Raw genomic sequence first — 53,846 nt, 5'->3', positions numbered from 1 at the left:
ACTTGTAGGTTGTCTTCTCTGGTCGGTACTTGATCGCCATTGTGCCAATTATAACCAGCTTTATTACTGGCTTACTGTAATGGTTCGCTATTATGCAGCCTTTACTATGCTAACTTATGGTTTTGTAAAGGTGTTTAAGCTGCAATTCCCTTCCCCTTCACTCAATAGGTTGATACAGCCTTATGGCGATTCATCACCCATGGGCCTGGCCTGGACCTTTATGGGTTATTCCAAGGGATACAATTACTTCACCGGATTTGCTGAGGTATTGGGCGGGGTATTGCTCCTTTTCCGACGTACTGCTATTGCCGGGGCCATTGTTACCATTCTGGTTATGGGCAATGTGATGGCCATGAATTACAGTTTTGATATTCCCGTGAAACTGCTGTCTACAGCGGTGGTGGTCATGTGTATTTTCCTGCTTGGAAAAGACATGAGCAGGCTCATCAATTTCTTTATCCTCAATAAGCCTACCGAAGCGAGCATTACAGCCACGCCACCCATCCGCAAGAAATGGTTGCGCATTTCCCTGCTTTCATTCAAAACTTTATTGGTAGGTTATACCCTGGTCATGACCATTTATGGCAGCTACAGTGCTTTGAGTCAATATGGCGATGCAGCACCCAAGCCGCCCCTCTATGGTATTTATGATGTAAAGACTTTTATCAGGAATACTGATACCGTCCCTCCTCTAAAAACCGATGCTACCCGATGGAATAAACTGGTGACCAACTACCAGGGCAATGCTGCTATCAAAATGATCAATGATAGTACCGAGCGACTGGCTTTTGAACCGGACACGGTGGCGAAAAAGATCATGATGTACAATTATGGCGATACCACCCACAAATCGGCTTTCACCTACTCCTGGCCCGAAAAAGACTTCCTGGAAATGAAAGGCCGTTGGAATGGTGATTCGCTGATCATCCGGATGAAGAAATTTGACCTTAATAATTTTAGGTTGGTAAGCCGGGGCTTCAATTGGATCAATGAGTTTCCGTTCAACAGGTAATAAAAGAAGTATTAACTATTGGAGGGGTTACTGCTGATCTACCATTTCAATAAAGCGGAGGCCCAGGTAAAGCCGCTGCCAAAAGCAGCCAGGCACACCAGGTCGCCTTCTTTGATCTTCCCATCCTGCCAGGCTTCACACAAGGCCAGGGAACGGAGGCCGCGGTAGTATTGCCGTACTTTTGGATATTGTTATAAACCTGGTCATCTGATAACCCTAATTTTTGTTGTACAAACTGCGCTATTCGCAGGTTGGCCTGGTGAGGGATCAGCATCTTCAGATCGGCAGGTTGGTAACCATTGGCGGAGAGCGCCTCCATGATCACTTCTGGAAATTTGACCACTGCTTTTTTGAAAACCGAAGGCCCATCCATAAAAGGGAAGTTCTGCGCTTTATCGATCATGGCATGACTCATGAACATATCGGCTATTTCGGCTTCATTGAAATCGGCCAATGGTTGATCCAGCCAATGATTGGCATGTGTACCCGGATTGTACATGGCCAGTATCTCGGCACTTTCGCCATCACTGTGTAAGTGCGTGCTTAAAATTCCCTGGTGGTCATTTTGTGTGGGTTGTAGTACAATCGCCCCTGCTCCATCGCCAAAGATCACACTTACATTGCGCCCCCTGGTGCTGAAGTCGAGTCCGAAAGAATGTTTCTCACTGCCTATCACCAGCACATTTTTATACATACCTCCCTGATAAACTGATCAGCTACGCTGAGCGCATAAATGAACCCACTGCACTGGTTCCTGACGTCCAGGGCGCCGATCTCTTTCATTTTCATGGCTCTTTGTACCAGTACCCCGCAACCCGGGAAGTAATAATCCGGACTAAGGGTGGCAAATACAATAAAGTCGATATCCTGCGGGGTGATACCCGCCCGCTCAATGGCTATTTTGGCGGCTTCCACGCCCATGGTAGTGGTGGTTTCGCCGGTGCGGTGTGCATATCGCCGTTCCTTGATACCGGTTCTTTCCTGTATCCACTCATCATTCGTTTCCATGTATTTGGTAAGGTCCTGGTTGGTCACAATCTTTTCCGGCACATACATACCAATACCGGTGATCCTGGAACGTATCATATTGTAAGGCATTTTAGATGAACAAGTTAAGGAAAAGAAGATTGCACCGGAAATGAAACTATTGCAAACCGAACGAATGCCCTGATTGAAATGATAAGCGTATTCAGTGGCGCAGGGGGTAAAAAGTAGTTTTTTTGCTAGCGAACAACAAACAAGTTTGACAAGGATCTGGGATAGCAAAAGAGGTAAAACTACACTGTATTAGCTTGTCATTGTACCCAGGTATACACTATCCGACTGACTGGTTCTGTCGGCAGCTGTAAAAGCCAGGTACAAATGGTAGGTTCTTCCCGGGGTCTTATGGATCTTCAATGTATCGGACCCGGTGTTCCTAAACTGGCCTGTAATGTTGGAATAGGCAACCTCATGTTTGGGGTCATAAGCCAGCATCATTACCTGGTCATAAGGGCTGCCTCCTTCTACTGGCTCCGTATCCCAGCTAAATAACAACTCATCTGTCCCATTTTTCTCCGCAGTAATATTGCCGGATAAGGGCAGTTCACCATGGCTCACCTTTACCAATGCAGGATTAATGCTAAGGGTGGCGCCTGTTCCTTCAAAAGCATTTTTCAACAGCCATGACTTGGCAGCCACAAATCCCTCTACGGTTGGGCTATAACCTTTGAATCCCTGTCGCACAAAATCCAATATTGGTTTTAACCAATACTGCGCCATACCGAATTTGCTGCGATTGGCTTTTTCTTTCTTACTCACCCTCGCCGTACGTTTTTATAAGGCCCTTTTATTTACGGGATACCTTTCCAGGAAGAGCCTACGATAGTACCTACTTTGCCCTGTATGGGGCCATTGATACCTAAGATTAGTTTACCCATAGTAATAGATTATATACTAAATATATTCAATTGATAAAAATAAACAATATGTATTTGAGTTAAACTATCCGCAAACACGGGTTAAACAGGGGAATGGTCCCTGTTTGGTCCGTCTTTTGTCCGGGTTTGACTTAAATGAAACAAGCTTTTTTTAGATCGATGACCTTATAATGGAGGCATTGTATCCCACCTGGAAGTATTAAGCTATTGTATTCGAAGGGATGTTTTTTGCACCATCCGGCTAAACAGACTTGTAGAAATTAATTGCGTTGCTAAATATGACGCCGCAGGTGAATGTCTCGAAAGTGATTAATGGAGGTATATGAAAAGGCCAACCGCCTGGTGAAATTAAACGAGGAAGAAATAAAGAATCCTGTCTTGGTTTTCGACGAATTCTTCGACAGCTTTCACCTATGTGATGTACGGAAAGAGTTATGGGATTTGCTTTGTTCGGCCCTTTCCAACAATATAAGCTGGCACGAAACGGGAAGCGCCCGCAGTAACCTCGTCTTTTTATATGAACAACTCGAAAAGCTGACCGAAGCGGCCTATGTCACCCACCGGAGAAATAAGCATAAGAAATGATCATTGATTACTTACTGGTTTTATACCCAGTGTTTGTTGCATAAAGCCGGCGATTTCCCTTTTCACCCCTTCCACATCTTTCGATTTGATCCAGGAGCCTAATACGTGATTGCCTGTATTGGGCATGGCTACTGCCTTCTTTTGGGCGGCAGGCGTGCCCAGTTCGTCAAACATTTTCAGTTCAGCTTTTACTTTTACTACACTGTCCTGGTGTACCTCATCCTTGTAGTAATAAAGCAGCAGGGCAGGCTGTTTTACCTTTTCAAAAGTGGCTTTAAACATAGAGGTTTCCAGCAGTTCTTCCAGGTTCACGGCAGCTTCCAGCCGGTAAGGTGTATTCCAGTATTGCCGGTATACAGGCCTGGTATCGTCGGATTCATTGTATTTAGAACCTTTTACCAGCCGGGCAATTTGCAAGCCCCAGGGATTATTCAGCATCCAGGCATTGGGATCATTGATGGCAATATTGGGTGATAACAATACCAGCGCATACACTTGTGGATATTCGGCAGCCAGTTTCAGGGCCAAGGTACCGCCGGTGGAGGTGCCTACAAGAATTACCTTATTGCCTAGTTCCTGTCCAATGGCCAAGGCCTCCTTAGCGCTTTCCCAGTATTTATCGGAAGTTAGATGCACCAGGGCTTCGGGTGTATCAATACCATGTTCGGCCAGGCGCGATAAATACAGGTTGCAGCCAAACTGTTTGGCGATATCCCGGTGAACGGGATCGCCCTCGGCCTGGGAAGCGGAAAAGCCATGCAGGTAAACGAGGCTGTATTCCGTTTTGGTTTTGGTGGAGTCATTGGCCCAAACAATGCGGGCCTCATTATCGGGCTTTAACTGGTGGGTGGCTTCCTGGGCCCGAATATATTCCTGCAGTGAAGCCGCTTGTGAAGGAACTATTGGCATAGTAGCCAGGTAAGCAGGGCCGGCCGGCTTAGGTCCCATTAAATACACAATTACAATGACCAATAGCGTAATAAGCCACCATTTCGATTTGCGCATGCGGTAAATTTGTACGTTAAATTACTGCAAAACACCCAATTACTGCATTCGGGGAATCAGGGGGAACCGGGGCGCATGGGAGGTGCTAAAATTGCTGTAAATCATGCATAATGACTGGCTTTGAACCGCTATAGGAAGAAATGATTACCAAAATAATAAGTTTCCCTAATTCCTTGTCCTGCCCGCCGAATTAGCGTACTTTTGCGCCTCTTTTTGCCCGTTGAAAACCTGCATAATAGCTAATCGCTTGCTTGTCAGTGAGTCAACTTATTAATAAGTTAATTATGGAAATCAGAAATATAGCGATTATCGCCCACGTAGACCACGGTAAGACCACCCTGGTTGATAAGATCTTACACGCTACCAAGGTATTCCGTGATAACCAGGATACTGGTGAGCTGATCATGGACAGTAATGACCTGGAACGCGAAAGAGGTATTACCATCTTCAGTAAGAATGCCTCAGTAACTTATAAGGATGTTAAGATCAATGTGATCGATACCCCTGGTCACGCCGACTTTGGCGGTGAGGTAGAGCGCGTATTGAAAATGGCCGACGGTGTTTGCCTCCTGGTAGATGCTTTTGAAGGCCCCATGCCCCAAACACGCTTTGTATTGCAAAAAGCATTGCAACTGAACCTGAAGCCCATTGTAATCATCAATAAAGTAGATAAGCCCAACTGCCGTCCTGATGAAGTTCATGACGCCGTATTTGAGCTGTTCTTCAACCTCGATGCTACGGAAGAGCAACTGGATTTCCCTACCTTCTATGGTTCTGGAAAAACGGTTGGTTCAACGATTCTCTTACACAGATCGACAATATCAATCCTTTGCTGGATGGTATCCTCAAATATGTACCAGCCCCCAAAGTAAATGAAGGGCCTGTACAAATGCAGATCACTTCACTGGACTATTCTTCTTTCCTTGGCCGTATCGCCGTAGGAAAAGTAGCCCGTGGCGTGTTGAAAGAAAACCAACCCATTGCTTTGATGCAGGCGGGCGGTGTGATCAAGAAGTCGAGGGTAAAGGAACTGTATGTGTTTGAAGGCATGGGTAAGAAAAGAGTAACTGAAGTTGTTGCTGGTGACCTTTGCGCTGTAGTAGGTATCGAAGATTTCAACATTGGCGATACCATTGCAGATGCAGAGAATCCCGAAGCATTACCGGTGATCAGTGTGGATGAGCCTACTATGAACATGCTGTTTTCTATCAACAACTCTCCTTTCTATGGAAAGGATGGTAAGTTTGTTACCAGCCGTCACCTGCGTGATCGCCTGATGAAGGAAACAGAAAAGAACCTCGCCCTCCGTGTAAAAGAAGCTGAAGGTGGTGGCGATAGCTTCCTGGTATATGGTCGCGGTATCCTGCACTTAGGTATCCTCATCGAAACCATGCGCCGCGAAGGATATGAATTAACCGTGGGTCAGCCCCAGGTAATTGTAAAAGATGTTGACGGTGTAAGGTCCGAACCATACGAGAGCCTGGTAGTCGATGTGCCCCAGGAATTTGCTTCCAAAGTAATTGACCTGGTTACCCGTCGTAAAGGTGAAATGCACGTGATGGAAACCAAGGGTGAAATGCAACACCTGGAGTTTGAAATACCTTCCCGTGGTTTGATCGGTTTGCGTACACAAATGCTTACCGCTACAACTGGTGAAGCTGTGATGGCGCACCGCTTTATAGCCTACAAGCCCTGGAAAGGTCAGATCCCCGGCCGTAACAATGGTGTACTGATAGCCAAGAGCACTGAAAAACTACCGCTTACTCTATTGATAAATTACAGGACAGGGGTACTTTCTTTGTAGATCCAGGTGAAGAAGTATATGCTGGTCAGATCATTGCCGAGAACATCAAGCCCGGCGACCTGATCGTAAACGCTACGGAAGGTAAGAAGCTCACCAACCACCGCGCCAGTGGTAGTGATGATGCTTCCCGCATTGCACCTAAAACTTTGATGACACTGGAAGAATGTATGGAGTATATTCAGCAAGACGAGTGTATCGAAGTAACGCCCAATTTCATCCGTATGCGTAAAGTAATTCTGGATGAAAATGAAAGAAGCAAGGTGTCTAAGTCTATGAAGACGGAAGCTGTTTAAGCAATACGGTTATCAACTTATCATACAAGAGCTATCTGAAAGGGTAGCTCTTTTTTTGTGCTGCCCGGCCGGTGGAAATGGAACCCTCAGAAGTTCTTGAGGTCCAGCGAAACGATCACCCGGGTACCTACGGGATCACCCTGCTCATCGATCAGGTCTTTTATGATGGCCTGCACCTGCGCATGATAAATTTCATTGATGATTTGAATGCGTTCATCAGTAAGTTTGATACCCTGTTTTTGTAAGGTGGCAATACGCCCTGTTCTTGATTTGATGGATGCTGCCCGGCCAATGCCATTGTCTTCAATACTCATGCACAGTTTATCCTGGTGCAACCAGTAATGCAGGTATAGTTCACCCCGCTCGCCTTCTTTGGGCATTAACCCATGCCAGATGGCATTTTCTACAAAGGGTTGCAACAATAAGGGCGGCACCATCACTGTACCCCGATTAATTTCCTCACTTACATTAATGATCACATCAAACTTGTTATTGAAACGCAATTGCTCCAACTCTATATACAGCTCCAGCGATTTGATTTCCTGTTCCAATGATACCCATTCCGATTGTGCACTGTCAAAGATCAACCGGATGAGCTTGGAAAACTTGGTGAGGTAGCCCGATGCTTTCATGGGCTCATTCTTGAGTATGAAGTTGCCGATGGAGTTGAGGCTATTGAAAACAAAATGGGGATTCATTTGCAGGCGTAATACCGCCAGCCTGTTTTCGGCTATCTTCCGGTTATTTTCATGCAGCCTGATGGCCGCCGCCTGGTAGGCAACTTCCACCTGTGAACGGATGATCTTATTGGCGCAAAGGGAAGCAATTGTATTGAGGATGAATAGGTGCTTGGATTGGAAGAAATTCTTTTCATGGTGTTCGGCATCAATAATGCCCAACACTTTTCCCTGGTATATAATAGGCACTGTTATTTCGGAATAACGCAGGTCATCGTCAACAATATACCTGGGATCGGTAGTTGTATCTGCAATGATCTCGGGCATGCCACTCACGGCTACTGTACCAACAATTCCTTTTCCCAGTGGTATTTCAATGGGGTCATGAATTTCATAATCGCGTGGGTTTTTAGGTCCATAGGCAGCTTTCTGCACCAATACCTTGCGATCTTCATCTACCAGGTAAATGACACAGTCTTCAAAATTGAGGTGCGAAATACAGTTCTTGGTAACATCCCAGAGTATTTCTTCAATGGTATTTTTGCCAAACAGGGAGGTGGCGAAATAATTAATAGTACGTTCAATTTCCAGGTCATCGGATTGACTGGATTTTCGCTGCTTCAATAATAGCCATATCAAAACAAGGATGATGGCCAGCAGCATAGCTATTATCAGATATTGAGTTGTCAAAGCTGTGCCTGGATTTTAATAATTGCCTAAACCGTAGTGGCAAAATACCACACAATTACCGATAATTGGAATGCTATTGAGCAGGTGGTCGTTTTTACTGTAGTCTAGCTATTTAAACCAGTGACCCGGTACTTTCTGACCAATGGCTGAAGATCAATGGTTAATGACAAGTAGCTAACTACTACCTACTCATAAAACTGGTCAGTTGCTCACTCACAATTGCGCAAGCGTGGTTTGTTTGGTAGATTTACTTTGATTCAGGATTGTTTATTATATTTTATTTCAATTTGTTTATTTGTCCAGGCTTACTATAGCAGGCTTTATCCTTTTATTATTGGCTCCTACTTCCGGGGCCCAGGTAATCAATTTTTCACGCCTCAATACTTCCAATGGCCTTACCGGCAACAATACACTTTCTATAACCATTGACAAAAACGGCTTTCTGTGGATAGGCACCAATGATGGATTGAATGTTTATGACGGCTATTCCGTTACTTCTTTTGTAAAGGAGAAGTATCCTGAAATGGCTTCCGATGTGGTGCTGCACCTGGTCAATGACAGTCATAACCGCACCTGGATGGGTACTTTTTCCGGTGCTTCCTGGATAGATGAACACCGGGTGCTTCACCGCGTAACCTTAAAGGATTCCATAACGAAATTCCGTTGCCCTACCATTTTTGAAACGGCCGCCTTTGGCATTGTATTGCATACAGGCAAAGGCCAATATTATTTTGACAGTACTGTCATGAAATGGAAGACCCTGGATTGGGTACCTGGCACCATTACCCATGGTGCTTTTTTGATGCAGAACCGCTGGCGCAGGATAAGATCATTTTCATTGTTGATTCACTGGTAACCATACTGGACTATAAGAAAAGACAGATCATATTCCAGCAATCTTTTTCATTTCCTTTAAGCGCCTGCCCTGCTACGGATACTTCCATTGCAGTGGGTCTTAAAACGGGCCGGGTGACGCTGGTGAGTACTGCCTCCGGGAAAAAAATAGCCGATTACCAACTGGTGAATGAACTGGGCGGTAAAACCATCAATACTTCTCTTACAGAAGTACGCCGCGCTGCCAATGGCGACCTGCTGGTAGCTACTGATTTTGCCGGCCTGGTCATAATAGACAAAAATGGAAATATCACCCGGCATACACATGATCCTTTGAATACCGCCACCATTTCGGCCAACAATACTTATCGCTCCTTTGCCGGCAAAAAGGGGAGATCATAGTGGGCACACAGGCATCGGGTGTAAACATGGCCAATATATTTAACCGGCCTGCCGTTCATACACGCATATTCAGTGATGGTAAGGGTAACCTTTACGATAATTACATCACCCGTATTGTTGACGCGGGTAAGGGTTGCTTTTGGCTGGGCGCAAATAATGGTTTGATCAGGTGGAATAAAGAAACAAACCAATCGTTTTTTACCACTATTATGTACAAACCGCCGATGGTATACGTCCTTCGGAAATAAGGGCACTGTGTAAAGACCGGTCAGGGCGCTTGTGGCTAAGTGCCGCCGGTGATGGCCTGTGTTATTTTGATGAAGCCACTGGACGTTTTGTAAAGATCAGGCCCGATACCTCTCTGGACAAAGCGGTAGCAACCCCTATATCTATGAGCTGACCGCACTAACCGATGGTTCTATTTGGGTAGGCACGGGTACGGGAGTCTATTCCATTAACCCCGCTACCCGGAAAACTACCAGTTATGCCAACCACCCAGTATTAAAGGAGTTGAGTGGTAAATTGGTGATCGGTTTGTTTGAAGATAAAGATCACCGTATCTGGATGGCTACTCATGGAACGGGTGTTTATTGCTATGACCCACAAGCGCAAAAGCTGCTGCATTTTGGTACACAGGAGGGCCTGGCAGGTGAAATTGTGTATGGTTTTACGGAGGATATTGAAGGGAATATTTACGCAGCTACTGCCCATGGCTTTACGATCATTTCACAGGACGACAAACTACAAACGTACAACCGGAAGAACGGCCTGCGTTATGAACGATGTGAAGCATTGTTGAAGGATGAGGCCGGGAATATTTGGATCGCCAACAACAAATCACTGGTAAAATTTGATCCGCGTACAAAGCAACTTACGCATTACGAAGAGAATTCTGGATTAAGTATTGATGGTTTCAAGCCCAATACTGCCATGATGACCAGCCATGGGGAAATGCTATGGGGTTCTGAAAGCGGTGTCAATGCTTTCTTTCCCGATGATCTGGTGGTTACACCTTCCCTTTTGCAAGTGAGTGTGTATGCCATGGATACGAATGACAGTATACAATATTTTGGTGGCAACCGTTATTTTGCCTTACCCTATAGTAAGAACGATATTACCCTCCATTTTACGGCGATCAACCTGAATGGGTCAAAGAATATTGAATATCAGTACAAGCTAGAGGGCTATGACAAAGAGTGGCATGCTGGCATTGATGTGCGTGAAGCCCGTTATCCTTCCCTGCCTGCGGGCAACTATGCGTTTCATGTTAAGGCCAGTATTGATCACCTAAACTGGGTGGCTGCCAATAATGAACTGGCGCTTTATATTGTACCCCCTTTTTGGCAACGTTGGTGGTTTATTACTGTCATGATCATTTTCCTGGGGCTGATCATACATGCCCTGTACTGGATGCGGTTAAAGCAGGTAAGGGAAAAAGAGAAAATAAAATCTGAATACAACCAGAAGATTGCCGAGATAGAAATGAAGGCATTACGTGCGCAGATGAATCCGCACTTCATCTTTAATTGTCTTAATTCGATTAACCGGTATATCGTTAAAAGCGATCACGCCACCGCCTCCCTGTACCTTACCCGTTTCTCCAAACTGATCCGGCTTATCCTGGATAATTCAAATAGTAAGAATGTATTGTTGGCAAATGAGTTGGAGGCGCTTAGGATATATATCGAAATGGAGTCGCTGCGTTTCAACAATAAGTTCACTTATAACATTGCAATTGACAAAGAAGTATATGTGGATATTATGGAAGTGCCCCCGCTGATCATACAACCTTATGTGGAAAACGCTATCTGGCATGGGCTGCTGCATAAAGAAACTGCAGGTCACCTGGATATCCACTTAAGTATGGTTGATGAGAGTATGTTGCAATGTACAATAGAAGACGATGGGGTAGGCAGGGATAAGGCAAAAGAATATAAAAGTAAATCGGCTACTACCAAAAAGTCGCTGGGAATGAAGCTTACGGAAGACAGGATCTCGCTGTTGAATAAGCATACTTCGCCCAATGCCAGCATTACTATTATTGACCTGGTTCGCGATGGCCTACCGGCCGGCACCAAAGTAGTTTTGAAGATCCCGGTATAATATATACCCTTAGCAATACACCCTATTGATTAACACAAAATTGAAAGAATATGATACGCTGTGTAATTGTAGATGATGAAAATAACTGCATTGAAATGTTGGAATGGTTACTGAAGACCTATTGTCCACAGGTAACCATTGATGCTATGTGTACCAGTGCCGAGCAGGGCCTGGAAGCTATTAACCGGCATAGGCCGGATGTAGTATTTCTTGATATTGAAATGCCGCGTATGAATGGATTCGATATGCTGGAGCAGTTTGACAGGCTGAGCTTTGATGTAGTGTTTACTACTGCGTATGATAAATTTGCTATTAAAGCATTTCGTTATAGTGCACTGAACTACCTGTTAAAACCCATTGATCCTGATGATCTGAAAGAAACAATACGCAGACTGGAAGAAAAGAAATCTATCCCAACCCGCGAACAGATCGATCTGCTATTACAGCATGTTAAGGATGTAAGCAAGAATACCATTCCGCGTATTGCCCTTACCACCAATGATGGGATGATCTTTGTATCAACACAGGATATTATTTATTGCGAAGCCGAAAGCAACTATACCAACATTGTACTGGCAGGGGGCAAGAAAATTATGGTATCGAAAGTGTTGAAGGATATAGATGAAGCATTGGCTGGTCCCGATTTCTTCAGGGTACACAACTCATTCCTTATTAACCTGAATCATATCAAAAAGTTTGTGCGTGGTGAAGGCGGCTATGTAGTAATGGATGATGGCGCGACCATTAGTATTTCCCGCTCAAGAAGGCAGGAGTTTATGGAGTTGTTCTCTAAATTCTGATTGGCAGCTAAGGTGTTTGGGTACCCTGTTGGGTAATGGTAAGTTGCTGAAAAAGCAAGTACATTAATTAATTATTATTTAGCGCAAACAGGAATTACGGTTAGTGTATGCGTAATTACACGTGTATCAACTGTACGCTTTTGATACAACTAAATCGCCTCTTAATTTATCCCGTTGAATATCAAAGCGGTAAACTTTTAACCGCTGTAATCCCCTTCCAGCCTCAATTTTACCGTTCATGGACATTTTGTAGTAGTAAACACGCATTTCATTCAAAGAACAGTACCGTTCACTCAAAGACAGCTTGCACAGGAAAAAATACTCACTAACTTTGCGGCGCAATCTGGTACATAACTCTTAGTTCTTTCATAGTAAGATGCAATTGTTAAAGAAAATATAAGAGTAAAAGAAGTTTGTAAAGGTTGTAACATTTGAAAAAAGGGTGCGTCTTATATAGTGTGATGCAACAAGTATAGCGCAACACTTGAACAAACAAAGTAGCCATAAAAACAAAAAAACATTAAAAATGAAAAAGAGTATTTTAACCTGGGTATTGTTACTGACTGTAGGTCTTAGTAGCACTTTTGCCAACAAGCTTGAAAATGTAAACGAACAAGTAATTAGTTCATTTAAGAAAGATTTCGCTTCAGCACAGGATGTAAGCTGGGAAAAATCAAAAGAGATTTCCAAAGCCACCTTTAAGATGAATGATCAGGTAATGTTTGCTTATTATGCCGAAGATGGTAATCTGCTGGCTGTAATGAGGAATATCGTTTCTTCGCAATTGCCGATCAACCTCATGAGTGACCTGAAGAGAAATTATTCCGGTTACTGGATCAGCGACCTGTTCGAAATGGCATCCGATAACTCTACTTCTTACTATGTAACTGTACAGAATGGAGATCAAACAGTAGTACTAAAGTCTTTTGGTTCTGCCGGTTGGGAAACATTCAAAAAAGACAAGAAGTAATAAGATAAACTGATTTTCAATACAGAGAGCCCCGCCACCTGGCGGGGCTTTTCGTGGTACAACATGATTATACAGTTTAAGGAGGCCTTTGACCATACGGAAAGGTGAGCCGCTCTGCAGCGCCGCATCTGCCGGGCGGCAGAGGGACCCACCTTAAATGAGCAAGTCTGAATAAACTACATGAACTTCGGCAGATCGATCCACTTACTCAATAAAACCACCGGTTACTCAATTGGGATTGGTGAGGCAGGCTGGCGCCAGTAGCTTTGAATCCATCAATAGTGATAAACAGGCCTCCGGTTTCTATATATAACCATAGCCTTTAAAAGCGTGTTTTTTTCAGGGTCGTTGGAAGGTTAAATCCGCTCTCCCGGTTCAAGGAAGCGGATTTTTTTATTGTGTGCCCTGCTGGGGGCTTTCTTCTCGTACTTGTTCAGTTCCTCTTTTGGGTGTACTTTTGTAGTCACATTTCAGACTATGAAAAAGTGCCGCCTGATATTACCGCTATTGATAATATTACTGATCGCCTCCCTGGAACTTTCGGCACAGTGCTCCATCTGTACAAAAACCGCTTCTCAATTGGGCGAACGTCCTGCCAAAGCCCTGAATACCGGTATTGTCTACCTCGCTTTTACTCCATTGGCCATTATGGGCTATGTAGGATACCGCTGGTGGAAAAGTAACCGCGTAGCATAGTTTCCCGGAAATAATAGCATATCATTTTCCTTATCTTGTTGCATCAAAACCTGCTTGCAATGAAATATACCTGGCTCCTTTGTTTGCTATTGCTTTCCATTAGTACTACTGCACAGAAACTACCTACCATTGAAGAAAAGACCAATGGCCTGAAAAAATACCCCGGATACCTTGATTTTTATTGGGATGAAAATACGGGTAAGATCTGGCTTGATATCAATAAGCTGGATTCCGAGATAATCTACGTTACCTCCCTGCCTGCTGGCCTGGGATCAAACGATATTGATTGGACAGGGGTTTGCTCGACGCCACCCGGATCGTTAAGTTTTCTAAAGTAGGCCGCAAAGTACTGATGATCGTACCCAACTACGATTTCAGGGCTGTTACCAATGATGTGGCCGAACGGCGGGCGGTGGAGCAGTCTTTTGCACAGTCGGCCATTTGGGGTTTTACGGCCGAAGCCGAGAGTAATGGGCACGTATTGGTAGATGCCACTGATTTTGTGTTGCGCGACGCTGTACGCGTGGGCAGCCGGTTGAAAGGTTCCAAACAGGGCAACTATTCCTTTGATAAGAACAGATCGGCTATTTATTTGCCCCGCACCAAAAACTTTCCCAACAATACTGAGATAGAAGCCACGATTACCCTCGTAAACAATGATGGGGAAACCGGTAATTATGTAGGTGCGGTCACCCCATCTCCCGATGCGGTGACCCTGCGTATCCATCATTCTTTGTACAGCTGCCCGATAATGAATTTCAGCCAAGGTTATTCGATCCCCGTTCTGGCTACTTCGGGGTTTCCTTCTTTAACTATAGTACACCTGTATCGTCGCCTATTGAACAATATTATGTGTGCCGTCACCGGCTAAAGAAGAAGGACCCTGCAGCCGCCATTAGCGATCCTGTAAAACCCATTATCTATTACCTCGATAATGGTACACCCGAACCTGTACGTAGTGCCTTACTGGAAGGCGCCTCCTGGTGGAATCAGGCTTTTGAAGCCGCTGGGTACCGCAATGCTTTCCAGGTGAAATTATTACCCGATAGCGCCGACCCGATGGATGTGCGTTATAACGTGATCAATTGGGTGCATCGTGCTACCCGTGGATGGTCGTATGGCAACTCCGTGACCGATCCCCGTACGGGCGAGATCATCAAAGGGCATGTAACACTGGGTTCTTTACGGGTAAGGCAGGATTATTTAATAGCACAAGGTTTACTGGCGCCATATGAAAATGGCATCCCTGCCGATGACAAGATGATGAAGATGGCGCTGGCCAGGTTAAGGCAGCTATCGGCCCATGAAGTAGGGCATACGATTGGACTGATGCATAATTATGCTTCGAGCGTTAGCGACCGCGCCAGTGTGATGGACTATCCCCACCCACAAGTTCGCCTCACAGCAGGCGGTGAAATTGACCTCTCCAATGCCTATGACCAGAAGATAGGCGCCTGGGATAAGGCGGCCATTACCTGGGGTTACCAGGATTTTGCACAAGGAGCAGATGTTTCGGGCAGCCTCGATAAAATATTAAGGGAGGCCGCTCAAAAGGACTGCAATACATTGCCGATCGTGATGCGCGTGCCCCTGGAGGGCTACACCCGCAAGCACATTTGTGGGACAATGGAACGGATGCCACCACAGAGTTGAAAGATGTAATGAAGATCAGGGCCAAGGCCTTGGCGCAGTTTGGTGAAAAAGCATCCGTACTGGTCAGCCAATGGCCATGCTGGAAGATGTACTGGTACCCGTTTACCTGTTTCACCGTTACCAGGCCGAAGCGGCTACCAAGGTGGTGGGCGGCATGTATTATACCTATGCCTTACGCGGCGATGGACAAACTGTTACACGGCCTGTAACGAAAGCCGAGCAACTGAAAGCCTTGAATGCAGTTATTGACTGCCTGGACCCGGCATTTTTACGCATTCCGGATAATGTTGTGAAGTTGATACCTCCTCGTCCCGCTGGGTATGGTTTTACCAGGGAATTGTTTAAAAAGCGCACTGGACTGGCGTTCGATGCTTTATCACCTGCTGAAACAGCGACTGATTTTCCTTTGTCCTTTCTGTTCAATACCGAAAGGCTGAACCGCATGATACAGTATGAAGTACAGCAGGAGGGACTAGGTGTAGCAGAAATGATCAATACGTTGATCAATAAAACATGGAAGGCGGGAAGAAAGAATGGGATGGAAAAACTGATCCAGCTGCAAACGGAGCAACTAATATTGACTTACTTATTGGCCGTTTCAATAGATGACAATACCGCTTTCAAACAAGGGCAGTAACACAAAAAGCGCTCAACGAGCTAAAAACTTACATTCAGGCTCAGCAAAAAACCAGTAAGGATGCTGATTATGCAGCCCATCTGGCCTATGCGCTGGAGCGTATGAAAGCGCCTGAAAAGGCCAAGCCTACGGTACACAAGGAAATGCCTCCTGGTGCTCCTATTGGCTGTGATATAGAGTAATTGGGAAGTGTGTAACAACCGAAAGTCCGGAAGACGGTTACAGCGTAGTAACGTTCTTCCGGACTTTTTACTTATATAATGCCATTATGTCGCATTGCTGAAGGTAGCCTTACCCTTGTCTTAACCTTGCTTTACCTATGACTCAGGTAGTTTGCTGAATAATTAGCTAAAGCAGACAAAATGGCTGTAGCTGATCAACTGTTAAGAGATCCGCCTAATATCTGCGCCCAGTTTTCTCAAGCGTTCATCGATGTGTTGATAGCCACGGTCTATTTGGTCAATATTTTGGATGATACTACGTCCATCGGCACTTAGTGCGGCGATAAGTAGTGAAACGCCTGCCCGGATATCCGGGCTGCTCATGGTAATACCCCGAAGGTTTTGTTCACGCCCCAGGCCAATAACTGCTGCCCGGTGTGGGTCGCAAAGAATGATCTGTGCGCCCATGTCAATCAGTTTGTCTACAAAGAACAAGCGGCTTTCAAACATCTTTTGATGAATGAGCACACTGCCTTTTGCCTGGGTGGCTACAACCAGTACGATACTGATCAGGTCGGGGGTAAACCCTGGCCAGGGATGGTCATAAATGGTCAATACAGAACCATCTAAGAAGGTTTGCACTTCATACATGTCCTGTGCCGGTATATGGATATCATCACCCACAAAATTCATCTGGATACCCAGCTGTTTGAATTTGTCGGGAATTACACCCAGGTTATCGAGGCTAACATTTTTGATGGTAATATCACTTTGTGTCATAGCTGCCAGTCCTATAAAAGAACCGATCTCGATCATATCGGGCAACATGCGATGTTCGGTACCGCCTAAATAACCTACGCCTTCTATTACCAGCAGGTTACTTCCTATGCCGCTGATCCTGGCGCCCATGCGAACAAGCATTTTACACAATTGCTGTAAGTAAGGTTCGCAAGCTGCATTATAGATGGTGGTGGTGCCTTTTGCCATCACTGCTGCCATTGCAATATTAGCAGTACCTGTTACAGAAGGCTCATCGAGGAGTAAGTACGTGCCTTTCAGGTTGGGTGCTTCCAGGTGAAAGAAGCCGTCGCCCGACTCATAATTGAAGGTAGCACCCAGTTTTTCAAAACCTATGATATGGGTATCCAACCTGCGGCGACCAATTTTATCGCCCCGGGTTTTGGAATAAAAGCTTTGCGGAAACGTGCCAGCAAAGGGCCGGCCAGCATCACAGAGCCTCGCAGGCGGCCACTTTTCTTGCGGTAGTCCTCACTGCGCAGGTAATCAATATTCACATTGTCTGCCTGAAAAATACAGGTATCCCGTTGAGGCCGTTCCACCTTTACATTCATTTCACCCAATAGCTCAATCAGGAGGTTTACGTCCAGGATATCGGGAATATTGGTGATGGTTACTTTTTCGGGTGTGAGCAATACGGCGCTGATAATTTGTAAGGCTTCATTTTTGGCGCCCTGAGGGATGATTTCGCCCTGTAGTTTTTACCGCCGTTAACTTCAAAGGAAAGCATAGGTTGGCTGGAGATTGAAAGGTGAGTGATTAAAAGGAATGCAAAATAAAAAAGTTGACCAGCCTCCCGGTCAACTTTTCAATAAATTAAAGTATTAAGACACTTTACTTATATCGTTTCTTAAACTTGTTGTTATTTCCGCCACGATCGTTGCGATCGTTCCGGTCGTTGCGATCATTGCGGTCGTTACGGCCACCTCCGCCACCGCCACGTCCCTGATGCTGGAACTTCTGGTTGCGTTTATTGCGGTAATCACCATAGCCACCACCACCTCTGCCATCGCGGTCACGGCCTTCATTGGGGCGGTGCTGACGAACATAGGGGTATTGGTAAATGTCAACTGACCATCTGTAAGATTGGTCAGCTCACTTTGTATGGCATCATCATGAACGGTCTCTTTGTGCCAGTTGTTATAGGCCAGCTTCATGTAGTAAGCCACTGCATTGGCAAATCCCTGACGCTTATCAGGATTTTCTTCCTTCAGTGCTTTATTGATCACCAACTCCAGGTTTTTACCCAGGTGGCTGAATTTGGGGTATCGTTTGGGATAGGGCAGCGGCTTGGGCCTTGCCTTCAAGGTTTCGCGGGTAGGTATGGGATAGGGAGATTCCACATCCAGCTTGAAGTCTGAAATAAGGAATAAGTGATCCCACAATTTATGGCGGAAATCTTCCACGTTTTTCAAGTGCGGATTCAGGAAACCCATCAGTTCTATCACAGCATACGCATTCCGCTGGCGGGCTTCACGGTCCTCCAGGCTGAGCAAGTATTCAATCATCTTCTGAATATGACGGCCATACTCCTTATAGATCAGATGGTTCCTGGTAGTATTGTACTCCATTTCACCTAAAGTGTTAAACATCTTACAAAAGTAACGAAGTAAGTTTATAAAACGAAAAGGCCTTTTCAGCCTCTTTTCGATGAGATTAGGAGGTGGTTTTATAGGTTAAAATCTGTTGTTGGTCTGAAATAGCGATCAGCCAACTGGGGGCTTAACAGTCTTTTGTTCGGCAAAAACCATTATTCGACGTATTTTTGCCTTTCTTTTTATAAAAATTGATACTCAATAAAACATGAAGAAATCCACTATAACGATCGATGTGGCGTTGGATGATAAGAATGTGCCCGAACAAATCACTTGGAGTGCAACTGCCAGTACTGCCGATAATGCCCGTGCGGCCAAAGCTTTGATGCTGTCCTTTTGGGATGGTGCCGATAAATCAGCCCTCCGTATGGATCTTTGGACGAAAGAAATGATGGTGGATGAAATGGCCGACTTTTATTACCAAACCCTGATGACAATGGCCGATTCTTTTGAACGGGCAACCCATCAAATGGAATTGGTCAATGAGATCAAGACATTTGCCAAGAATTTTTATACTAAATTCCAGGATATCCAATTAAAGGAAAATAAGGCTTAAATTATTTGTTATGGCATTAGAACAACAAATCACGGTCGATCTCAAAGCAGCTATGCTGGCCAAGGATGAAAAGGCCCTTCGCAGCCTCCGGGCAATTAAAGCGGCCATTTTGTTGGCCAAAACATCAGAAGGAGCCAATGGTGAATTGAAGGAAGACGAGGAGATCAAACTGTTGCAGAAGTTGGTAAAGCAACGCAAAGATTCGCTTGAAATATTTCAGCAGCAAAACCGGGTTGATCTGGCTCAGAAAGAGCAGGAAGAGATCGAGATAATCGAGAAATTCCTGCCCAAGCAATGGACCCGGAGGAGCTAAAAGCGCTCCTGATGAAGATTATTACTGAAGTGGGTGCTACTTCTGCAGCTGATATGGGGAAAGTAATGGGGGCTGCTACCAAACAATTGGCGGAAAAGCCGATGGAAAGGCTATCAGTGCCGCTGTAAAGGAATTGTTGGCTAAATAATGATCATTGATATACTTTTTGGCGTATTAATGTTGTTGGCTGTTGTCAAGGGCTGGCGGCGCGGGCTTATCATTGCGGTCTTTTCTGTTATTGCTATTATTGTGGGTATTGCCGCCGCTATGAAGCTGTCGACCGTAGTAGCCGCCTGGCTCAAAGATTCTACCATGGTGTCTGTTCAATGGTTGCCCTTTCTTTCTTTTGCCATTGTTTTGATAGGAGTTATTCTCCTTATCCGATGGGGGCCAACCTGATTGAGGCGTCATTAGAAGTAACTTTGATGGGGTGGGTGAACCGCCTTGGGGGTATGTTGTTATATATAATAGTGTATACGCTTGCATTCAGTATACTATTGTTTTATGCTGCGCAGCTTAAACTATTAAATGAAAGTACCATTGTCCAATCGGTCACTTATTCCAAGATACAGCCCTTGGGCCCCATGGTTATAGATACATTGGGCAGGTTAATTCCCTGGTTTAAAGATATGTTCACAGAATTGGAAGATTTTTTTGCGCATATTGCACAGCAACAAGTAAAATAGTTCTGCCAATGATATTGGTGAACCTGTAAACCGCAAAATAATCAGTAGTTTACAGTAAAATTGCATCGCTGAAAGCCCGGGATGTGATATTTGCGGTAAAAACGTTTATTTTAGCGAATAATTGACTGAACTGAACTGATTTAACAGATGAATTACGAGATCAAACAAGTGGATAAGTTCAAATTTATTGAAGAAGGTGAGGGTGAACCGTTGATTTTGTTACACGGTTTGTTCGGTGCGTTGAGCAACTTCAATAACTTGATAGATTATTTCAAGCATCATTACAAAGTAGTGGTGCCTACCCTTCCTTTGCTTGACCTTGACCTGCTACATACTTCAGTAGGTGGCTTACAAAAGTTTGTACATAGGTTCCTGGAGTTCCGGGATTACAAAAATGTACACCTGCTCGGAAATTCCCTGGGTGGGCATGTAGGCATATTATATGTATTAAAGCATCCTGAAAGGATCAAATCACTCATACTTACTGGTAGTTCGGGCCTGTTTGAGAATGGAATGGGAGATACATATCCCAAAAGAGGGGATTATGAATATATTAAAAAGAAAGCAGAAGTAACCTTTTACGACCCCAGGTAGCCACTAAGGAAATAGTGGATGATGTATATGAAACTGTAAATAATCGCCTCAAAGCGATTAAAGTCATCGCCCTGGCCAAAAGCGCCATCCGGAATAATCTTGGGAAGAACTCAATCAAATCAAACAACCTACGTTATTAATATGGGGAATAACGATGCTGTAACCCCTCCTTTTGTTGCAAGGGAATTTCAAAAACTGATCCCCAACAGCGAATTGCACTTTATTGACAAGTGCGGGCATGCGCCAATGATGGAAGTGCCCGATGAATTTAACCGGATACTGCATAAATTTTTGACAAAATTGAATGAGCCGGCAGCGGTAGCCTGATTTTTATCGTCTAATATAAGTAAGTACACCCACAGTTTTTTTTTTTCCCGAAGGGGTAACCACCAACAACGACTGCTCGCTTAGAAAGGGTCGTGCGTATTGCCTATAGCAGGAAGTGTTTTATTTCTGGCGTGGATGCCCTAATATTTCATCAACAAAATTCACAGGTTAAATCCTGATCAGTGCTAAACAAAGAACTAATATCTGCAACTATACCTACACTGAATCTAAAAGATTCGGTGTTTCAGGCACTTGAGCTGATGGCAGAGTTCCATGTAATGCAACTGGCTGTAGTAGCCGATGATAAGTACCTGGGACTTGTTTCGGAAGACGACCTGATGAATGTGGATGAAAACCTGACGCTTCAATCCCTGGAAGCGCGGTTTTCCAAGGCCGCTGTACGCGCCAGTACCTATTTTATGGAAGCTATACAGGCTGTTAATGACCATAGTCTTTCCATCATACCCGTGGTAGAACCGGAAAATGTTTTTGCCGGTGTTATTACTGCCACTGACTTACTGAAGCAGCTTGGCAAAGTAACCGGCGCCAATGAGCCCGGTGGCATCATTGTGCTGGAAATGGAACAACGCAGTTTTTCCTTCTCCGAGGTCAGTAAACTCGTTGAAACCAATGATGCTCAGATTACTCAACTCAATACCCATTGGGACGCTGGCACAGGTTCTTTCTTTGTAGTGCTCAAAATCAATAAGTTCGAGATCTCCGATATTATAGCCACCTTTCAGCGGTACGAATACCAGATAAAATACTATTTTGGCGAAGAGCAGTACGAAAATGAATTACGCAGTAATTATGACCATTTAATGAATTACCTCAGTATTTAACACAAATAGCAGGATTCTATTATCTTCGTCTGTATTCATCCATTTTTAAATATGATACTTGCAACAGTTTGCCCTGCATGCGGATACCAAAGAAATATTATGCTGTAATAGCAATCCTGTTGTTGGGAAATACCCTGCTCCTGGCGCAACCATTGACAACTGATACTCAGGTAGTGGTCAAAAGTGCGGCTCCGGCAGTGGAGGAACCTCATACTTCCCCTTTTGTAGTAGGTATTATTTACGTTGAAGGAAATAAACGTACTAAGCCCTATATCATTGCCCGGGAATTGCCTTTCAAAACCGGCGATTCCATTTATCTTCCCGAATTGGTATCGGGATTTGAGGTTTCCGCAGGCAACTATTCAATACCGGCCTTTTCAATGAAGTAGTTGTGGCGCTCAAGTCTTTTCGTGGTTATGAAGTAGACATCCTTATTCAGGTAAAGGAGCGCTGGTATACTTTTCCAATTCCTTATGTTAAGCCGGTTGACCGCAACCTGTCGGAATGGTCCAGGCAGGGGTATGGAATTAACAGGCTTAATTATGGCGTGAAGTTTACTCAATATAATTTCACCGGCCGCAACGATAAGCTCAGGTTTTGGTTACTGACCGGTTACACCAAGAAATTTGAATTCAATACGATCAGCCCTATGCTGATAAAACGCTTCGACATGGCTATGGGATAGGATTTTCCTATTCTTTCAACAAGGAGATCAACTATACTACCGTGAATAACCAGCAGATGTTTACGGATTCACTTACGGACGGAATTAAGCGCTGGGAGGGCAAGATCGAATATACATACAGGCCGGGGTTGCGTACATTTCATGCTGTTCGGTTATCGGTTATCAGGGAGCAGGTGGACAGCCAACTGCTGGGCCTTAACCCTAAATATTATACCGCCCATAGCAGTGCGGTTACTTACCCCGAACTGTCGTACAATATCAAATATGTAAATGTAGACTATGTCCATTTTCCCCTTACAGGTTGGGTAGCAGAAGCGGGTATACTGAAAAGGGGCATTAATAAGGATATGAACATGTGGCAGATCAATGCAAAGATCAATAAAGGCTGGCAGCTTGCTAAAAAAACCTATTATGCGCTCCAGGCTAATGGAGTATTGCGAGTTCCCTTTGACCAGCCTTATACTAATCACCGTATGTTTGGTTATAGCGATATGTTCCTAAGGGGCCTGGAAAGATATGTAATAGATGGGGTAGGGGGCATTTTGACCCGTAGCTCCCTGCGGCGTGAGTTGGTGCGTTTCAATATAAAGACGCATCTAAAATCGCGCTCACACGACAGGATACCCTTCCGGATCTATGCCCGTACTTTTGGAGATATGGGCTACGCATATAATAAAAATTTTACCAATAACTCCCTCACCAATCGTATGTTATATACCGGGGCTTTGGTTTGGATATTGTTACCTTCTATGATTTTATACTCCGGTTTGATTATAGCTTTAACCAATTAGGACAAAACGGATTATTTTTGCACGTCAAAAACGATTTCTGATCGTTGCCCGATCATTCCCTTATCCAATATTCCTGTATCCCATATCCTGTATCTTTGGTGCTGTATCCGGATGCCTGATTCCATCAACCGAATCCCGTACTCCGTATTCTTGTTTTTATTATGAAAGTAGCCATCTATAGCCGGGTAATCGATTACGATCAGAAAGGAGAAGTCCAACAGCTGTTCGATGAACTGGGCAAAGAAAACATGGAGCTTGTTATTTACGAGCCATTTTATGAAACCATCCGGTCTTCCTTTAGGTTTCCCGACAAGATCTCGGTTTTCAGGGATTCCAATGATCTTACTGCTAACATCGACTTTTTAATTAGTCTTGGTGGAGACGGTACCTTGTTGGATACGGTAACCCTGGTGCGCAATAAAAATATTCCGGTACTGGGAATCAATTTCGGTCGACTGGGTTTTTGGCCAGTATTGGCCGTACAGAGTTATCTACGGCGGTACAATCGCTCGTAAAAAGGACCATTGTTATTGATAAAAGGTCACTGATTCACCTGGATGCCAATAAACCACTTTTTGGGGATGTGCCTTATGGGCTCAATGAGTTTGCCATTCATAAGACCGACACTTCACCAATGATCAAGATCCATACCTATCTCAATGGAGAATTTTTGAATACTTATTGGGCTGATGGGGTGATCGTAGCGACTCCAACTGGGTCAACCGGTTATTCTTTGAGTTGTAATGGCCCGGTGGTATTCCCGGAATCGGCCAGCTTTGTGATCACGCCCGTAGCGCCCCACAATTTGAATGTGCGGCCGATTGTAGTTGGAGATGATAATATTATTTCATTTGAAGTGGAGGGCCGGGCCGACCATTTTATTTGTGCGCTCGATTCGCGTAAGGAGATCGTAGATAAAAAGTTCAGTTGGCTGTTCAGCGTGAAGCCTTTACGTTAAGTCTTGTAAGGTTGAATGAAAATAACTTCCTGCAAACGCTTCGTAACAAGCTTTCCTGGGGACTTGATACCCGGAATTAACATTTCCATTGAAAGAAAAAGCCCCAGCATTACGTTAGACTCAAATACATTAATTATTATATTGCGGATATGAACAAACTGGCTGTTGTAATATTCCTGATCCTTGGTGTATCATTAGTAGAACCTGCTTCTGCACAATGGGAAGCAATCCGGCAGGAAGGTGAATTTGGCATTTCAGTCGGAGCTGCTCATTATTTTGGCGACCTTAATACCAGGGCTAAGTTCAATCGGCCCAAGCTGGCAGTTGGCGCATTCTTTCGCAAGCAATTTGGCAATTATATCGGATTAAGGGTGGCCGCCCACTTTGCACAATTGGGCTATTCGGATGTGTACAATACCCATAATGAATACCAGCGTAAAAGGAACCTGAGCTTTAATAGCAATATTTTTGAACTGGCATTGCAAGGAGATTTTAACTTCTTCAAATTTGTGCCGGGCGATCCTTACCACTCTTTCACACCCTATGTGACCATGGGTGTAGGGGTATTTAGTTATGATCCTTATGCTTATCTGAATGGGCAGAAAGTGTTTTTGCGTCCCTTAGGCACTGAAGGTCAGGGGCTTAATATTCCCGGGTATGAAGATCGGAAACCTTACAATACCATGGCTATCTGCCTTCCCTTGGGTGTAGGCATAAAATACGCACTCAATGACCGTATGAATATAGGTTTGGAAGTTGTTTACAGGTTTACCACCACGGATTATTTGGACGATGTGAGCAAAACATATGTGGGCCTCGATAATTTTGCCAAACTACCGGATAATTCATTATCGCAGGCAGCCCTGTTGCAGGACCGGTCATATGAAACCAGTCCCGAGCGTATCGGCTTGGCAGGCCGCCAGCGTGGTTTTGCCAAACAGAAGGATCAATACGTATTAGCTGAGCTGACTTTTTCCTTCAACCTGACCTCTTATCGTTGCCCGACCGCCAATTAATCGAAATTTCACTAAAATAGTCCAGACCGGCTCCTCCAGGGCCGGTTTGTTTTTTCTACAGCAGGCGCCTATTTCCTGCCAAAAGCCTCCAATGGTTCCATAGAAAACCTAGAGCCGCCTGTTTGGGGCGATTAAAAGCCAGAAAAAGAGGGAGCCTCAAATGATACTAAATTGGGAAGCTATCGGGTAAAACCTTTATCGGAAGGGCTGTATCCCGTTTACCCCACAATATTAATAACCTGCAAAAAAGCATCCCACCTAATCTTTTTGTACCTTCGTGCACCTCAAAAAAATAAGGTAATGCAGAGCCTTAAGGAGCAAATTAACTTGGAGCGGCTTCCCCATCATATTGCTATCATCATGGATGGTAACGGGCGCTGGGCACAGGAAAAAGGTCAGGATCGCTTATATGGCCATTTTCATGGTGTGGAAAGCGTGCGCGATATCGTGGAAGGTTGTGCAGAACTGGGCGTTGGATACCTTACGCTGTATGCATTCTCGACCGAAAACTGGGATCGTCCGGAATATGAGGTCAGTGGGCTCATGGAGTTATTGGTAGATACTATCAGGAATGAGACGGAGACCCTGAATAAGAACAATATTAAACTCCATGTTATTGGCGACATGAACATGCTGCCTGCCTATGCTCAAAAGGAGTTGAATGAATCATTGGAGATCACCAGCCGTAATACAGGCCTCAATCTCATTATGGCCCTTAGCTATAGCAGCCGCTGGGAATTGGTACAGGCTGTTAAACAGATTGCGGGAGATGTAAAAGCAGGGAAAGTGGACCCCGATACGATTACACAGGACACCTTACAGAAATACTTAACCACCAGCAATTTCCCCGACCCGGAACTCATGGTTCGCACCAGTGGTGAGTACCGTATCAGCAATTTCTTACTTTACCAATTGGCTTATGCAGAACTGTATTTCACTAATGTACGCTGGCCTGATTTTCGTAAGGAGAACCTTTATGAGGCCATTATTGACTTCCAGCGCAGGGAAAGGCGTTTTGGAAAAACTGGAGATCAGCTGCAGCAGGAACCCCTTAGCCAATAAGTTTGTCGTAAAATCCCAACAAATCACACCGACCGCATTTCTTTTAACAAACACTTTTAAGTTAATCTTAAGTAAATCCCTTTAATTTGCCCCAGCTTAAACAACCCGGAATGCAGCGTACGTTTACTTTTTCCGCTATTCTACTGGCTTTGGTGACCTTTTCTGTAAGTTCAGCGTTTGCCCAGGAAAAAACCGATACTATCCCTACCTCCATTGATCCCGAGTTGGAAGCGATCATGCATGCAAGGAACCCCAAGGAATATACTATTGCGGGTATTAAGGTTACAGGTACTAAAAGATATGATGAGCAGCTGCTCATTTCCATTGCCGGGATAAATGTGGGTGATAAGGTGAATCTTCCTGGTGGCGACCAATTCAGTAAAGCCATCACGAACCTCTGGAATCAACGACTTTTCTCCAACGTACAGATCTACTTTACCCGCCTGGAGGGAACCAACCTCTATCTCGAAATCCAGGTAACCGAGCGTCCAGCCTTATCAAAATACTTCTTTAGAAATACTCGCAAATCAGAAGAAGAAGACCTGCGTAATAAACTTAACCTCGTAATTGGACGGGTAGTAACAGAGAATACCAAGATTAGCGCAGAGCAACTTATTCAAACTTACTATACAGAGAAAGGATACCAAAGTGCTTCGGTTCGTATCGAGGAAGCTGTAGATCCCGCATTACCCAACTCGGTCATCCTTAACTTCTATATCCAAAAAGGACATAAGGTCCGGATTGACAATATTAGTTTTGATGGGAATAGCAGTGTGACTGACCTCAAGCTCAAGAAGAAGATGAAAGGTACCAAGGAAATGAGCAAACTCACCTTGTTCCCTTCTAAAGATTCCGCGGATACGGCTGGTCAGAAACATACTACATTCAAAGATTACCTGAAAGAAGGTGGTTTCCTCTCTTTGAGTAAAACCAAGGATTTCCTGGATCCTTATTTCCGTTTCAAGCTATTCAGCTCTGCCAAATTCAACGAGAAGAAGTTTGAAGAGGATATGGATAATATATTGGCATACTATAACTCACTCGGTTATCGGGATGCCATTGTGGAAGCCAAGCCTCAAACCTATAATAAGAAAGGTAATTTAAGGGTGGGATTAAAAATAGATGAAGGCCACCGCTATTATTTTGGTAACATCGCCTGGAAGGGGAATACCAAATACTCTGATTCTATTCTTAACTTCTTAATGGGCATTAAGAAAGGTGATACTTATAACCTGGAGATCCTCAATAGTAAACTGGGTAAACAAGCTTCACCCGAAGGTGGCGATATCAGTAGTTTATACCTTGATGACGGTTACCTGTTCTTTAAGGCCGATCCAGTTGAAACGGCGGTATATAATGATACCATCGATTTCGAGATCCGTATGATGGAGGGGCCGCAGGCTACCATTAAGAACATTACTATTTCGGGTAATGAGAAAACCAAAGAGCACGTAATTCGCCGTGAAATACGTACCCTGCCTGGTGATAAATTCAGTCGTCAAGACCTGATCCGTTCCAATCGTGAGATTGCACAATTGGGCTTTTTCAACCAGGAGAAAATTGGTATTAACCCGGTTCCCAATCAGGAAGATGGTACGGTGGATATCCATTATACGCTGGAAGAAAAATCTTCAGACCAGTTGGAATTGAGCGCCGGCTGGGGCGGTGGTATCGGTTTAACGGGAACCCTTGGTGTATCCTTTAATAATTTCTCTATCCGGAATATTTTCCGCAAAGAAGCCTGGGATCCATTACCTACGGGTGATGGTCAGAAACTTAGCTTGCGTGTGCAATCTAATGGACGGGCTTACCAATCCTATAACTTCTCTTTTACTGAGCCCTGGCTGGGAGGTAAAAAGAGAAACTCGCTGACTGTAAGTTTATACAATAGTATATTCCGTACTGGTGGTATTGATAATAGTGGTCGCTATTTTTTCAGCGATACCAATAAGCTTAAGAATTTTGGGGTGAGTGTTTCTTTGGGTAAGCAATTGAAATGGCCTGATGACTATTTCACTTTGGTATATTCAGTAAGCTATACTCAGTATAAGCTTAATAATTATCCTTTGTTCACTCAGGATTTTAAGAATGGTGTGTCCAATAACTTAAGTTTCAAAGTTGCGCTGCAACGTAATTCTGCTGGCCCTAACCCTATGTTCCCCACCAGTGGTTCTAACTTCCTGGCCAGCTTGCAGTTTACTCCACCTTATTCATTATTTAATAATAGCATTACTACCGAGGATAGCTATAAGCTCCCGGAATACCATAAATGGCGATTCAATGCAGAATGGTTTATACCTATTGGTAAAGCCATGGGCTCCGACAGAAGCCGTCAGTTCGTATTGCGTGCTGCTGCCAAGTACGGATTCATGGGCCGATACAATAATAAGTTGGCCTATTCTCCCTTTGAAAGATTCCAGGTGGGTGATGCCGGCCTTGCCAATGGTAACTATATCTTAGGATATGATATCATTGCACACCGTGGTTATCCGGTGTATGAGAACTCTGACCCCAAGGTGAACCCTGATCAGCAGAATGCCAGCCAGTTCTTTACAATGTTTAATAAGTACACATTGGAATTGCGCTATCCATTCACAACCAATCCAAACAGTACTATCTATGGTATGGCATGGTTTGAAGCTGCCAACGGATGGTACGATTATAAAGACTATAATCCTTTCCGCCTCCGCAGAAGTGCCGGGGTAGGTATGCGTTTCTTCCTGCCCATGTTCGGGTTACTCGGCTTCGACTATGGTGTTGGATTTGACCGTCTGAAGCCCAATGGTAAGTTGCGTGATGCAGCCCGCTTCACCTTCATGCTTGGTTTTGAACCAGAATAGGTCCATATCCCGCTATACAAAGTTTGGGCACCTGAATTTTTGCGATATTCAGGAATATGGGGATATTTATAAACCTGGCTAGTTTGTGGAATTACGAAGCCTGCCGGTTGAATAGACCTTTTGTACCTTTTATCTTATCAACTTTAAAAACAAAGCACTATGAAAAAAATAATGCTCATCTGTTTTTGCTTACTGGCTTTTACCTGTGTTTCGCTTGCACAACGGTATGGTATTGTTGATACTAAGTATATTCTCGATAAAATGCCAGAATATAAAGATGCCCAAAAGAAGCTAGATCAGTTCAGTATTCAATGGCAAAAAGAAATTGACGATAAGCAAGCTGCACTGGATAAAATGTATAAGGATTTTGATGCTGAACAGGTAATGCTCAGTGAAGAATTGAAGAAGAAAAGGGAAGATGAACTCTTTGTTCGGGAAAAAGAGTTGCGTGATTTGCAGCGCAAACGCTTTGGTTTTGAAGGGGATCTGTTTAAAAGGCGTCAGGAATTGATAAAACCCATACAGGATAAGGTTTACAATGCCATCCAGAAAATAGCAGTGAACCGTGCATTCGATTTTATTTTGGACAAAAGTGAAGGAATTACTGTTATCTTTGCCGACCCTAAACTGGACCGGAGTGAGGATGTATTGAAAGAATTAGGTGTTAAATAATCGTGAAAACAATAGCCAGGGAACAACTTCATAGACTCATTTTTCAACTTAAATTTTAAATAAAACAAACCGTACACCTGAAGCAGCAACTACTAGGCTTTGGGTGGCCTTAACAACAAAAATGAAACGCATGAAAAAGTTTTTACAGGTATGTTGTTTGCCCTGGGCCTGATGGTGGCTGGTGAGGTAAATGCCCAGACTAAAATCGGATACATCAGCTCACAGGAAGTGGTGAGCATTATGCCTGAAACCCGTAAGGCAGACTCCCTGCTTACAGATTACCGTAACGCACTGGTACAAAACGCTACCGATAAGCAAAATGCTTTCTACGCCGCTATAGACAAATTCAATAAGGATTCTGCTACGCTCACTGAAGCCGTTAAAGTGGTAAAAAGAACTGAACTCACTAAAATGGGCCAGGAATTAGGTGGTGAAGAAGAGCGTATCCAACAACAACTGCAACAAAAACAGCAAGAGCTGATTCAGCCTATTAATAAGAAAGCCTATGATGCTATTCAGGCTGTAGCTAAAGAAAACAGCTATGTATTTGTTTTCGAAAAGAAGCTTTACTGGTTGCCCCTCCTGCTGAAGATATTCTGCCTCTGGTAGCTAAAAAATTGAATATTAAGTTGCCTCCTGCTGGTGGAAACCAGCCTACAGGCCCTAAGCCTACAACAGGCGGTAAGCCATAGTAGTCTCCTTAACTTATGTTATTCTGAGGGTTTAGTAAGGTTTAATAACCTCGCTAAGCCCTTAGTCTTTTAAGGCTTAATCAGTTAATTTTACGCATGCCTACATCACAACCCATTGGCATCTTTGATTCTGGATATGGCGGGCTCACTGTCATGAAAGAAATCCTCCGGAAGCTGCCTGAATATGATTATATGTACCTGGGTGATAATGCCCGTGCTCCCTATGGCAACCGGTCTTTTGAAACGGTCTATCGTTATACGCTACAATGTGTGGAATGGTTTTTTGAACAAGGTTGTCCCCTGGTCATATTGGCCTGTAATACGGCTTCTGCCAAAGCATTGCGTACCATCCAGCAAAATGACCTGGAAAGGCTGAATCCCGGTAACAGGGTTCTGGGGGTAATAAGGCCAACTACCGAAATAATTGGAAAATTTACCCAAACGCAAAAGATTGGCATCCTGGCCACAACGGGCACTGTTCAGTCGGGATCCTATACCATTGAAATTGAGAAATTCTATCCCGAAATTGATGTATTCCAGGAGGCTTGTCCTATTTGGGTACCGTTGATAGAGAACAACGAACACAATAGTCCCGGGGCTGATTATTTTGTAAAGAAACACTTGCAAAATATTGTTGGTAAGGGCAAAGACATTGATGTATTGTTGTTGGCTTGCACGCATTACCCCTTGCTGCAGAATAAAATACAACAGTTTTTGCCCAGCGGGATAACCCTTATATCACAGGGTGAAATTGTAGCCAATAGCCTGGTGGATTACTTGCAGCGGCATCCGGAAATTGAACAACGCTGTAGCAGACTGGGTACGCGCAATTTCTATACGACTGATTCGGCCGAGGACTTTGATAACCATGCCAGTATTTTCTTTGGGGAGCCATTGCGTTCAAAACACCTGGCTTTATGATCACAAGAGTTTTACCTATTCGTAAATTTTTAATTGCAAGCCTATCAGGTTTTCCTATAAAATAGGTTAATTGCACAGGGGCCTTAATGGGTGACCGTATTCATATAAACGTTTTTTATATCATGAAACAGCTTTTACGCACTTTGATGGCTTTATTGATGGTATCTTCTGTTGTCTCTTGCCAGAAGGAAGTGAGTGACGAAACTGCGTTGGGGGCTCGGCGGTAAAGGGAGTATTGAAAATGAAGATTGATAGCAAGCAATGGATAGCAGATAAAGTTGCGGGGGCCTCAATTTTTGCAGGCTATATAGTTATTACAGGGGTCAGTAATGATAAGAAATCAATATTGATACAATTAGAAGATAAGGGCGTCGCTACCTATCAGCTAAATCAACAATCGCTTTATGGAGCAGCCCTTACAGATGAAAATGAAATAAATCAGAACTCATATACCACCAATCAAGGAAAGGACCTCAATGATGCTGGTGGCACAGTTGTAGTTACAAAAATTGATAAGACGAATAAGACCATTTCAGGCACATTCAGTTTTAAGATGTTCCGTGAAATGGACGACAAACAAGTGGTAATTACGGAAGGAGTTTTTGAAGACCTACAATATACAACGGAACTGCCTCCAACTACAGGCGCGGATGCGGATTTCAAGGTGAAGATTAATGGTACAGCCTGGACAGGCAAAAATGTTTCGGGCGTGGTGTTAATGGGTAAGCTGATGATCAACGCTACAGAGTTGGATGTTTCTCAAACAGTAGGTCTCTCCTTACCTTCCGACATTGCTGTGGGAACGCATGATTTTGTGCAGTTTGGTGATGTAGTAGGCCTTTACATTAAGGGTGGTGTTACCATGTCTGCTACATCGGGTAAACTGATTATCTCTGAACATAACACTACTAGCAAAGTCATTAAAGGCACTTTTAATTTTGAAGCCAAAGAGTTTGTCGGTTCGGGTTCTGCACAGCTTACGGAAGGGTCGTTTTCTGTGAAATATCAGTAAGTGAAACATGATAACAGGTAGATTTTCAATTTATTAGGGAGGATGAAAAATTAATAACCCCAGGTTATTCACATCTGCCCTGCTTTTATTACCTTTGCCGTCCTTTCACAAACTTGTAGGTGTGGTGACCCGCAGGCCTGAAACTGAAACCCGGATCGCTTCTCCCGATCCTTATTTCAAAAAAGTGAAAAAGAGTAAGATAATATGAAACGTACATTCCAACCTCATCGTCGCCGTCGTAAAACCGTTCATGGTTTCCGTAAGCGTATGCAAACAGCTAATGGTCGCAAAGTACTGGCTAGCCGCCGTGCAAAAGGTCGTAAGAAGCTGACCGTTTCTGATGAGAGAAAGCTGAAATAGTCTTCTTTGGCATCTTCCTCTCCTGGCAGATGCTGGGGATTGTAAAATATTTAGCTGATAGCCCTGTATTAAGGATAGCCAAAATACAGGGCTATTTTATTTTGTATGGTGAAAAAGCTCACATTAGGCAAACAAGAACGTCTCAAAAGCCGTAAGCTTATTGACCAGCTATTCAAAGAAGGCAGGAGCTTTTCTGTATTCCCTTATCGTGTATATTACCTTGTTCGGCATGCCTCAGCTCTACAGCCTAATAATATTTTACCACAATTCGGTGTAGGAGTAAGTACCAGGAATTTTAAGCATGCAGTAGACCGCAATCGGATCAAAAGAGTCACCAGGGAGGCTTACCGGGTGCAGAAAATACCTCTTCAGGACTTGCTGCAGGAAAAAAAGAATACCTTTTGCTATTTTCCTTATTTATACTGGCAAAGAGCTGCCGGATTCGTTGATAGTGAATGAAAAGATCGCCGTAATTTTGAACCGTCTTATAAAGGCAGCCAATGAAATTCCTCCTTCAGCTACTTAGCCTTCCCTTCCTCGCCCTCATTAAATTCTATCAGTGGGTTATTTCCCCGATCCTGGGACCTAATAAATGCCGTTTTACACCTACTTGCTCTTATTATGCTGCGGAAGCTTTAAAGAAACACGGGCCATTTAAAGGGCTGTGGCTGGCCATTAAACGTATTAGCCGTTGTCATCCCTGGGGAGGAAAAGGGTATGACCCTGTTCCATAACGGAAATAAAAAAGCACAAGGGATAAAGATCAAGAGGCTCATTGTAATCAACCTTTCCTTGCTTATCGCTTGTGCCTGGTATTACTATCAAATTACTTCTGCAATCTCTTAATCAGATCACCCAATGACTCACGTTTTTGAGCATTGGTGAAAAACTTATAGAATTCTGGGGCATTGCCATCTTTATCGGCTTCCACTTTGGCTGGAATAGCATTATAGGGCCCCAGGATTTTGGCGCCTTCATTGGCACTAACTTTTTTATAGAACCTGGTGTAAGGAAATAGGTTTTATTGGCATCGCTGGCATTTTGACCCAGGAGTAGCTGCTGGGTACTGTCAATGATATGTTCTAGTTGTTGGGTGCTAATGGCGGTAGGCATTCCGCTGGATCCAAAATTTACTATGCTACCGATCAGGGTATCCTTCTTCAGGTTCAAGAGGTAAATTCCATTGTCGGGAAGCTCATAAGTTTTATCACCAGTAGTGCTTTTTACGGTTACTGTGACTTTGGTATCGCCACTATAGGATAAAATTTCTTCATTATGCTGATTGCTGGGTTCAAAGCCTATGGTTTCGGGCTTGGTTTTATCTACCTGTAATTTACCGCTGGATATTACAACAAGTGTTTTTCCACTTTTGCTGCCACCTGAACAGGAGGAAAGCAGGGCGATAGGCAGGCAAACCGTAAGAAGGGAGAATAATTTCATGTGTTAACAATTGAAAGGTTTGTAGGATAAAAAACAATCCCGGTGATAATACCGGGATTGCTAAGTAACGGAAATTTTTTCATTTGCTTATTTGGAAGCTGCTGCAAAGCGCTCTGCTACTTTTGTCCAGTTTACTGCGTTCCAGAAAGCTTTCAGGTAGTCTGGACGTTTGTTTTGGTATTTCAGGTAGTAAGCATGTTCCCATACATCTACACCGAGAATGGGGGTGCCTTTTACTTCAGCTACATCCATCAGGGGTTATCCTGATTAGGGGTAGAAGATATCTCCAGTTTACCATCTTTTACAAGGAGCCAGGCCCATCCACTGCCGAAGCGGGTTGCACCCGCAGTATTAAATTTTTCTTTAAACTCATCAACAGAACCAAAAGTGGCAGCAATAGCGTCGGCCAGCTTGCCAGTGGGGGTACCACCAGCATTGGGTGCCAGGCTTTCCCAGAAGAAACTGTGATTCCAGTGACCTCCACCGTTATTGCGTACAGCAGGGCTAATAGTACCCGCAACTTTCACCAACTCTTCCAATGATTTATTTTCATTTGGAGTTCCGGCAATAGCTTTGTTCAAATTGTCAACATAAGCCTGGTGATGCTTTCCGTGGTGAATTTGCATCGTCAATGTGTCGATATGCGGCTCCAAAGCCTCATGTGCATAAGGAAGCGCAGGTAATGTAAATGCCATAGCTATAAAGTTTTAAATTATTTAATAGTCTTTCCGTTAATCGTGAAAGGATAACAAATTTACAGGTCATTGGTTGATTGACCAATTCAAATACTGTCAGCCCAGGGATTAATAGGGTTCTATTGAATGAAGCGCTCGCTGGAAAGGTTTTGGGCATTGAATTTTTATAGTAACTTACTGTCCAGTTTTATCCTCATTCAATTCCATAATTATGTACTTATCCAAAGCAAAACTCATTGTTGCCTGCTGTATTATGGGCCTTTCCAGCATTGGTTTTATGGCCTTTAAACCACTTCAAGCCAAAGACAATACATTGACTTCTGCCGAAAAGAAAGCCGGCTGGATATTATTATTTGATGGCAAAACGACCAATGGCTGGCGGCCTTACCGAAACCAGCCCTCAGATGGATGGGAGGTCATCGATGGCCAATTACATTGTAAAGAGGGGAAGCTGGCCCACCGTACAGATTTCATTACGGCAGACCAATTTGACAATTTTGAACTAAGTTTTGATTGGAAGATCAATAAAGGGTTTAATAGTGGCGTAATATATCGGGTAGAAGAAAGTAATAAGGCCACCTATGAAACCGGCCCCGAGTATCAATTAATTGATGATGCAGGATATCCTGACAAACTGGAAGATTGGCAAAAAGTGGATCTGATTATGCCATGCATCCTCCTACCAGCCTTACCGCTAAACCTGCCGGTGAATACAATCAAACCAGGATCGTGGTAAATGGCGCCCATGTAGAGCATTGGCTAAATGGTATAAAAGTGGTAGACTTTGATCTATGGACCCCAGAATGGGAGGCGCTTAAAGCCAAGAGTAAATGGAAAGATGCCAAATTGTACGGTATGATAAAAAAGGACATATCGCACTTCAGGATCATGGAGGTGGCGTTTGGTTTAAGAATGTAAAATTGCGCAAGTTGTAATACTACCTTAATAGTAAAACCATTTCACGCCAGGTGAGATGGTTTTACTATAACAATTTCCATAAATAGCGGTAAACCGTTTAGCGTTTATCTCTGAAGAAACGCTTCATTAATTCTGCACACTCCTCCTTCAAAACGCCCTTTGTAACTTCTGTTTTTGGGTGGAATGGCCAATTACTACCTGTGATCCGTTTGTGCCCGTTTTTCTCATCATCGGCCCCCAAACTACTTTACTGATCTTGCTCCAATACAATGCGCCTGTACACATGAGGCAAGGCTCCAATGTAACATACAGGGTGCCTTCCGGAAGGTACTTAGCACCCAGGAAATTGAAGGCTGAAGTAAGGGCAATTATTTCTGCATGGGCTGTAGGGTCATTCAGCCGCTCCACCTGGTTGTGTCCACGTGCAATGATCTTGTTATTCAGCACAACGACAGCTCCTACAGGTATTTCTTCTTCACTATAGGCTTTCTGCGCTTCTTTTAGCGCTTGCTGCATGTAGAATTCATCAGTCATACCTTGCGAAGGTAAAACCTGGATAGCGTCCTTAAAACGCTTTTTCGTTGTCGCTGTAAAGCTGAGGTCGTAGATCAGCAGCAGGTACCTTAAAAGGAGATTCTTCCCTTGAACTCTTAATAATTCCCACCTCGTTTTCCAGTCTATCCAACCTGTTTTTGATATAATCCAATCCGGCTGCGGGCTCTTCTACCATCGAAATGGTTTCATTGTAGGCATATTTCTTATACTTCCTGCCCTCGAACTTTTGTTCAATATCCTCCGCAATCAATTCGTCCAAGCTAACGCCAAAAAACCTGGATATTCTAATCAACCCATCCAGTGAAGGGGCCGTTCTGCATTGCTCATAGTTGGACCAGGTTGTGCGCGAAAACCCAAGACTATCAAACATTTGATGCTGCCGCAGTTTTTTTTCCTTGCGCAGGAATTGCAAATTCTTACCAAAAAAGTTTAAAGACTGCTCCATGATTTTTAAATTTTTTACTAAAAAAATTGGCAGGCATAAAGGGATTGTATACATTTGTGTTTATAAATATATTTAATATTTATAAATTGAGTGCAGCAGAAAATAAATACACTTTAACCGGGCCAGAGAAATAATTTATCATCCTAATCACGAACTGCCCGGCAATTACAATACACTTCAAGCTGCTGCATAGATGATACTACCTAAAAACACGTGTATGACAACAGGTGGCGTCTGAATGATCCTATAGTTCTATACGGATCCATTCCGGGCATTCCGTTTTTCTATTAGATTTAATTTACCGTTCCAAGGCAAATGGCATGGATAGTATTCTTTTAGTCATGTGGATAGACATTACACTTTCGCAGTAGAATAAATGATCAATTCCTTCATTAAATAACAATGGGCTATGCAAACATCTAACAAACAAAAACAAAACTGCAATCAGTTGTTCCGCCTTACCAAGGAACAAGTACAAGAACCGACTGCTGTACTAAACTATTTTTTTGAATGCTATCACTTAAAAGATTTACGAGAATTGCTCTGGGATTGGTTATTAACGGCCCTTGGCTCGGATAATGGTACCTATGCCAAAGGCCGTGAACGTAGTAACCTGATCTTTCTCTATGAAAAATTAGAATCTTTGGCAGAAGCTGCTTATTTGTTACAACAACCACCCAGTAAAAAGCACAAATCCAGAAAGAAAAATGATGCCCTTTGAACAAGTTCATTTACTCTTTTAGCCATTCGCTTATTTTATATCCCTCTCTCTTACTACCCAATACGAATCTTATTCGAAACCCCTTTACTCTAACCGTTAGCTGAAAGAGAATCCACGCTAAACGAACCTGCTAGCTGGCATTCAATGCCTTTGTTGCGATTTCCCATACTGAACTATACATTCGCCAATCCGCGCGGCTTTTTCCATATATTGCAGCCTCTAAATTTTGCTGCTATGAAACTGGTTTCTTACCTCCAGGAAGGACATGATCGCCTGGCAATACTGGTAGATGGTTTATTGTATGATATGGAAACCTTGCACCCGGACCTGCCTCACAATATGAGTATGTTCCTGAATTACTGGGAAGATGCTTATTCGATGGCGAAGGGTGGGGAAATAATGATCCGTGAAGGAAGGATAAGCCGGGAGAAAGGCTTTATGCTGGAATCGGCTACCGTATTGGCGCCAGTACCATTTCCTACCTCCTGCCGAGATGGCTATGCGTTCAGGCAGCATGTGGCAGCTGCACGTCGCAACCGAAAGGTTCCTATGATCCCGGAATTTGATCAATACCCCATTTTTTATTTTACCAATCACCTTGCTATTCAAGGACCTGGCAGCATATCCTGCATGCCTGATCATTTTCAAAAGCTGGACTTTGAACTGGAAGCGGCGGTTGTTATTTGCAAACAGGGACGCAATATCCGGGCAGAAGAAGCCGATCAATATATCGGAGGATTAATGATCATGAATGATATGAGTGCACGTACCCTGCAAATGGAGGAAATGTTATTAAACCTAGGCCCTGCAAAGGGGAAGGACTTTTCAACTGTAATTGGCCCCTGGCTGGTAACACTGGATGAACTAGAACAATATGAAATTCCGGCCAAAGAAGGGCATACAGGCAAAAGTTGGAACCTTCGTATGCAATGCCGCGTAAATGGTACACAGGTAAGTGATGGCAATGTGGGTGATATGGACTGGACTTTTGCCGAGATCATTGAAAGGGCTTCTTATGGAGTTAATCTTTTGCAGGTGATGTGATTGGTAGTGGCACAGTTGGAACTGGCTGCTTTTTGGAATTAAATGGAACCGGCAAACTCAATAATCCTAATTATACAGACCAATGGCTACAAGAAGGCGATGTGGTTGAAATGGAAATTGATGGACTGGGTATCCTTAACAATACGATTGTAAGGGAGGAAGACGATTTCTCAATACTGGCAAGGAAGAAGATCAGTCAGGGTTAATAATTGAGCGATATAGTTTTCTGAATACTGCTTATAGTTGACAAAACATTGTCTTATGATCCTGGATTTTAAACAACTAACAACGGTACAAAAGCAAAACTTCCTGCAGCATGCCATTGCTCCCCGACCGGTGTGCTTTGCCAGTACAATTGATAAGAATGGGCAGGTAAATCTTAGCCCATTTAGCTTCTTTAACCTTTTTCTACCCAGCCACCCATTGTTATCTTTTCTCCCTCACGACGTGTACGAGACAATAGCACCAAACACACGTTGCAAAATGTGCTGGAAGTACCTGAGGTGGTGATCAATATTGTAGATTATGCAATGGTACAGCAAATGAGCCTGGCCAGTTGCGATTTTCCCAAAGAAGTCAATGAGTTTGTTAAAACAGGTTTTACTGCCGAAGCTGCGACTACCATTACCCCGCCCATGGTAAAGGAAAGCAAGGTGAAAATGGAATGCCTTGTACGGGAAGTGAAAGTATTAGGAGAGGAGGGTGGAGCAGGTAACCTGGTTATTTGTGAGGTAATGGTGATGCATATTGATGATAGCATTTTGAATGAAAAAGGGTTTATCGATCAGCGAAAGTTGCATCATATAGCCCGTTTAGGAGGCGATTGGTATTGCCGGGTGGATGAAAGCAATTTATTTCAAGTTGAAAAACCAAATATTAAACTGGGTATTGGTTTGGATGCCTTGCCGATGCCTATTCGCGGCAGCCGTATACTTACCGGCAATCATTTAGGTCAGTTGGCCAATGTTCATGATATGCCGTCAGTAGATCCCGCTTTTCATGACGACAGGTTGAAGAATATTATTCAATACTATTCCGTCAACCCGGATGAGATGGAAAAAGAATTACAGCTATACGCTAAGGAGTTATTGGACAGTGGAAATGTAATAGCCGCCTGGCAGGTATTGCTGGCCAACAATTAAAGGGCTACATCCATGCCCTTGATTCACGTTCTACCTCATACAAGGTAAAATCCTGTATTTGTCGTGCCAATTTTAATGGTATGTATGGTATGGTAATGGTTCCTCCTGCAGTGGATAAATGTAGTGTGGCTAACCCCTTTTTCGTTGATAAATGGACTGCTCCATATTCACCTGCTGTGTTTTATACCAGCGAATGATTTGTGTTTTTCTGCCCCAAATTCCACTGTTCACCTGTAAGGCATCGGCGGCTACAAATAAGCGGAAATTGCGCCGGAAGATAAATGCTTGTAATGCAATGATAGGTATCCATAATAAGATCAGGAAGAGCCAAGGATTCCAATAGGTGAGCAACAAAATTGATAACAATACAATTACGGGTATTATGCCCATTAATAAGGTTCGCCGGAAGGTATAAGAACGATGAATGCCATAATTGGCTAGAGCTAATGGCTGTACCAGGTTGTGATAGTGAGCCAATAGTTTCTCAATATATGCGGGTTGAGTAAGGGGTACTTTTACCCGTTGCTTTTTATTGTTTTCATCATCGGTCATGACCTGGTGAAACTCCATATTGAACAAGCCTATTTTGCGGCGTATCCAATTGGCATCCCAAGATATGTACTGTATTTTGGAAAAGGGAACAAGGTTTTGCCTGGTATTGATCAATCCTGTTTTAATCTTAAACCCCTGTGCAGATTCTGTAAGCTGGAAATCATAATAGTTCAACAGTATGCGCATCATGGATACAAATACGGAAATGCAAAGCACAAAAGCTATCACCAATGATACCGATATTACAGATAAACCAACTTCAGAAGAAGAATCCTTTACGGCTCTGATCACCCGGTCACCAAAGATCTCTTCGAGGTTTTGTAACATCGATACACTAAAAGCCAGGACTATGAAAAATGCCTGTATATGATTGGCTGAAAGCCCCAATTTAAAGAGATCACTCACCGATAAGCGCATGACAGGGATGTCTCTTTGTGGAGGGATTTGAGCGGTACCATCGGTTGCAACCTGCCTTTTTCCAGGAGCAGAAATTCTTTTAGTTGTTCTGCTTTAGCTACTTCAATGGCATCAATAACAGCCTCTGTTTTTCGCTTCCTGCGGTATCAATCTTTACTTTGGCAACTTTGGCTACCTGGTGTAATAAGTTTTGTTCAATATGAACTGCCTGTATTTTTGGAGGGGATGGTAATGGTTTTTGCTGATCAGTCCTTTACGGATGATCAGTTCATCATTGGCAATGAAAAAGCGAAAATAGAAGTAGCCAATTAGTGAACGTACCAAAATGATAACCGGCAGGGCCATGAGTGTGACCTCAAGCATATCTATACCTTTCTTGTTTTTGACCAACAATACCAATAATAGGGGGCCAAGGGTTTTCAGAATGGTAACGGTAGCTTTGGCTATTATGATTACCAAACCTGCTTTTGCTTGTCTTTGGGGAATGCCCCAGTTATTCTCCGTTACGGGGTTCATCGGCTATCTTTTTGTTAATCCACTCTTTTAAGGTCCAGGCAGTTGCTTCCTGCAGTCCTCGTATACGTAGGTCGGCTTCGTTAGAGCCGGCGGTATACAGCACGAGGCTAGCCAGTCCAAATCTTTTTCGAAAGGTCCGATTGTTACTGCGCTGTGTTGAATGCGGTTAAAAGGACAGGTATGGGTACTTTGGATGATCCATCCGCTGCGGTAAATGACATCCTTTTCCCGTATGGCGTAGGCCTTATTGCTAAAAGCTTTTTCCTGCAACCAATACCAGGCAGCCGTTATAAGTACCCAAGCGCCAATCATTAGGCCGATACGCAAGGGCTGCTGCAGGGTTTTATGAAATAGAGCAAAACAGCGACCAGTATACCCAATAATATGCTTAGGGTGAGCCACTCCCAACGTAAAATTTTGAGATAAGATGGCTCTATAGGGGTAAGGATTGTGTTTTCCACCCGGGGTATGTTTTCAATATGTACCTGGTCGTTCAGAAATTCCATGTGCTAAAAATAGTGCTTAATGTTTATTGTTGATGGCAGGCAAAAGGGGCCTATAGCCCCAAGCCCTGGTGCAATAATACCGGCAACTTCTCCGAAATACTTATTTTTGCAACCGTTTTACCGGTGAGGCATCCGCATTGGTAGCTAAAATTTCAAATTTATTACATGCATTTATCAGAACAGGAGATTATCCGGAGAGAGAAACTGAAGGAATTAGAGCAACTGGGTATTGAACCTTACCCGGCTCCATTATACCCGGTTAGCAATACAGCCGCCAATATCAAACAGCACTATAAAGGCGAAGAGAATAAGGCTGATTTTGCCAATGTATGTTTGGCTGGTCGTATTATGAATGTGAGGGATATGGGTAAAGCCAATTTTGCCAAGTTACAGGACAGTACGGGTACTATTCAACTGTATATCAAGCGTGATGAAATTGCTCCCGGCGAAGACAAGTCGTTTTACGATAAAGTATGGAAACACCTGGTGGACATGGGAGATATTATTGGGGTGAAAGGATATGTGTTTACTACCAAAACCGGCGAAACTTCGGTTCATGTGAGGGAGTTTACCTTACTTACCAAATCACTGAAGCCATTGCCAGTGGTAAAGGAGAAGGAAGGGGAAACATTTGATGCGGTAACTGATCCAGAATTCCGCTATCGGCAACGTTATGCCGACCTGATCGTGAACCCGGATGTGAAAGATACTTTTCTGAAGCGCACCAAGCTGATCAATACGATTCGTGAATACCTCAACGCACAGGGAGCTTTGGAAGTTGATACGCCTGTATTACAATCCATTCCTGGTGGGGCTATTGCCCGGCCCTTTATTACACATCACAATGCTTTGGATGTGCCTTTCTACCTTCGTATTGCCAATGAACTGTATCTCAAGCGATTGATTGTAGGTGGATTTGATTGGGTGTATGAGTTCAGCCGCAATTTCCGTAATGAGGGTATGGATCGTACGCATAACCCCGAATTTACTGTCCTGGAATGGTATACAGCCTATAAGGACTATTACTGGATGATGGAGATCACCGAGCAATTGATCGAAAAGATAGCTATTGCCCTTCATGGTACCACGCAGGTACAAGTGGGTGATAAAACCATCGATTTTAAAGCTCCTTTTAAACGTGTTAGTATTTATGATGCTATTAAAGAGCATACAGGTATTGATGTGAGTGAAATGGACGAAACGGCTTTGAGAGCGGCTTGCAAGTCATTGGGTATTTATCCCGAAGCCAGCATGGGTAAGGGTAAGCTGGTGGACGCCATTTTTGGTGAAAAGTGTGAAGGCAACTATGTACAACCCACCTTTATCATCGATTACCCGGTTGAAATGAGTCCGCTTACCAAGAAACACCGCAGCAAACCAGGATTGGTAGAGCGTTTTGAACTGATGGTAAATGGCAAGGAAATAGCCAATGCCTATAGTGAGCTCAATGACCCTATTGATCAGCGCGCCAGGTTTGAAGATCAGGTAAAGTTGATGGAACGAGGTGATGATGAAGCCATGTACATTGATTATGACTTTCTGCGTGCACTGGAATACGGTATGCCGCCTACGGCGGGTATTGGTATTGGCATTGATCGTTTATGTATGCTCATGACCAATCAGCCCAGTATCCAGGATGTACTGTTGTTTCCACAAATGCGGCCGGAGGTGTTCAATGGTTAGATAAACAAATCCATCATAAGCTTCTGATCAGGGTTTACAGCGTAAGGGGTAAAATCTGTAATACCCTGCTCTTTTAATATTTCTTCGTCAATATAGAAGTTGCCGGTATTCTCGAAGGAGGGCCTTTGCAGGATATGGAAGGCAGCGTCTGCTACGATATCCGGTGTACGACTGCGTTGCATCAGGAAATCTCCTCCGAGCAGGTTTTTAACAGCTGCTGTTGCAATGGTAGTTTTGGGCCATAGCGCATTGACCCCGATACGGTGGGTACGCATTTCTTCGGCTAGTCCCAGCACGATCATACTCATCCCATATTTACTCATGGTATAGGCCAGGTGTTTGGCAAACCATGCAGGATCCATATTCAGTGGTGGGGAAAGGTTTAAAATGTGTGGGTTAAGGGCTTTTTAAGGTGTGGAATAGCGGCCTGACACATAAAAAAGGTGCCCCTTACATTGATACCATGCATCAGGTCCCACCGTTTGGGTTCTGTATGCTCGGTAGGGGATAAATTAATGGCGCTGGCATTATTGATCAGGATATCAATGCCTCCAAATGTATCAACGGTGGTTTTTACAATGTGTTGGATGCTTTCTTCAAAACGGATATCACCTTGTAAGGGAAGTACCTTTCCAGGACCTGCCTTGGCAATTTCTTCAGCTGCAGTAAATATGGTTCCTTCCAGCTTGGGATGGGGTTCGGCGGTCTTACCTACAATAACTGTATTGGCTCCTTCCTTTGCCAGGCGTAAAGCAATCGCTTTTCCTATGCCCCGGCTGCCACCTGTAATTAATACTGTTTTATTTTCAAACGACATATAACAAGCGATTTTTAGATGTACAACTTTTTATTACAACTATAAATATAACGGGTTTATTATAGCTTTAAAAATATAGGGTGGTTGTACTAAATGGGGTGACGGTATTTTTACGATGATCCCGGTATTTAACGAAATTTTACAACGCAGCAAATATCCTATTGCAACTTAAGGAGTTAGTCTCTATGTTTGTATTGTTGATTGATTGATACAAGGACGCCAATATCCAAAAAACCGAATCCAATATCCAGGCCAAATCCTTTGAAATAAACCAGTCCAACCTCCGGGAAGGACGCCCTAAAATCCAAAAACCGAAGAACGATCAAAGGTCCTGCATCACTCAATGAACATTGTTAAAATCCAAAATCCAAGTTGTCCAAGATCCTACGAAAGAAGTAAAATTTGTACCTATTGATGACCCAGTTTTGTTGGTAAGGTTTCGTACAAAAGTTTTTGAACAGTCCTGAAATTTCTTCAGGACTGTTTCTATTTTAGGCACAGGCCGGCCTGGGTGCCGGCTTACGGATGATGTTCTCCAATAAATAAATAGGGGCGAGGGGGCATATAAAAAAACGGCCACGCTCAAGGGCGCGCGGCCGTCCTCACTCAAAACCATGATCTGCAAAAGAAAACAGACCTACATAAACGAACGTATTTTTCATGTAAATAGTTTTCTTAATATCAAAATGCATGATAAAAATTTAATAATTGTTTGGTTGTGTAATATTTTGACGCTTAATCTTCCACAATAATTAAAGAAAAACGGCCACGCAGAAGCGTAGCCGTCACCTTTAAAACATGGTCCCCTCTCAGTAAGGACCAAAACGGTCAATGTATGTTAAAATATTCTTGATCCTACTACTTTATGGCTTTCCAGCTTATCCAACTGGGCCTGGTATTGCAATTGAACCAGTTGTAATTTGGCATTTTCCACATTGGTTTGCGCATCCAGTAGTTCTACGTTGGTAATCAATCCTTCTTTAAAGCGTACCTGGGCCAACTTATAGGCTCGTTCTGCCTGTAAGACCAGGACATTGGTATTGCTTAGTTTTTCCTGGATTCCTTTATAATCTTGTTGTACAGTGGCCAGGTCTTTTTGGATATTAGACTCCAGGGTTTGCATGGACCGTTTGGCGGATTCTATTTGTACCTGGGTTAATTTCTGCCGCAGTTTGGGCCGGTCGGATGACAAGATAGGGATGGCGATGCCTACCCCGACCGTGCCATTTAACCGGAACTGGTCTATATCTGGTTGAATACCATTGCGAACACCGCCGCTGGCAGACCCCATAATATTGGGCCTAGAGCTAATGGAGGCTTCTTTTTATCGTATTCGAATACAGTAATTTGCTTTTCAATCAGTTTGGCGTCGGAATTAACGGCTTTCCAGTTGCCGGGCTCTAACACCAGGTTCAAGGCATCTTCACGGTAGGTATTGGTGCCGCTGGCTGCAATCTTATCCCTGGTATCGATATTGGTGAGCCATTGCATGAGTACATATTGTTTTCCCAGCTGGGTTTGGAGGTCATTGAGGCGATTGGTGGCATTGGCGGTGCGTACCTGAGTAGTAAGCAAGTCATATTCGAGGGCATCGCCATTTTTTATTTTAGCCTGTATGAGCCGTTCATTTTCTTTCAGGGAGTTGATCTGGTCCTGTTGTACCTGTATGCTTTTTTGAAGAAACTGAATATTGTAATAGATCTGAGCTACCTGATATGCTATGGCATTCTTAGTATTGTCGACTCCTTCCACATTCAAAGCCCGTGTTGCCTCATTTCTGTCCAATTGCAATTTTGTTTTTCCAAAATCATAGATGAGCTGCTTAACGGTAATGGCTCCGTTATAATTATTGTAGGGCTGGAATGCCAGGGAGCTTTTTCCGGCGGGCGTTTCAAACTCTACTTTAGGTGAAGGAGCCATAAACTGGTAGTTGATATCTGCATTGACAGTAGGCAGGTACCCGGATTTGATGATCTCTTTTTTACATCATCGGCCCTAAGTTGTTCTTCGAGTTCTTTGATACGGGGGTAATTAGTAATAGCGGATTGTATCAATCCATTTAATTGCTCATCTTTAATGGGAGTTTCCTGCGCAAATGTTGTTTGCATCAGCAGCAATAACAAGGCTCCGCTTATTAAACTTTTCATACTACTTATATTTGTTCGCTTCATCATTGTTGTTACTGGTTAAAGGTTAATGTGCCGCCTCCATTGCTTCTTTTACTGCCTTGGTATTAAGGACAGGTTTCTTTTTCACCCGGAGGAATACTACTAAGGGTAGTACCAGCAAGAAGAAAATCCCAATGAGCCTGAAGGTGTCGAGATAGGCCAGGTAATAGGCCTGTTTGTCGACAGCCAGGTCAATGATTTTATGGGCTTTGGCGGTGGCCGTTGTTAAGTCGCCTCCTGTTTGGGCTAACATATTATTGGATATGGCATTCACTCTTTCGGTCAATGCGGGTGCACCATCATAGGTATTGGCAACCATATCATTCCTGTGTTGGGCATAACGTTGGCTGATAAAATTGTTGGCCAGGGCAATACCAAAAGCCCCTCCTATTTGACGGATCATATTGTTGAGGGAGATACCTGCTGCATAATCTTTGGGAGGTAAGCCTGCTACGGCCTGGTTGATCAATGGCAACTGAGACATTGAAATACCGACGGCCCGGATGAGCAAGGGAATAAAGAATGCCCAACGGCCTACATCGGGGCTTACGCCTGCGCTGGTCCAACAGTAAATGGCAAATAAGATAAAACCTATTACTATGAAGGGGATGGGGGAGACGCCTTTACTCATCATGCGGCCTATGACGGGCATCATGACCACGCCGGCCAGGGTGGGTGGCAGGAGGGATAAGCCTGTCTCGAGGGCTGAATAGCCCAGTACGCGCTGTGCCAGAACCGGGTAAACGAATACGGAAGTAAAGAGACCTAAACCAGCTACAAAAGTAAAAACGATAGTGAACGCGTAACTCCGCTTTTTCATTACCCGCAGGTTCACTACTGGTGTAGGTGTCTTTAACTCCCATCCAATAAACCCAATTACGCCTATCGCTGCCAACACCGTACTTACGCGGATAGCGTTGCTGCTAAACCAATCTTCGGATTCTCCTCTTTCGAGTACAAATTGTAAACAACCAATGCCTACCATTAGCAATGCTATGCCCATATAGTCTACAGACATCTTGGCTTTATTCTTACCTTCTCCTTCCTTTTTATCAATAAATACCATGGCTAGAATAGTAGCTATAACACCCACGGGCAGGTTTACGAGAAACATCCAGGGCCATGAATAATGTTCTATGAGGTAACCACCAACGGTAGGTCCAAGGGTGGGACCTAATATCAATCCCATTCCAAAGAGGCCGGCCGCCATGGGCCGGTCTTCGGGCTTAAAGGCGTCGAATAAAATAGCTTGTGAGGTAGATAATAAAGCACCGCCTCCAATACCTTGTATAAATCGCCAGATGATCAGTTCCACCAGACTTGTTGACTGGCCACACATATAGGAGGCCAGGGTAAAAATGATCATGGATACGATATAATAATTCTTACGACCAAAGTATTCGGCCAGCCAACCGGTCATCGGGATGATGATCACATTGGCTATGGCATAGGCGGTAATGACCCAGCTTACATCTTCAATGTTAACACCCAGGCTACCCGCCATTTCGCTTAAACCCACATTCACGATAGAGGTATCTATCAGTTCCATAACGGCGGCCGTTACGGTGGTGAGTACTATTATGAATTTGGCAAATCCTTTTGGACTGGACATACTAATTTAATTATTCGTGAATCGACAGTCGTGAATGGTTAAGTGTGGCATAATAATCCCTGTTACGGTATTCTCTATTAAAAGAACATCGTTTTCTCCATCAATCGATGAAGGCAATTCTATGCTATTGCTTATTAATTCAGTGGAACGCTTACAAACACACTCAAACCTGCTCTCAGTACTTCCTTGTATTGGGTCATATCGCTAATTGCAATCTTAACGGGTATACGTTGTGTTACTTTTACAAAGTTACCACTGGCATTATCGGGAGGCAATAAAGCAAACCGTGCTCCCGTGGCATCACTAAGGCTTTCTACTGACCCTTTCAATTTCAGATCGGGGTATGCGTCAACCTCAATATCAACGGGCATTCCGGGATGCAGCCGGGTGATCTGGTTTTCTTTAAAGTTGGCGACAATCCAATAGGTGGTGTCATTTACTATTGTAAATAATGGTGCGCCCGCTTGTACATATTGGCCTTCGGATATATTCTTTTTACCGATCTTACCAGCTTGGGGGCATAGATCCTGGTATAGGATAATTTCAACTTTTGTTGATCGATCTGGGCCTTTCTTACCTCAATATTAGCAGCTGCCTTTTGTACGGCAGCTTGTAATACGCTGATACGGCTTTCGGCACTGGCCAGGTCATTGTGGCTATTGTCGAGTTCTTTTGACAATGTTTCATAATCATAACGAGCGTCGTCCAATTGTTTTTGGGTAACGGCCGATTCGGCAAAGAGGTTTTTATTGCGGGTATAATCTTTTGGGCCTTCTCCAGTTTTACCTGGTTGATATCAATATCGCCTTTATTTACCCGGAGTGAAACCAGGGCATTATTCAGCGCTGCTTTGGCATTGCTTAGATCGGCCTGGGCTGCCTGGTAATCGGCTTCGAGTTGAAGTAATTGACTTTGCAGTTCGGCATCATCCAGTTCTACCAGCAACTGGCCTGTTTTTACAGAATCATAATCTTTTACTGCTATACTTTTTACATAGCCGGCCACTCTTGGTAAAACAGGGATGAGTTGTGTTTCTACCTGTGCATTGTCGGTGCTTTCATGTCGTAAGGCATAGATTATTTTGTTATAACCAAAATAACTGACTAGTGCTACAATAATTCCTATAATAAGAAACCGGACAGGGGACTTCTTTTTAGGGGAGTTTGTGTGGTTGGTTGATTTTCCATAACTATACTACGTTTACTATTTACCTACAAGGTGTGCGTGAAATAATTCTTTAAGGTGTGTTTTTAATCTATGTGTGATCTTCTGCTGGTATTCTTCTTCATTTTGTGTATCAATGCGCAATAAAGCACAATACACATTTTTGAATTAATAACCTGGGTGATGGTGCCCATCATTGTGGCCAGGGTCATTTCAACATCGATCTTGCGGAATACCTGTTTGCGCTGCCCATCGGTAATGATCTTTTGATCCGCTCCAGGTTTTGCATTTTAATGCTGGTAATAAGTTCCTTGATCTCATGCGACCGGGCAGTGTTGTACTCCTGGCTCATAATGCTGTGAAAGCGCCGGTTATTAATAATGCGTTCCACATAAAAATCAATGATCCATTCTATCTTTTCCCAGGGGCTTTGTAACTGGTCGTTACTTTTTCTTCTAATAAGGATACTGTATAACTAAACCGGTATTCAATCAGCTCCTTCAGCAAATTCTCTTTGGAACCGAAGTAGTAGGAAATCATTGCCAGGTTTACGGCAGCCTGGTTGGCTATATCTCTTACCGAAGTACCGTCAAACCCCTTAACTGCAAATAGCTCTTCTGCCACCAACAGGATATGCTCCCGTTTGTCTGTTTTTTCTACTGAACTCATATGGCAATGCTTTATTCAGGCACAAAACTAAACAAACGTTTAAATTAAACAATCGTTTAATTGGCATTCTTTGTTATTAATTTGTTATCCGGGCGGCAGCAAGGAGGGACTTAGTTATTAATCAATCATATATGAGGGTAAGAGTAATGGAGGAAGGTAATTGAAATTGGCAGGAGGGGTGCTTGCAAGAATTGGAGAAAGGCTATATTTTAGGTTTTATTTTATATAAAATCTGAATTCTATGAAACAGAGCTACACCCTGCTCTTGCTATGTTTTTGCCTTTCTATTTCATTTTTATCTTATTCCCAGACAGTTCAGTACCCCGAATTTTCCGTGTCCATTTACCGGTATGCTCAGGACCAGCGGTACAGTGAATATAAGAGTATGGTGTATTTGACGGATATCGACCCTAATTTGGCCAATAACTTATTTCCGATGAAGGGCAAAAGCGGCATTTCTAACAGGGATAAGGGAAATCAAACAGGTACCAATATTGATTCTTTCCGGGTTAGCATCAGTCAGGAATTAACAAAGGTGGGGCTTGAATCGCAGCTAAGCGACATACCTGATCTTTCCTATGTGATCATTGTGAACAATTTTTCTTCTTCCTTAATTAGTGCCGGGAGTTTTGGTACTAACACGTATAGCCTGACGGGTAAAGCGCGCGTGGCGGTTGTGAATGGCAAGAAGGAAGTATACATGATGAAGGATATTGACATTTCTGAGCAGGTCCAGCAGGATGTGAGCAAACTAATCAAAAATTCATTTACCAATGAGCTAGGCAATCAGGCGTCGGTGGTGAACTATACTTTGTTGTTTCAGGCGATCCAGCGGTTGGCTACTCGTGCGTAGGATACGTATATGAATGCTTTCAAAACCCGCACTATTACGTTGCCCAGTGTATACCGTGCCCGCAAGAAGTACCCTGAACTGGTGTTCTTCGATTCATTAAATAGCCGTCTGGTGGCTGATCTGAATAAAAAGCAGTGACAGAATATAAGGAGTTTATTATACCTTATGAAAGTGAGGTAACCACTTTTATTAACCAGGAGTTTCCTAAGGGATATGATACCAAGGATATTAAGATAGCGGGTCAGTATACGCTGGCCTTCTTGTATTACCTGACCTATGATAGGTTAAGCTACGGCAATCGTTGGATTTCCTGTTCGAGAATGGTAACAAGTTTTTAGGCATGAGGCTAGAGTATAACGATCGTAAACCCTACCAGGTGGAAACGGTTGCTTATTACAACAGTGTCAATGCTCCTAAGATAAGACCCGATTCTACCTCGGGTGATGTGAAGTCGGTATTTGGGGGAACAGAAAAAAGCAATGATGGCTGGTTGGTTTTGGAAAAGGGAGATACACTTAAAGGGAAGCATATCATTAAGAAGTATCATGGAACAATGATTGACTTGGATGGTTCCAATAAAGTAATTTTGAGTATACCAATGAGAAAGGGAAGACGGTACGCAAGACTTTTAAATAGGGAGAAGTCAAAACACTTTGTTTTAATCAACGTGTATTTGAAAGTCATAAATTCAAACCCAATATGGCGCAAGCTGGTTCATTAAGTATGGACTTGTTGCGGACGCGTGAATACATGCTGGAAGTTATTTACAGTAGTAATAAGATTAAACTGTATAAGGATACTTATGGCGCGGAGCCCACGAATGCTGTATTGTTTGCAAGACTTGGTGAGGCTGAATTGGCCAATCAGGGAAAAGAGTGGAATAAGAACAAACCGGAAATGATGAAGGAGTATTTTAAAGATTGCCCTACGGTAGTTGCTACGCTTGAAAAGACGGGATATGATTTGAAGACGGATAAGGGATTTGTGAAATTGGCAGAGGATTACAGTACCGCCTGTAAATAATTTCAATAAGTCAATGTTATGGTAGTGAAGTGACAGGCGTTTGCTTATTGTGGAAGCTATTTTACAAACCAGCTTTTTTGCTTCGGCAAAGTCGAAAGGAGGTAAAACGATTTGGAGTTGGATGCAGCCCATTGTAAAGCTGATTTTGGTATCAACCTGGGTGTAGGTATGGCTGCTATCCAACGGTTTGGTTTTTATGCCCGCTATATGGCTGGATTAAACGATGTATCGAAGAACAATATTGTCACCAATAGAAATCGTGGTGGCCAATTGGGTATGTATGTGCGGTTGCATTAATAGCTATGTACGCTGAATTATTGATCAATAACAAGAAGGCCGGGTAGATACCCGGCCTTGTTTAAAACCTATCCGGAACTAGAAACCGGATTAAACGGCTATGAGAAAAACGACGTTAGTTGCTATTGGCTTTCAAGTCATCATTGTTGACACCCCGTTTGCGTGATACATTTTCAGTGAGTTTGCCAAAGTTCCAGCGCAAGCCGATGCTTGCTGATCTACCTGGTCTGTAATTCCAGGTGCTCGTGCGGAAATTTTTATCGCTTAGTACACTTTTCCACTCTAAGTCCTTGTGGAAAATATTGTTGATGTTGATGGTCAGGGTGAATTTATCTTTCAGGAATTTCAGGTTTCCTCCAAAGCTGTACCAATAGTTTACGCCATAATACCCTTGTAGCTGTGCCGGTGGTTTATAGAAGTTGGTATTAAAGAAAGCGGCAATTTTTTTGGTAATATCCACATTGGTACTTAAGCTTCCCCAGCCACCCAGGCCATGGTTCTTTTGAGCAGCGTTGAGGCGGTTTTTTACGAAGTCATAACGTAATCCAAGGTTGCTGTTAATCCTCCATTTGGGCGTTACTGAAACGGTGAGGTTACCACTGAGGCCGGTAGATGAATAGCTGCCAATATTGGCGCTGGTATAGGAGGTAACACCTGTTTGGTCATTGAAGAAGGAATACCGGGCTATCTGGCTATTGCTGAAGTTTTCTGAAAGTTTAATGTTGATATTTGTTTTCCTTTAAGTACGGTAATACCCAACTCAAAAGAGTGGTATATCTCAGGATTCAGGTGTGGGTTACCAAAGTTGAGGTTGAGCGAGTCGGTATTGTTGACAAAAGGATTAAGATCCCAGATATAGGGACGGGAGAGGCGTTTGGTGTACGACAAGGATAGGGTATAAATATTGGCAAATTTGCGGGATACGAAGAAGGAAGGCATGAAGGTAAGGTAGTCTTGTTCTACAGTGGTTTTGATTTCACGAAATCACCATCGATAACAGTGCGCTCTATACGACCACCAATGCGGAAGTTGTATTTTTTGAGTGTAAAGCGAAGGGTAGTATAGGCGCTGTAAACGTATTGCCGGTAAATAAAGTTATCGGAATTGGTGCTGTCGATGGAATATTTATCATTGGGTGAATAACGGTATTGGCTCTCGTAAATAGCAGATGCATTGCGGGTAATGAGTTTAAGGCCGCTTTCCAACTTCATTTTGTTTTTGAAAGGGTGTAGGTAATCAAGTTGCCAGGTGCTTTGTCTATTAATAGAATTGTTGTGGTTGATGATTGCACGATTACTGCCGGGGCTGTACTGATCGCTTTTCTGTAAGTTTTTATCTTTGCTATAATCGTGAAACATTTTGAAGGTAAGTTCCTGTTCGGCATTGCGACGAAATTTGTGAATAAAATCGGTACCCCAATTCCATGCGGGATATCTGAAAGTAAAGTCATCGTTGAACAGGGTTCTGGAAGTATCTGCTTTATCGGGAGAAACGAGGTCGAAATAACGCTCGTTTCTATTCTTTGAATTTCCACTATTCATCGCAATATAGGAGCTTAGGGTATTCAGGCTGTCGATATCCAGGCTTAGTTCCATATTGCCATAGTTATAGAAGTTATTGTTTTTCGTTGGTTGGATGAAATACGTTT

General features: G+C 43.5%; 75 protein-coding genes and 6 pseudogenes (1 of these 81 only partly in view). 51 read left to right on the top strand and 30 right to left on the bottom strand.

Annotation, left to right across the window (positions count from 1 at the left end; genetic code table 11):
• Positions 1-130 precede the first annotated feature (130 nt).
• Positions 131-1,012, top strand: a complete 882-nt coding sequence (locus RS881_RS56405) for a hypothetical protein (protein ID WP_315818792.1) — start codon at positions 131-133, stop codon at positions 1,010-1,012.
• A 38-nt stretch (positions 1,013-1,050) separates the two neighbouring features.
• On the opposite strand, the pseudogene RS881_RS56400 reads toward RS881_RS56405, so the two are convergent.
• The 3 genes and pseudogenes from RS881_RS56400 to RS881_RS56390 form a co-directional block, all read right to left on the bottom strand.
• Positions 1,051-1,706, bottom strand: a pseudogene (locus RS881_RS56400) (3-oxoacyl-ACP synthase III family protein).
• A complete protein-coding gene (locus tag RS881_RS56395) occupies positions 1,685-2,098 on the bottom strand; it encodes a ketoacyl-ACP synthase III (RefSeq protein WP_315818791.1) in 414 nt (137 codons plus the stop codon). Before RS881_RS56395 ends, RS881_RS56400 begins: the two are co-directional and overlap by 22 nt.
• 201 nt (positions 2,099-2,299) lie before the next feature.
• Positions 2,300-2,812, bottom strand: a complete 513-nt coding sequence (locus RS881_RS56390) for a DUF6266 family protein (RefSeq protein ID WP_315818790.1) — start codon at positions 2,810-2,812, stop codon at positions 2,300-2,302.
• Between the two features lie 431 nt (positions 2,813-3,243).
• Here RS881_RS56390 and RS881_RS56385 point away from each other — a divergent pair, with 431 nt between their 5' ends.
• Positions 3,244-3,516, top strand: a complete 273-nt coding sequence (locus tag RS881_RS56385) for a hypothetical protein (protein WP_315818789.1) — start codon at positions 3,244-3,246, stop codon at positions 3,514-3,516.
• Here RS881_RS56385 and RS881_RS56380 read toward each other — a convergent pair whose 3' ends face one another.
• Positions 3,517-4,521: an alpha/beta hydrolase gene (locus tag RS881_RS56380; RefSeq protein WP_315818788.1), complete on the bottom strand. Its 1,005-nt coding sequence runs from the start codon at positions 4,519-4,521 to the stop codon at positions 3,517-3,519.
• Positions 4,522-4,805: 284 nt separating this feature from the next.
• On the opposite strand from RS881_RS56380, the gene RS881_RS62155 reads away from it, so the two are divergent.
• The 3 genes from RS881_RS62155 to RS881_RS62145 are packed head-to-tail and all read left to right on the top strand — an operon-like array spanning position 4,806 to position 6,618.
• Positions 4,806-5,393 (top strand): GTP-binding protein, encoded by a 588-nt coding sequence (locus RS881_RS62155; protein WP_315818787.1) that lies wholly within the window; start codon positions 4,806-4,808, stop codon positions 5,391-5,393.
• Entirely contained in the window at positions 5,351-6,325 is a 975-nt protein-coding gene (locus RS881_RS62150; RefSeq protein ID WP_315818786.1) for an EF-Tu/IF-2/RF-3 family GTPase, read from the top strand. The genes RS881_RS62155 and RS881_RS62150 overlap by 43 nt, the downstream gene beginning before the upstream one ends.
• Positions 6,289-6,618 carry a hypothetical protein gene (locus tag RS881_RS62145; RefSeq protein WP_425476412.1) on the top strand — a complete coding sequence of 110 codons (330 nt, stop codon included), beginning with the start codon at positions 6,289-6,291 and terminating at the stop codon, positions 6,616-6,618. Before RS881_RS62150 ends, RS881_RS62145 begins: the two co-directional genes overlap by 37 nt.
• Positions 6,619-6,704: 86 nt before the next feature.
• Here RS881_RS62145 and RS881_RS56360 read toward each other — a convergent pair whose 3' ends face one another.
• Complete coding sequence (locus RS881_RS56360; RefSeq protein WP_315818784.1) at positions 6,705-7,985, bottom strand: histidine kinase; 1,281 nt, start codon at positions 7,983-7,985, stop codon at positions 6,705-6,707.
• 295 nt (positions 7,986-8,280) lie between these two features.
• Between RS881_RS56360 and RS881_RS56355 the strand changes: the two genes are divergently transcribed.
• The 11 genes and pseudogenes from RS881_RS56355 to RS881_RS56300 all read left to right on the top strand — a co-directional run bounded on the left by RS881_RS56355 (position 8,281) and on the right by RS881_RS56300 (position 16,080).
• Positions 8,281-8,841 carry a two-component regulator propeller domain-containing protein gene (locus tag RS881_RS56355; RefSeq protein WP_315818783.1) on the top strand — a complete coding sequence of 187 codons (561 nt, stop codon included), beginning with the start codon at positions 8,281-8,283 and terminating at the stop codon, positions 8,839-8,841.
• Complete coding sequence (locus RS881_RS56350; protein ID WP_315818782.1) at positions 8,751-9,221, top strand: hypothetical protein; 471 nt, start codon at positions 8,751-8,753, stop codon at positions 9,219-9,221. Before RS881_RS56355 ends, RS881_RS56350 begins: the two co-directional genes overlap by 91 nt.
• On the top strand, positions 9,221-9,469 hold the full coding sequence (locus RS881_RS56345; protein WP_315818781.1) for a hypothetical protein: 249 nt from the start codon (positions 9,221-9,223) through the stop codon (positions 9,467-9,469). Before RS881_RS56350 ends, RS881_RS56345 begins: the two co-directional genes overlap by 1 nt.
• Before the next feature lie 29 nt (positions 9,470-9,498).
• Positions 9,499-9,621 carry a hypothetical protein gene (locus RS881_RS56340; RefSeq protein ID WP_315818780.1) on the top strand — a complete coding sequence of 41 codons (123 nt, stop codon included), beginning with the start codon at positions 9,499-9,501 and terminating at the stop codon, positions 9,619-9,621.
• Positions 9,622-9,731: 110 nt separating this feature from the next.
• Positions 9,732-11,324 carry a sensor histidine kinase gene (locus RS881_RS56335; protein WP_315818779.1) on the top strand — a complete coding sequence of 531 codons (1,593 nt, stop codon included), beginning with the start codon at positions 9,732-9,734 and terminating at the stop codon, positions 11,322-11,324.
• A gap of 50 nt (positions 11,325-11,374) precedes the next feature.
• On the top strand, positions 11,375-12,124 hold the full coding sequence (locus RS881_RS56330) for a LytR/AlgR family response regulator transcription factor (protein ID WP_315818778.1): 750 nt from the start codon (positions 11,375-11,377) through the stop codon (positions 12,122-12,124).
• 526 nt (positions 12,125-12,650) lie between these two features.
• A complete protein-coding gene (locus RS881_RS56325; RefSeq protein WP_315818777.1) occupies positions 12,651-13,094 on the top strand; it encodes a hypothetical protein in 444 nt (147 codons plus the stop codon).
• A 477-nt stretch (positions 13,095-13,571) separates the two neighbouring features.
• Entirely contained in the window at positions 13,572-13,790 is a 219-nt protein-coding gene (locus tag RS881_RS56320) for a CAMCR motif-containing small membrane protein (RefSeq protein WP_315818776.1), read from the top strand.
• Between the two features lie 59 nt (positions 13,791-13,849).
• On the top strand, positions 13,850-14,128 hold the full coding sequence (locus RS881_RS56315; protein WP_315818775.1) for a hypothetical protein: 279 nt from the start codon (positions 13,850-13,852) through the stop codon (positions 14,126-14,128).
• Positions 14,129-14,142: 14 nt separating this feature from the next.
• Positions 14,143-15,436, top strand: a pseudogene (locus RS881_RS61355) (zinc-dependent metalloprotease); the annotation flags it as partial.
• Positions 15,437-15,513: 77 nt separating this feature from the next.
• A complete protein-coding gene (locus RS881_RS56300; RefSeq protein WP_315818772.1) occupies positions 15,514-16,080 on the top strand; it encodes a zinc-dependent metalloprotease in 567 nt (188 codons plus the stop codon).
• A gap of 383 nt (positions 16,081-16,463) precedes the next feature.
• Here the strand turns inward: RS881_RS56300 and RS881_RS56295 are convergent.
• Positions 16,464-17,686, bottom strand: a pseudogene (locus RS881_RS56295) (UDP-N-acetylglucosamine 1-carboxyvinyltransferase).
• Positions 17,687-17,863: 177 nt separating this feature from the next.
• Positions 17,864-18,631 (bottom strand): DUF4290 domain-containing protein, encoded by a 768-nt coding sequence (locus RS881_RS56290; protein WP_315818771.1) that lies wholly within the window; start codon positions 18,629-18,631, stop codon positions 17,864-17,866.
• Between the two features lie 211 nt (positions 18,632-18,842).
• Here RS881_RS56290 and gldC point away from each other — a divergent pair, with 211 nt between their 5' ends.
• From gldC to yidD, 21 genes and pseudogenes are all read left to right on the top strand, one after another.
• Positions 18,843-19,190 (top strand): gliding motility protein GldC, encoded by a 348-nt coding sequence (gene gldC, locus RS881_RS56285; protein ID WP_315818770.1) that lies wholly within the window; start codon positions 18,843-18,845, stop codon positions 19,188-19,190.
• Between the two features lie 10 nt (positions 19,191-19,200).
• Positions 19,201-19,631: pseudogene (locus RS881_RS56280) on the top strand (GatB/YqeY domain-containing protein).
• Between the two features lie 19 nt (positions 19,632-19,650).
• Complete coding sequence (locus RS881_RS56275) at positions 19,651-19,902, top strand: CvpA family protein (RefSeq protein WP_315818768.1); 252 nt, start codon at positions 19,651-19,653, stop codon at positions 19,900-19,902.
• 434 nt (positions 19,903-20,336) lie between these two features.
• Positions 20,337-20,783 (top strand): alpha/beta fold hydrolase, encoded by a 447-nt coding sequence (locus RS881_RS56270; protein WP_315818767.1) that lies wholly within the window; start codon positions 20,337-20,339, stop codon positions 20,781-20,783.
• A 141-nt stretch (positions 20,784-20,924) separates the two neighbouring features.
• The gene (locus RS881_RS56265; protein ID WP_315818766.1) at positions 20,925-21,110 is read left to right on the top strand and encodes an alpha/beta fold hydrolase; all 186 of its coding nucleotides are present in this window, start codon (positions 20,925-20,927) and stop codon (positions 21,108-21,110) included.
• A gap of 239 nt (positions 21,111-21,349) precedes the next feature.
• Entirely contained in the window at positions 21,350-21,952 is a 603-nt protein-coding gene (locus RS881_RS56260; protein WP_315818765.1) for a CBS domain-containing protein, read from the top strand.
• A gap of 77 nt (positions 21,953-22,029) precedes the next feature.
• Positions 22,030-22,341, top strand: a complete 312-nt coding sequence (locus tag RS881_RS56255; protein ID WP_315818764.1) for a hypothetical protein — start codon at positions 22,030-22,032, stop codon at positions 22,339-22,341.
• 2 nt (positions 22,342-22,343) lie between these two features.
• On the top strand, positions 22,344-22,637 hold the full coding sequence (locus RS881_RS56250; protein WP_315818763.1) for a hypothetical protein: 294 nt from the start codon (positions 22,344-22,346) through the stop codon (positions 22,635-22,637).
• 41 nt (positions 22,638-22,678) lie between these two features.
• Complete coding sequence (locus RS881_RS56245; protein WP_315818762.1) at positions 22,679-23,428, top strand: BamA/TamA family outer membrane protein; 750 nt, start codon at positions 22,679-22,681, stop codon at positions 23,426-23,428.
• A 161-nt stretch (positions 23,429-23,589) separates the two neighbouring features.
• Complete coding sequence (locus RS881_RS56240) at positions 23,590-23,943, top strand: NAD(+)/NADH kinase (protein ID WP_315818761.1); 354 nt, start codon at positions 23,590-23,592, stop codon at positions 23,941-23,943.
• Positions 23,892-24,386, top strand: coding sequence for a diacylglycerol kinase catalytic domain-containing protein (locus RS881_RS56235; RefSeq protein WP_315818760.1), 495 nt, complete (start codon positions 23,892-23,894; stop codon positions 24,384-24,386). Before RS881_RS56240 ends, RS881_RS56235 begins: the two co-directional genes overlap by 52 nt.
• A 149-nt stretch (positions 24,387-24,535) precedes the next feature.
• Positions 24,536-25,402, top strand: a complete 867-nt coding sequence (porG, locus tag RS881_RS56230) for a type IX secretion system protein PorG (protein WP_315818759.1) — start codon at positions 24,536-24,538, stop codon at positions 25,400-25,402.
• Positions 25,403-25,702: 300 nt separating this feature from the next.
• Entirely contained in the window at positions 25,703-26,464 is a 762-nt protein-coding gene (gene uppS / locus RS881_RS56225; protein ID WP_315818758.1) for an undecaprenyl pyrophosphate synthase, read from the top strand.
• Positions 26,465-26,574: 110 nt separating this feature from the next.
• Positions 26,575-29,304, top strand: coding sequence for a BamA/OMP85 family outer membrane protein (locus tag RS881_RS56220; protein WP_315818757.1), 2,730 nt, complete (start codon positions 26,575-26,577; stop codon positions 29,302-29,304).
• 159 nt (positions 29,305-29,463) lie between these two features.
• Complete coding sequence (locus tag RS881_RS56215; RefSeq protein WP_119052383.1) at positions 29,464-29,976, top strand: OmpH/Skp family outer membrane protein; 513 nt, start codon at positions 29,464-29,466, stop codon at positions 29,974-29,976.
• A 99-nt stretch (positions 29,977-30,075) separates the two neighbouring features.
• Positions 30,076-30,585 carry an OmpH/Skp family outer membrane protein gene (locus RS881_RS56210; protein WP_315818756.1) on the top strand — a complete coding sequence of 170 codons (510 nt, stop codon included), beginning with the start codon at positions 30,076-30,078 and terminating at the stop codon, positions 30,583-30,585.
• A 179-nt stretch (positions 30,586-30,764) separates the two neighbouring features.
• Positions 30,765-31,589: a glutamate racemase gene (gene murI / locus RS881_RS56205; protein ID WP_315818755.1), complete on the top strand. Its 825-nt coding sequence runs from the start codon at positions 30,765-30,767 to the stop codon at positions 31,587-31,589.
• A gap of 241 nt (positions 31,590-31,830) precedes the next feature.
• A complete protein-coding gene (locus RS881_RS56200; protein ID WP_315818754.1) occupies positions 31,831-32,601 on the top strand; it encodes a DUF6252 domain-containing protein in 771 nt (256 codons plus the stop codon).
• 204 nt (positions 32,602-32,805) lie between these two features.
• Positions 32,806-32,961: a 50S ribosomal protein L34 gene (gene rpmH, locus RS881_RS56195; RefSeq protein ID WP_026309617.1), complete on the top strand. Its 156-nt coding sequence runs from the start codon at positions 32,806-32,808 to the stop codon at positions 32,959-32,961.
• A gap of 105 nt (positions 32,962-33,066) precedes the next feature.
• Complete coding sequence (gene rnpA, locus RS881_RS56190) at positions 33,067-33,420, top strand: ribonuclease P protein component (RefSeq protein ID WP_315818753.1); 354 nt, start codon at positions 33,067-33,069, stop codon at positions 33,418-33,420.
• 41 nt (positions 33,421-33,461) lie between these two features.
• Positions 33,462-33,695, top strand: a complete 234-nt coding sequence (yidD, locus tag RS881_RS56185) for a membrane protein insertion efficiency factor YidD (protein ID WP_315818752.1) — start codon at positions 33,462-33,464, stop codon at positions 33,693-33,695.
• Positions 33,696-33,807: 112 nt separating this feature from the next.
• Here the strand turns inward: yidD and RS881_RS56180 are convergent, their stop codons facing one another.
• The 3 genes from RS881_RS56180 to RS881_RS56175 all read right to left on the bottom strand — a co-directional run bounded on the left by RS881_RS56180 (position 33,808) and on the right by RS881_RS56175 (position 35,096).
• Positions 33,808-34,401, bottom strand: a complete 594-nt coding sequence (locus RS881_RS56180) for a hypothetical protein (protein WP_315818751.1) — start codon at positions 34,399-34,401, stop codon at positions 33,808-33,810.
• 87 nt (positions 34,402-34,488) lie between these two features.
• Positions 34,489-34,653 carry a Fe-Mn family superoxide dismutase gene (locus RS881_RS62140; protein WP_425476332.1) on the bottom strand — a complete coding sequence of 55 codons (165 nt, stop codon included), beginning with the start codon at positions 34,651-34,653 and terminating at the stop codon, positions 34,489-34,491.
• On the bottom strand, positions 34,653-35,096 hold the full coding sequence (locus tag RS881_RS56175; RefSeq protein WP_425476331.1) for a superoxide dismutase: 444 nt from the start codon (positions 35,094-35,096) through the stop codon (positions 34,653-34,655). Before RS881_RS56175 ends, RS881_RS62140 begins: the two co-directional genes overlap by 1 nt.
• A 211-nt stretch (positions 35,097-35,307) precedes the next feature.
• Here RS881_RS56175 and RS881_RS56170 point away from each other — a divergent pair.
• From RS881_RS56170 to RS881_RS61345, 3 genes and pseudogenes are all read left to right on the top strand, one after another.
• A pseudogene (locus RS881_RS56170) lies at positions 35,308-35,667 on the top strand (3-keto-alpha-glucoside-1,2-lyase-like domain-containing protein); the annotation flags it as partial.
• A gap of 98 nt (positions 35,668-35,765) precedes the next feature.
• Positions 35,766-35,858 (top strand): annotated as a pseudogene (locus RS881_RS61350) (3-keto-disaccharide hydrolase); the annotation flags it as partial.
• 68 nt (positions 35,859-35,926) lie between these two features.
• On the top strand, positions 35,927-36,031 hold the full coding sequence (locus tag RS881_RS61345; RefSeq protein WP_350340055.1) for a 3-keto-alpha-glucoside-1,2-lyase-like domain-containing protein: 105 nt from the start codon (positions 35,927-35,929) through the stop codon (positions 36,029-36,031).
• Positions 36,032-36,161: 130 nt separating this feature from the next.
• Here RS881_RS61345 and RS881_RS56160 read toward each other — a convergent pair whose 3' ends face one another.
• Positions 36,162-36,548: a nucleoside deaminase gene (locus RS881_RS56160; RefSeq protein WP_315818748.1), complete on the bottom strand. Its 387-nt coding sequence runs from the start codon at positions 36,546-36,548 to the stop codon at positions 36,162-36,164.
• A 31-nt stretch (positions 36,549-36,579) separates the two neighbouring features.
• Positions 36,580-37,014, bottom strand: coding sequence for a helix-turn-helix domain-containing protein (locus RS881_RS56155; protein WP_315818747.1), 435 nt, complete (start codon positions 37,012-37,014; stop codon positions 36,580-36,582).
• A 409-nt stretch (positions 37,015-37,423) separates the two neighbouring features.
• On the opposite strand from RS881_RS56155, the gene RS881_RS56150 reads away from it, so the two are divergent.
• The 4 genes from RS881_RS56150 to RS881_RS56135 all read left to right on the top strand — a co-directional run bounded on the left by RS881_RS56150 (position 37,424) and on the right by RS881_RS56135 (position 39,921).
• Positions 37,424-37,735, top strand: coding sequence for a hypothetical protein (locus tag RS881_RS56150; RefSeq protein ID WP_315818746.1), 312 nt, complete (start codon positions 37,424-37,426; stop codon positions 37,733-37,735).
• A gap of 234 nt (positions 37,736-37,969) precedes the next feature.
• Positions 37,970-38,779 carry a fumarylacetoacetate hydrolase family protein gene (locus RS881_RS56145; RefSeq protein ID WP_315818745.1) on the top strand — a complete coding sequence of 270 codons (810 nt, stop codon included), beginning with the start codon at positions 37,970-37,972 and terminating at the stop codon, positions 38,777-38,779.
• Between the two features lie 32 nt (positions 38,780-38,811).
• Complete coding sequence (locus tag RS881_RS56140; RefSeq protein WP_315818744.1) at positions 38,812-38,985, top strand: hypothetical protein; 174 nt, start codon at positions 38,812-38,814, stop codon at positions 38,983-38,985.
• Between the two features lie 216 nt (positions 38,986-39,201).
• The gene (locus RS881_RS56135; RefSeq protein WP_315824945.1) at positions 39,202-39,921 is read left to right on the top strand and encodes a flavin reductase family protein; all 720 of its coding nucleotides are present in this window, start codon (positions 39,202-39,204) and stop codon (positions 39,919-39,921) included.
• Positions 39,922-40,050: 129 nt separating this feature from the next.
• On the opposite strand, the gene RS881_RS56130 is transcribed toward RS881_RS56135, so the two are convergent.
• The 4 genes from RS881_RS56130 to RS881_RS61335 form a co-directional block, all read right to left on the bottom strand.
• Entirely contained in the window at positions 40,051-40,890 is an 840-nt protein-coding gene (locus tag RS881_RS56130) for a PH domain-containing protein (RefSeq protein ID WP_315818743.1), read from the bottom strand.
• A gap of 97 nt (positions 40,891-40,987) precedes the next feature.
• The gene (locus RS881_RS61340) at positions 40,988-41,089 is read right to left on the bottom strand and encodes a hypothetical protein (protein ID WP_350340361.1); all 102 of its coding nucleotides are present in this window, start codon (positions 41,087-41,089) and stop codon (positions 40,988-40,990) included.
• The gene (locus RS881_RS56125; RefSeq protein ID WP_315818742.1) at positions 41,062-41,406 is read right to left on the bottom strand and encodes a PH domain-containing protein; all 345 of its coding nucleotides are present in this window, start codon (positions 41,404-41,406) and stop codon (positions 41,062-41,064) included. Before RS881_RS56125 ends, RS881_RS61340 begins: the two co-directional genes overlap by 28 nt.
• 27 nt (positions 41,407-41,433) lie before the next feature.
• Positions 41,434-41,718 (bottom strand): PH domain-containing protein, encoded by a 285-nt coding sequence (locus RS881_RS61335; protein ID WP_350340360.1) that lies wholly within the window; start codon positions 41,716-41,718, stop codon positions 41,434-41,436.
• A gap of 359 nt (positions 41,719-42,077) precedes the next feature.
• Between RS881_RS61335 and lysS the strand changes: the two genes are divergently transcribed.
• A complete protein-coding gene (gene lysS / locus RS881_RS56120; protein WP_315818741.1) occupies positions 42,078-43,595 on the top strand; it encodes a lysine--tRNA ligase in 1,518 nt (505 codons plus the stop codon).
• Here the strand turns inward: lysS and RS881_RS56115 are convergent.
• From RS881_RS56115 to RS881_RS56070, 10 genes are all read right to left on the bottom strand, one after another.
• The gene (locus RS881_RS56115; protein ID WP_315818740.1) at positions 43,592-43,957 is read right to left on the bottom strand and encodes a Rossmann-fold NAD(P)-binding domain-containing protein; all 366 of its coding nucleotides are present in this window, start codon (positions 43,955-43,957) and stop codon (positions 43,592-43,594) included. The genes lysS and RS881_RS56115 overlap by 4 nt on opposite strands.
• A 20-nt stretch (positions 43,958-43,977) precedes the next feature.
• On the bottom strand, positions 43,978-44,412 hold the full coding sequence (locus RS881_RS56110) for an SDR family NAD(P)-dependent oxidoreductase (RefSeq protein ID WP_315818739.1): 435 nt from the start codon (positions 44,410-44,412) through the stop codon (positions 43,978-43,980).
• Positions 44,413-45,250: 838 nt separating this feature from the next.
• Entirely contained in the window at positions 45,251-45,703 is a 453-nt protein-coding gene (locus tag RS881_RS56105; protein WP_315818738.1) for a TolC family protein, read from the bottom strand.
• Positions 45,655-46,332, bottom strand: coding sequence for a TolC family protein (locus RS881_RS56100; protein ID WP_315818737.1), 678 nt, complete (start codon positions 46,330-46,332; stop codon positions 45,655-45,657). The genes RS881_RS56105 and RS881_RS56100 overlap by 49 nt, the downstream gene beginning before the upstream one ends.
• Entirely contained in the window at positions 46,311-46,559 is a 249-nt protein-coding gene (locus RS881_RS56095; RefSeq protein ID WP_315818736.1) for a hypothetical protein, read from the bottom strand. The genes RS881_RS56100 and RS881_RS56095 overlap by 22 nt, the downstream gene beginning before the upstream one ends.
• A 46-nt stretch (positions 46,560-46,605) precedes the next feature.
• On the bottom strand, positions 46,606-48,192 hold the full coding sequence (locus RS881_RS56090) for a DHA2 family efflux MFS transporter permease subunit (protein ID WP_315818735.1): 1,587 nt from the start codon (positions 48,190-48,192) through the stop codon (positions 46,606-46,608).
• Between the two features lie 134 nt (positions 48,193-48,326).
• Complete coding sequence (locus RS881_RS56085) at positions 48,327-48,563, bottom strand: hypothetical protein (protein ID WP_484557611.1); 237 nt, start codon at positions 48,561-48,563, stop codon at positions 48,327-48,329.
• Positions 48,564-48,631: 68 nt separating this feature from the next.
• The gene (locus RS881_RS56080) at positions 48,632-48,901 is read right to left on the bottom strand and encodes a hypothetical protein (protein WP_315818734.1); all 270 of its coding nucleotides are present in this window, start codon (positions 48,899-48,901) and stop codon (positions 48,632-48,634) included.
• A gap of 663 nt (positions 48,902-49,564) precedes the next feature.
• Positions 49,565-49,747, bottom strand: a complete 183-nt coding sequence (locus RS881_RS56075) for a hypothetical protein (RefSeq protein ID WP_315818733.1) — start codon at positions 49,745-49,747, stop codon at positions 49,565-49,567.
• A gap of 20 nt (positions 49,748-49,767) precedes the next feature.
• Complete coding sequence (locus RS881_RS56070) at positions 49,768-50,025, bottom strand: TetR family transcriptional regulator (RefSeq protein ID WP_315818732.1); 258 nt, start codon at positions 50,023-50,025, stop codon at positions 49,768-49,770.
• A gap of 241 nt (positions 50,026-50,266) precedes the next feature.
• Between RS881_RS56070 and RS881_RS56065 the strand changes: the two genes are divergently transcribed.
• The 6 genes from RS881_RS56065 (at position 50,267) to RS881_RS56040 (ending at position 52,198) form a co-directional block, all read left to right on the top strand.
• Complete coding sequence (locus RS881_RS56065; protein ID WP_315818731.1) at positions 50,267-50,878, top strand: hypothetical protein; 612 nt, start codon at positions 50,267-50,269, stop codon at positions 50,876-50,878.
• A 9-nt stretch (positions 50,879-50,887) separates the two neighbouring features.
• Complete coding sequence (locus RS881_RS56060) at positions 50,888-51,016, top strand: hypothetical protein (protein WP_315818730.1); 129 nt, start codon at positions 50,888-50,890, stop codon at positions 51,014-51,016.
• Positions 51,013-51,216, top strand: coding sequence for a hypothetical protein (locus RS881_RS56055; protein ID WP_315818729.1), 204 nt, complete (start codon positions 51,013-51,015; stop codon positions 51,214-51,216). The genes RS881_RS56060 and RS881_RS56055 overlap by 4 nt, the downstream gene beginning before the upstream one ends.
• A gap of 38 nt (positions 51,217-51,254) precedes the next feature.
• Positions 51,255-51,599, top strand: a complete 345-nt coding sequence (locus tag RS881_RS56050) for a hypothetical protein (RefSeq protein ID WP_315818728.1) — start codon at positions 51,255-51,257, stop codon at positions 51,597-51,599.
• On the top strand, positions 51,578-51,901 hold the full coding sequence (locus RS881_RS56045) for a hypothetical protein (protein ID WP_315818727.1): 324 nt from the start codon (positions 51,578-51,580) through the stop codon (positions 51,899-51,901). Before RS881_RS56050 ends, RS881_RS56045 begins: the two co-directional genes overlap by 22 nt.
• A gap of 111 nt (positions 51,902-52,012) precedes the next feature.
• Positions 52,013-52,198, top strand: a complete 186-nt coding sequence (locus tag RS881_RS56040; protein WP_315818726.1) for a hypothetical protein — start codon at positions 52,013-52,015, stop codon at positions 52,196-52,198.
• 115 nt (positions 52,199-52,313) lie between these two features.
• Here the strand turns inward: RS881_RS56040 and RS881_RS56035 are convergent, their stop codons facing one another.
• The 4 genes in view from RS881_RS56035 to RS881_RS56020 are tightly spaced (at most 20 nt apart) and all read right to left on the bottom strand, a layout consistent with a single transcriptional unit that may run on beyond the window.
• Entirely contained in the window at positions 52,314-52,886 is a 573-nt protein-coding gene (locus RS881_RS56035) for an outer membrane beta-barrel protein (protein WP_315824943.1), read from the bottom strand.
• Positions 52,883-53,137, bottom strand: a complete 255-nt coding sequence (locus RS881_RS56030) for an outer membrane beta-barrel protein (protein ID WP_315818725.1) — start codon at positions 53,135-53,137, stop codon at positions 52,883-52,885. Before RS881_RS56030 ends, RS881_RS56035 begins: the two co-directional genes overlap by 4 nt.
• A gap of 20 nt (positions 53,138-53,157) precedes the next feature.
• Complete coding sequence (locus tag RS881_RS56025) at positions 53,158-53,793, bottom strand: outer membrane beta-barrel protein (RefSeq protein WP_315818724.1); 636 nt, start codon at positions 53,791-53,793, stop codon at positions 53,158-53,160.
• Positions 53,784-53,846, bottom strand: partial view of a TonB-dependent receptor gene (locus RS881_RS56020; RefSeq protein WP_315818723.1) — the final stretch only. Its footprint extends 906 nt past the window's final position; 63 of the gene's 969 nt are visible here — the last part of the coding sequence; its start codon lies beyond the right edge, outside the window; its stop codon occupies positions 53,784-53,786. The genes RS881_RS56025 and RS881_RS56020 overlap by 10 nt, the downstream gene beginning before the upstream one ends.

The sequence above is a fragment of the Paraflavitalea speifideaquila genome (assembly GCF_032395985.1).
Lineage (GTDB): Bacteria > Bacteroidota > Bacteroidia > Chitinophagales > Chitinophagaceae > Paraflavitalea > Paraflavitalea speifideaquila.
This window is presented reverse-complemented; position numbering and strand designations above follow the sequence as displayed.

What these genes read in the sequence shown, in the direction of transcription:
- RS881_RS56330 (WP_315818778.1), top strand. Translation starts at nt 11,375, where the DNA reads ATGATACGCTGTGTAATTGTAGATGATGAAAATAACTGCATTGAAATG.
- RS881_RS56100 (WP_315818737.1), bottom strand. Translation starts at nt 46,332, where the DNA reads ATGGCTCCTTCACCTAAAGTAGAGTTTGAAACGCCCGCCGGAAAAAGC.
- RS881_RS56200 (WP_315818754.1), top strand. Translation starts at nt 31,831, where the DNA reads ATGAAGATTGATAGCAAGCAATGGATAGCAGATAAAGTTGCGGGGGCC.
- yidD (WP_315818752.1), top strand. Translation starts at nt 33,462, where the DNA reads ATGAAATTCCTCCTTCAGCTACTTAGCCTTCCCTTCCTCGCCCTCATT.
- RS881_RS56150 (WP_315818746.1), top strand. Translation starts at nt 37,424, where the DNA reads ATGCAAACATCTAACAAACAAAAACAAAACTGCAATCAGTTGTTCCGC.
- rnpA (WP_315818753.1), top strand. Translation starts at nt 33,067, where the DNA reads ATGGTGAAAAAGCTCACATTAGGCAAACAAGAACGTCTCAAAAGCCGT.
- RS881_RS56385 (WP_315818789.1), top strand. Translation starts at nt 3,244, where the DNA reads ATGGAGGTATATGAAAAGGCCAACCGCCTGGTGAAATTAAACGAGGAA.
- RS881_RS56325 (WP_315818777.1), top strand. Translation starts at nt 12,651, where the DNA reads ATGAAAAAGAGTATTTTAACCTGGGTATTGTTACTGACTGTAGGTCTT.
- RS881_RS56060 (WP_315818730.1), top strand. Translation starts at nt 50,888, where the DNA reads ATGAATGCTTTCAAAACCCGCACTATTACGTTGCCCAGTGTATACCGT.
- RS881_RS56255 (WP_315818764.1), top strand. Translation starts at nt 22,030, where the DNA reads ATGCGGATACCAAAGAAATATTATGCTGTAATAGCAATCCTGTTGTTG.
- gldC (WP_315818770.1), top strand. Translation starts at nt 18,843, where the DNA reads ATGAAGAAATCCACTATAACGATCGATGTGGCGTTGGATGATAAGAAT.
- RS881_RS56180 (WP_315818751.1), bottom strand. Translation starts at nt 34,401, where the DNA reads ATGAAATTATTCTCCCTTCTTACGGTTTGCCTGCCTATCGCCCTGCTT.
- RS881_RS56115 (WP_315818740.1), bottom strand. Translation starts at nt 43,957, where the DNA reads ATGGATCCTGCATGGTTTGCCAAACACCTGGCCTATACCATGAGTAAA.
- RS881_RS56300 (WP_315818772.1), top strand. Translation starts at nt 15,514, where the DNA reads ATGGCCATGCTGGAAGATGTACTGGTACCCGTTTACCTGTTTCACCGT.
- RS881_RS56215 (WP_119052383.1), top strand. Translation starts at nt 29,464, where the DNA reads ATGAAAAAAATAATGCTCATCTGTTTTTGCTTACTGGCTTTTACCTGT.
- RS881_RS56220 (WP_315818757.1), top strand. Translation starts at nt 26,575, where the DNA reads ATGCAGCGTACGTTTACTTTTTCCGCTATTCTACTGGCTTTGGTGACC.
- RS881_RS62155 (WP_315818787.1), top strand. Translation starts at nt 4,806, where the DNA reads ATGGAAATCAGAAATATAGCGATTATCGCCCACGTAGACCACGGTAAG.
- RS881_RS56320 (WP_315818776.1), top strand. Translation starts at nt 13,572, where the DNA reads ATGAAAAAGTGCCGCCTGATATTACCGCTATTGATAATATTACTGATC.
- RS881_RS56240 (WP_315818761.1), top strand. Translation starts at nt 23,590, where the DNA reads ATGAAAGTAGCCATCTATAGCCGGGTAATCGATTACGATCAGAAAGGA.
- RS881_RS56085 (WP_484557611.1), bottom strand. Translation starts at nt 48,563, where the DNA reads ATGCCCGTTGATATTGAGGTTGACGCATACCCCGATCTGAAATTGAAA.
- murI (WP_315818755.1), top strand. Translation starts at nt 30,765, where the DNA reads ATGCCTACATCACAACCCATTGGCATCTTTGATTCTGGATATGGCGGG.
- RS881_RS56395 (WP_315818791.1), bottom strand. Translation starts at nt 2,098, where the DNA reads ATGATACGTTCCAGGATCACCGGTATTGGTATGTATGTGCCGGAAAAG.
- RS881_RS56265 (WP_315818766.1), top strand. Translation starts at nt 20,925, where the DNA reads ATGGGGAATAACGATGCTGTAACCCCTCCTTTTGTTGCAAGGGAATTT.
- RS881_RS56380 (WP_315818788.1), bottom strand. Translation starts at nt 4,521, where the DNA reads ATGCGCAAATCGAAATGGTGGCTTATTACGCTATTGGTCATTGTAATT.
- RS881_RS56110 (WP_315818739.1), bottom strand. Translation starts at nt 44,412, where the DNA reads ATGTCGTTTGAAAATAAAACAGTATTAATTACAGGTGGCAGCCGGGGC.
- RS881_RS61345 (WP_350340055.1), top strand. Translation starts at nt 35,927, where the DNA reads ATGGAAAGATGCCAAATTGTACGGTATGATAAAAAAGGACATATCGCA.
- RS881_RS56315 (WP_315818775.1), top strand. Translation starts at nt 13,850, where the DNA reads ATGAAATATACCTGGCTCCTTTGTTTGCTATTGCTTTCCATTAGTACT.
- RS881_RS56045 (WP_315818727.1), top strand. Translation starts at nt 51,578, where the DNA reads ATGGCGCAAGCTGGTTCATTAAGTATGGACTTGTTGCGGACGCGTGAA.
- RS881_RS56270 (WP_315818767.1), top strand. Translation starts at nt 20,337, where the DNA reads ATGAATTACGAGATCAAACAAGTGGATAAGTTCAAATTTATTGAAGAA.
- RS881_RS62140 (WP_425476332.1), bottom strand. Translation starts at nt 34,653, where the DNA reads ATGGATGTAGCTGAAGTAAAAGGCACCCCCATTCTCGGTGTAGATGTA.
- RS881_RS56155 (WP_315818747.1), bottom strand. Translation starts at nt 37,014, where the DNA reads ATGGAGCAGTCTTTAAACTTTTTTGGTAAGAATTTGCAATTCCTGCGC.
- RS881_RS56070 (WP_315818732.1), bottom strand. Translation starts at nt 50,025, where the DNA reads ATGAGTTCAGTAGAAAAAACAGACAAACGGGAGCATATCCTGTTGGTG.
- RS881_RS56090 (WP_315818735.1), bottom strand. Translation starts at nt 48,192, where the DNA reads ATGTCCAGTCCAAAAGGATTTGCCAAATTCATAATAGTACTCACCACC.
- RS881_RS56145 (WP_315818745.1), top strand. Translation starts at nt 37,970, where the DNA reads ATGAAACTGGTTTCTTACCTCCAGGAAGGACATGATCGCCTGGCAATA.
- uppS (WP_315818758.1), top strand. Translation starts at nt 25,703, where the DNA reads ATGCAGAGCCTTAAGGAGCAAATTAACTTGGAGCGGCTTCCCCATCAT.
- rpmH (WP_026309617.1), top strand. Translation starts at nt 32,806, where the DNA reads ATGAAACGTACATTCCAACCTCATCGTCGCCGTCGTAAAACCGTTCAT.
- RS881_RS56105 (WP_315818738.1), bottom strand. Translation starts at nt 45,703, where the DNA reads ATGGGGTCTGCCAGCGGCGGTGTTCGCAATGGTATTCAACCAGATATA.
- RS881_RS56065 (WP_315818731.1), top strand. Translation starts at nt 50,267, where the DNA reads ATGAAACAGAGCTACACCCTGCTCTTGCTATGTTTTTGCCTTTCTATT.
- RS881_RS56025 (WP_315818724.1), bottom strand. Translation starts at nt 53,793, where the DNA reads ATGGAACTAAGCCTGGATATCGACAGCCTGAATACCCTAAGCTCCTAT.
- RS881_RS56160 (WP_315818748.1), bottom strand. Translation starts at nt 36,548, where the DNA reads ATGACTGATGAATTCTACATGCAGCAAGCGCTAAAAGAAGCGCAGAAA.
- lysS (WP_315818741.1), top strand. Translation starts at nt 42,078, where the DNA reads ATGCATTTATCAGAACAGGAGATTATCCGGAGAGAGAAACTGAAGGAA.
- RS881_RS56175 (WP_425476331.1), bottom strand. Translation starts at nt 35,096, where the DNA reads ATGGCATTTACATTACCTGCGCTTCCTTATGCACATGAGGCTTTGGAG.
- RS881_RS56095 (WP_315818736.1), bottom strand. Translation starts at nt 46,559, where the DNA reads ATGAAAAGTTTAATAAGCGGAGCCTTGTTATTGCTGCTGATGCAAACA.
- porG (WP_315818759.1), top strand. Translation starts at nt 24,536, where the DNA reads ATGAACAAACTGGCTGTTGTAATATTCCTGATCCTTGGTGTATCATTA.
- RS881_RS56125 (WP_315818742.1), bottom strand. Translation starts at nt 41,406, where the DNA reads ATGAACCCCGTAACGGAGAATAACTGGGGCATTCCCCAAAGACAAGCA.
- RS881_RS56130 (WP_315818743.1), bottom strand. Translation starts at nt 40,890, where the DNA reads ATGCGCTTATCGGTGAGTGATCTCTTTAAATTGGGGCTTTCAGCCAAT.
- RS881_RS61335 (WP_350340360.1), bottom strand. Translation starts at nt 41,718, where the DNA reads ATGATTGGCGCTTGGGTACTTATAACGGCTGCCTGGTATTGGTTGCAG.
- RS881_RS56030 (WP_315818725.1), bottom strand. Translation starts at nt 53,137, where the DNA reads ATGCCTTCCTTCTTCGTATCCCGCAAATTTGCCAATATTTATACCCTA.
- RS881_RS56275 (WP_315818768.1), top strand. Translation starts at nt 19,651, where the DNA reads ATGATCATTGATATACTTTTTGGCGTATTAATGTTGTTGGCTGTTGTC.
- RS881_RS56290 (WP_315818771.1), bottom strand. Translation starts at nt 18,631, where the DNA reads ATGTTTAACACTTTAGGTGAAATGGAGTACAATACTACCAGGAACCAT.